This is a genomic window from Jeotgalibacillus malaysiensis (assembly GCF_044789845.1).
GTDB classification, from domain to species: domain Bacteria; phylum Bacillota; class Bacilli; order Bacillales; family Jeotgalibacillaceae; genus Jeotgalibacillus; species Jeotgalibacillus malaysiensis_A.
The window spans coordinates 2,136,067-2,193,737 of the sequence record NZ_CP085252.1; the positions used below are offsets into that span (position 1 = coordinate 2,136,067).

General features: G+C 42.2%; 61 protein-coding genes, 1 other RNA gene and 2 other annotated features (2 of these 64 only partly in view). Of the genes, 10 read left to right on the forward strand and 52 right to left on the reverse strand.

Translation table 11 applies throughout. The features are described from left to right. From lepA to gpr, 3 genes are all read right to left on the reverse strand, one after another. Positions 1-1,053 carry the 5' portion of a translation elongation factor 4 gene (lepA, locus tag LG330_RS11550; protein ID WP_404403985.1) on the reverse strand. Its footprint begins 777 nt before the window's first position, so the window shows 1,053 of its 1,830 coding nt (coding positions 1-1,053); the start codon lies at positions 1,051-1,053; its stop codon lies off the left edge, out of view. Positions 1,054-1,135: 82 nt separating this feature from the next. Continuing rightward, positions 1,136-2,194, reverse strand: a complete 1,059-nt coding sequence (spoIIP, locus tag LG330_RS11555) for a stage II sporulation protein P (RefSeq protein ID WP_404403987.1) — start codon at positions 2,192-2,194, stop codon at positions 1,136-1,138. Between the two features lie 52 nt (positions 2,195-2,246). Further along, positions 2,247-3,266, reverse strand: a complete 1,020-nt coding sequence (gene gpr / locus LG330_RS11560) for a GPR endopeptidase (RefSeq protein ID WP_404403989.1) — start codon at positions 3,264-3,266, stop codon at positions 2,247-2,249. Between the two features lie 238 nt (positions 3,267-3,504). Between gpr and rpsT the strand changes: the two genes are divergently transcribed. After that, positions 3,505-3,759: a 30S ribosomal protein S20 gene (gene rpsT / locus LG330_RS11565; protein WP_041121069.1), complete on the forward strand. Its 255-nt coding sequence runs from the start codon at positions 3,505-3,507 to the stop codon at positions 3,757-3,759. A 33-nt stretch (positions 3,760-3,792) separates the two neighbouring features. Here the strand turns inward: rpsT and holA are convergent, their stop codons facing one another. Continuing rightward, positions 3,793-4,821, reverse strand: a complete 1,029-nt coding sequence (gene holA / locus LG330_RS11570; protein WP_404403991.1) for a DNA polymerase III subunit delta — start codon at positions 4,819-4,821, stop codon at positions 3,793-3,795. A 271-nt stretch (positions 4,822-5,092) separates the two neighbouring features. On the opposite strand from holA, the gene LG330_RS11575 reads away from it, so the two are divergent. Continuing rightward, complete coding sequence (locus LG330_RS11575; protein WP_404403994.1) at positions 5,093-5,227, forward strand: YqzM family protein; 135 nt, start codon at positions 5,093-5,095, stop codon at positions 5,225-5,227. Positions 5,228-5,255: 28 nt separating this feature from the next. Here LG330_RS11575 and LG330_RS11580 read toward each other — a convergent pair whose 3' ends face one another. From LG330_RS11580 to LG330_RS11630, 11 genes are all read right to left on the reverse strand, one after another. Next, positions 5,256-7,505 (reverse strand): DNA internalization-related competence protein ComEC/Rec2, encoded by a 2,250-nt coding sequence (locus LG330_RS11580; RefSeq protein ID WP_404403996.1) that lies wholly within the window; start codon positions 7,503-7,505, stop codon positions 5,256-5,258. After that, the gene (locus LG330_RS11585; RefSeq protein WP_404403998.1) at positions 7,502-7,981 is read right to left on the reverse strand and encodes a ComE operon protein 2; all 480 of its coding nucleotides are present in this window, start codon (positions 7,979-7,981) and stop codon (positions 7,502-7,504) included. The genes LG330_RS11580 and LG330_RS11585 overlap by 4 nt, the downstream gene beginning before the upstream one ends. A gap of 55 nt (positions 7,982-8,036) precedes the next feature. Further along, complete coding sequence (locus LG330_RS11590; protein ID WP_404404000.1) at positions 8,037-8,630, reverse strand: helix-hairpin-helix domain-containing protein; 594 nt, start codon at positions 8,628-8,630, stop codon at positions 8,037-8,039. Between the two features lie 92 nt (positions 8,631-8,722). Beyond that, on the reverse strand, positions 8,723-9,466 hold the full coding sequence (locus tag LG330_RS11595) for a class I SAM-dependent DNA methyltransferase (protein WP_404404002.1): 744 nt from the start codon (positions 9,464-9,466) through the stop codon (positions 8,723-8,725). Further along, the gene (gene rsfS, locus LG330_RS11600; protein ID WP_404404004.1) at positions 9,466-9,822 is read right to left on the reverse strand and encodes a ribosome silencing factor; all 357 of its coding nucleotides are present in this window, start codon (positions 9,820-9,822) and stop codon (positions 9,466-9,468) included. Before rsfS ends, LG330_RS11595 begins: the two co-directional genes overlap by 1 nt. 2 nt (positions 9,823-9,824) lie before the next feature. Continuing rightward, a complete protein-coding gene (gene yqeK / locus LG330_RS11605) occupies positions 9,825-10,388 on the reverse strand; it encodes a bis(5'-nucleosyl)-tetraphosphatase (symmetrical) YqeK (RefSeq protein WP_404404006.1) in 564 nt (187 codons plus the stop codon). Continuing rightward, complete coding sequence (locus LG330_RS11610) at positions 10,378-10,950, reverse strand: nicotinate-nucleotide adenylyltransferase (protein ID WP_404404008.1); 573 nt, start codon at positions 10,948-10,950, stop codon at positions 10,378-10,380. The genes yqeK and LG330_RS11610 overlap by 11 nt, the downstream gene beginning before the upstream one ends. After that, positions 10,950-11,252, reverse strand: a complete 303-nt coding sequence (gene yhbY / locus LG330_RS11615; protein ID WP_404404010.1) for a ribosome assembly RNA-binding protein YhbY — start codon at positions 11,250-11,252, stop codon at positions 10,950-10,952. The genes LG330_RS11610 and yhbY overlap by 1 nt, the downstream gene beginning before the upstream one ends. A gap of 4 nt (positions 11,253-11,256) precedes the next feature. Further along, positions 11,257-12,084, reverse strand: a complete 828-nt coding sequence (gene aroE / locus LG330_RS11620) for a shikimate dehydrogenase (protein WP_404404012.1) — start codon at positions 12,082-12,084, stop codon at positions 11,257-11,259. A 19-nt stretch (positions 12,085-12,103) separates the two neighbouring features. Next, the gene (gene yqeH, locus LG330_RS11625; protein WP_404404014.1) at positions 12,104-13,210 is read right to left on the reverse strand and encodes a ribosome biogenesis GTPase YqeH; all 1,107 of its coding nucleotides are present in this window, start codon (positions 13,208-13,210) and stop codon (positions 12,104-12,106) included. Next, the gene (locus LG330_RS11630; protein ID WP_404404016.1) at positions 13,207-13,728 is read right to left on the reverse strand and encodes a YqeG family HAD IIIA-type phosphatase; all 522 of its coding nucleotides are present in this window, start codon (positions 13,726-13,728) and stop codon (positions 13,207-13,209) included. Before LG330_RS11630 ends, yqeH begins: the two co-directional genes overlap by 4 nt. A 287-nt stretch (positions 13,729-14,015) precedes the next feature. Here LG330_RS11630 and sda point away from each other — a divergent pair, with 287 nt between their 5' ends. Further along, entirely contained in the window at positions 14,016-14,132 is a 117-nt protein-coding gene (gene sda, locus LG330_RS11635) for a sporulation histidine kinase inhibitor Sda (protein WP_404404018.1), read from the forward strand. A gap of 285 nt (positions 14,133-14,417) precedes the next feature. Next, positions 14,418-15,101: an RNA polymerase sporulation sigma factor SigK gene (gene sigK / locus LG330_RS11640; RefSeq protein ID WP_404409579.1), complete on the forward strand. Its 684-nt coding sequence runs from the start codon at positions 14,418-14,420 to the stop codon at positions 15,099-15,101. Here the strand turns inward: sigK and mtnN are convergent. After that, on the reverse strand, positions 15,098-15,790 hold the full coding sequence (mtnN, locus tag LG330_RS11645) for a 5'-methylthioadenosine/S-adenosylhomocysteine nucleosidase (RefSeq protein WP_404404020.1): 693 nt from the start codon (positions 15,788-15,790) through the stop codon (positions 15,098-15,100). The genes sigK and mtnN overlap by 4 nt on opposite strands. A gap of 111 nt (positions 15,791-15,901) precedes the next feature. Here mtnN and LG330_RS11650 point away from each other — a divergent pair, with 111 nt between their 5' ends. Further along, positions 15,902-16,102 (forward strand): YrzA family protein, encoded by a 201-nt coding sequence (locus LG330_RS11650; protein WP_404404022.1) that lies wholly within the window; start codon positions 15,902-15,904, stop codon positions 16,100-16,102. A gap of 155 nt (positions 16,103-16,257) precedes the next feature. Here LG330_RS11650 and LG330_RS11655 read toward each other — a convergent pair whose 3' ends face one another. The 14 genes from LG330_RS11655 to cymR all read right to left on the reverse strand — a co-directional run bounded on the left by LG330_RS11655 (position 16,258) and on the right by cymR (position 30,585). Continuing rightward, positions 16,258-16,950, reverse strand: coding sequence for a YrrS family protein (locus tag LG330_RS11655; RefSeq protein ID WP_404404024.1), 693 nt, complete (start codon positions 16,948-16,950; stop codon positions 16,258-16,260). 200 nt (positions 16,951-17,150) lie between these two features. Further along, positions 17,151-17,627: a transcription elongation factor GreA gene (gene greA / locus LG330_RS11660; RefSeq protein WP_404404026.1), complete on the reverse strand. Its 477-nt coding sequence runs from the start codon at positions 17,625-17,627 to the stop codon at positions 17,151-17,153. Between the two features lie 114 nt (positions 17,628-17,741). Then, complete coding sequence (gene udk / locus LG330_RS11665) at positions 17,742-18,377, reverse strand: uridine kinase (protein WP_404404028.1); 636 nt, start codon at positions 18,375-18,377, stop codon at positions 17,742-17,744. A 111-nt stretch (positions 18,378-18,488) separates the two neighbouring features. Continuing rightward, positions 18,489-19,124 (reverse strand): O-methyltransferase, encoded by a 636-nt coding sequence (locus LG330_RS11670; RefSeq protein ID WP_404404030.1) that lies wholly within the window; start codon positions 19,122-19,124, stop codon positions 18,489-18,491. A gap of 160 nt (positions 19,125-19,284) precedes the next feature. Then, positions 19,285-20,469, reverse strand: coding sequence for an endolytic transglycosylase MltG (gene mltG / locus LG330_RS11675; RefSeq protein ID WP_404404032.1), 1,185 nt, complete (start codon positions 20,467-20,469; stop codon positions 19,285-19,287). Between the two features lie 95 nt (positions 20,470-20,564). Next, entirely contained in the window at positions 20,565-20,846 is a 282-nt protein-coding gene (locus tag LG330_RS11680; protein ID WP_404404034.1) for a DUF1292 domain-containing protein, read from the reverse strand. Positions 20,847-20,856: 10 nt separating this feature from the next. Continuing rightward, positions 20,857-21,276 carry a Holliday junction resolvase RuvX gene (ruvX, locus tag LG330_RS11685; RefSeq protein ID WP_404404036.1) on the reverse strand — a complete coding sequence of 140 codons (420 nt, stop codon included), beginning with the start codon at positions 21,274-21,276 and terminating at the stop codon, positions 20,857-20,859. A gap of 2 nt (positions 21,277-21,278) precedes the next feature. Beyond that, the gene (locus tag LG330_RS11690; protein ID WP_039810001.1) at positions 21,279-21,545 is read right to left on the reverse strand and encodes an IreB family regulatory phosphoprotein; all 267 of its coding nucleotides are present in this window, start codon (positions 21,543-21,545) and stop codon (positions 21,279-21,281) included. A gap of 72 nt (positions 21,546-21,617) precedes the next feature. Then, positions 21,618-24,251 carry an alanine--tRNA ligase gene (gene alaS / locus LG330_RS11695; protein ID WP_404404038.1) on the reverse strand — a complete coding sequence of 878 codons (2,634 nt, stop codon included), beginning with the start codon at positions 24,249-24,251 and terminating at the stop codon, positions 21,618-21,620. Positions 24,252-24,313: 62 nt separating this feature from the next. After that, positions 24,314-24,518: a binding site (T-box leader), on the reverse strand. Between the two features lie 51 nt (positions 24,519-24,569). Continuing rightward, a complete protein-coding gene (locus tag LG330_RS11700; RefSeq protein ID WP_404404039.1) occupies positions 24,570-26,945 on the reverse strand; it encodes an ATP-dependent RecD-like DNA helicase in 2,376 nt (791 codons plus the stop codon). A gap of 12 nt (positions 26,946-26,957) precedes the next feature. Beyond that, positions 26,958-27,626 carry a tetratricopeptide repeat protein gene (locus LG330_RS11705; protein ID WP_404404041.1) on the reverse strand — a complete coding sequence of 223 codons (669 nt, stop codon included), beginning with the start codon at positions 27,624-27,626 and terminating at the stop codon, positions 26,958-26,960. A 246-nt stretch (positions 27,627-27,872) separates the two neighbouring features. Next, positions 27,873-28,988: a tRNA 2-thiouridine(34) synthase MnmA gene (gene mnmA, locus LG330_RS11710; protein WP_404404043.1), complete on the reverse strand. Its 1,116-nt coding sequence runs from the start codon at positions 28,986-28,988 to the stop codon at positions 27,873-27,875. Positions 28,989-29,013: 25 nt separating this feature from the next. Further along, positions 29,014-30,150, reverse strand: a complete 1,137-nt coding sequence (locus LG330_RS11715) for a cysteine desulfurase family protein (RefSeq protein WP_404404045.1) — start codon at positions 30,148-30,150, stop codon at positions 29,014-29,016. A gap of 15 nt (positions 30,151-30,165) precedes the next feature. Further along, a complete protein-coding gene (gene cymR / locus LG330_RS11720; protein WP_404404047.1) occupies positions 30,166-30,585 on the reverse strand; it encodes a cysteine metabolism transcriptional regulator CymR in 420 nt (139 codons plus the stop codon). A gap of 114 nt (positions 30,586-30,699) precedes the next feature. On the opposite strand from cymR, the gene LG330_RS11725 reads away from it, so the two are divergent. Beyond that, positions 30,700-31,959: a replication-associated recombination protein A gene (locus LG330_RS11725; RefSeq protein ID WP_404404049.1), complete on the forward strand. Its 1,260-nt coding sequence runs from the start codon at positions 30,700-30,702 to the stop codon at positions 31,957-31,959. Between the two features lie 60 nt (positions 31,960-32,019). On the opposite strand, the gene LG330_RS11730 is transcribed toward LG330_RS11725, so the two are convergent. From LG330_RS11730 to hisS, 6 genes are all read right to left on the reverse strand, one after another. Continuing rightward, positions 32,020-32,961: an ABC transporter permease gene (locus LG330_RS11730; protein WP_404404051.1), complete on the reverse strand. Its 942-nt coding sequence runs from the start codon at positions 32,959-32,961 to the stop codon at positions 32,020-32,022. Then, a complete protein-coding gene (locus tag LG330_RS11735) occupies positions 32,954-33,886 on the reverse strand; it encodes an ABC transporter ATP-binding protein (RefSeq protein WP_404404053.1) in 933 nt (310 codons plus the stop codon). Before LG330_RS11735 ends, LG330_RS11730 begins: the two co-directional genes overlap by 8 nt. A gap of 92 nt (positions 33,887-33,978) precedes the next feature. Next, positions 33,979-34,737 carry a ThiF family adenylyltransferase gene (locus LG330_RS11740; RefSeq protein ID WP_404404055.1) on the reverse strand — a complete coding sequence of 253 codons (759 nt, stop codon included), beginning with the start codon at positions 34,735-34,737 and terminating at the stop codon, positions 33,979-33,981. Positions 34,738-34,886: 149 nt separating this feature from the next. Next, positions 34,887-35,075, reverse strand: a non-coding RNA gene (gene ssrS / locus LG330_RS11745) — 6S RNA. Positions 35,076-35,132: 57 nt separating this feature from the next. Next, positions 35,133-36,908, reverse strand: a complete 1,776-nt coding sequence (aspS, locus tag LG330_RS11750) for an aspartate--tRNA ligase (protein WP_404404057.1) — start codon at positions 36,906-36,908, stop codon at positions 35,133-35,135. 1 nt (position 36,909) lies between these two features. Beyond that, complete coding sequence (gene hisS, locus LG330_RS11755; protein ID WP_404404059.1) at positions 36,910-38,187, reverse strand: histidine--tRNA ligase; 1,278 nt, start codon at positions 38,185-38,187, stop codon at positions 36,910-36,912. 76 nt (positions 38,188-38,263) lie between these two features. Next, positions 38,264-38,481: a binding site (T-box leader), on the reverse strand. A gap of 146 nt (positions 38,482-38,627) precedes the next feature. Between hisS and LG330_RS11760 the strand changes: the two genes are divergently transcribed. Beyond that, positions 38,628-40,181: an N-acetylmuramoyl-L-alanine amidase gene (locus LG330_RS11760; protein WP_404404061.1), complete on the forward strand. Its 1,554-nt coding sequence runs from the start codon at positions 38,628-38,630 to the stop codon at positions 40,179-40,181. Positions 40,182-40,216: 35 nt separating this feature from the next. Here LG330_RS11760 and dtd read toward each other — a convergent pair whose 3' ends face one another. The 7 genes from dtd to LG330_RS11795 all read right to left on the reverse strand — a co-directional run bounded on the left by dtd (position 40,217) and on the right by LG330_RS11795 (position 49,246). Then, entirely contained in the window at positions 40,217-40,654 is a 438-nt protein-coding gene (gene dtd / locus LG330_RS11765; RefSeq protein WP_404404063.1) for a D-aminoacyl-tRNA deacylase, read from the reverse strand. A gap of 18 nt (positions 40,655-40,672) precedes the next feature. Then, complete coding sequence (locus LG330_RS11770; RefSeq protein ID WP_404404065.1) at positions 40,673-42,865, reverse strand: RelA/SpoT family protein; 2,193 nt, start codon at positions 42,863-42,865, stop codon at positions 40,673-40,675. 157 nt (positions 42,866-43,022) lie between these two features. Further along, the gene (locus LG330_RS11775; RefSeq protein WP_322421295.1) at positions 43,023-43,535 is read right to left on the reverse strand and encodes an adenine phosphoribosyltransferase; all 513 of its coding nucleotides are present in this window, start codon (positions 43,533-43,535) and stop codon (positions 43,023-43,025) included. Then, a complete protein-coding gene (recJ, locus tag LG330_RS11780) occupies positions 43,526-45,877 on the reverse strand; it encodes a single-stranded-DNA-specific exonuclease RecJ (protein WP_404404067.1) in 2,352 nt (783 codons plus the stop codon). The genes LG330_RS11775 and recJ overlap by 10 nt, the downstream gene beginning before the upstream one ends. Before the next feature lie 86 nt (positions 45,878-45,963). After that, entirely contained in the window at positions 45,964-46,314 is a 351-nt protein-coding gene (locus LG330_RS11785) for a lipopolysaccharide assembly LapA domain-containing protein (protein ID WP_404404069.1), read from the reverse strand. A 192-nt stretch (positions 46,315-46,506) separates the two neighbouring features. Beyond that, positions 46,507-48,777, reverse strand: a complete 2,271-nt coding sequence (gene secDF / locus LG330_RS11790; protein ID WP_404404071.1) for a protein translocase subunit SecDF — start codon at positions 48,775-48,777, stop codon at positions 46,507-46,509. A 154-nt stretch (positions 48,778-48,931) separates the two neighbouring features. After that, a complete protein-coding gene (locus tag LG330_RS11795; RefSeq protein WP_404404073.1) occupies positions 48,932-49,246 on the reverse strand; it encodes a post-transcriptional regulator in 315 nt (104 codons plus the stop codon). Positions 49,247-49,345: 99 nt separating this feature from the next. Here LG330_RS11795 and spoVB point away from each other — a divergent pair, with 99 nt between their 5' ends. After that, the gene (gene spoVB, locus LG330_RS11800) at positions 49,346-50,845 is read left to right on the forward strand and encodes a stage V sporulation protein B (RefSeq protein WP_404404075.1); all 1,500 of its coding nucleotides are present in this window, start codon (positions 49,346-49,348) and stop codon (positions 50,843-50,845) included. On the opposite strand, the gene LG330_RS11805 is transcribed toward spoVB, so the two are convergent. Then, positions 50,832-51,467 carry a DUF421 domain-containing protein gene (locus LG330_RS11805; RefSeq protein WP_407936089.1) on the reverse strand — a complete coding sequence of 212 codons (636 nt, stop codon included), beginning with the start codon at positions 51,465-51,467 and terminating at the stop codon, positions 50,832-50,834. The two genes, spoVB and LG330_RS11805, sit on opposite strands and share 14 nt — an antisense overlap. Positions 51,468-51,544: 77 nt before the next feature. On the opposite strand from LG330_RS11805, the gene LG330_RS11810 reads away from it, so the two are divergent. Beyond that, a complete protein-coding gene (locus tag LG330_RS11810; RefSeq protein WP_404404079.1) occupies positions 51,545-51,922 on the forward strand; it encodes a TIGR04086 family membrane protein in 378 nt (125 codons plus the stop codon). A gap of 33 nt (positions 51,923-51,955) precedes the next feature. On the opposite strand, the gene yajC is transcribed toward LG330_RS11810, so the two are convergent. The 8 genes from yajC to safA all read right to left on the reverse strand — a co-directional run bounded on the left by yajC (position 51,956) and on the right by safA (position 57,487). Beyond that, positions 51,956-52,228, reverse strand: a complete 273-nt coding sequence (gene yajC / locus LG330_RS11815; protein ID WP_039810055.1) for a preprotein translocase subunit YajC — start codon at positions 52,226-52,228, stop codon at positions 51,956-51,958. A 33-nt stretch (positions 52,229-52,261) separates the two neighbouring features. After that, positions 52,262-53,401 carry a tRNA guanosine(34) transglycosylase Tgt gene (tgt, locus tag LG330_RS11820; protein ID WP_404404081.1) on the reverse strand — a complete coding sequence of 380 codons (1,140 nt, stop codon included), beginning with the start codon at positions 53,399-53,401 and terminating at the stop codon, positions 52,262-52,264. 15 nt (positions 53,402-53,416) lie between these two features. Next, positions 53,417-54,442 (reverse strand): tRNA preQ1(34) S-adenosylmethionine ribosyltransferase-isomerase QueA, encoded by a 1,026-nt coding sequence (gene queA / locus LG330_RS11825; RefSeq protein ID WP_404404083.1) that lies wholly within the window; start codon positions 54,440-54,442, stop codon positions 53,417-53,419. Positions 54,443-54,455: 13 nt separating this feature from the next. Beyond that, positions 54,456-54,659: a DUF2905 domain-containing protein gene (locus LG330_RS11830; protein ID WP_322421304.1), complete on the reverse strand. Its 204-nt coding sequence runs from the start codon at positions 54,657-54,659 to the stop codon at positions 54,456-54,458. Further along, entirely contained in the window at positions 54,656-55,654 is a 999-nt protein-coding gene (gene ruvB, locus LG330_RS11835; protein WP_404404085.1) for a Holliday junction branch migration DNA helicase RuvB, read from the reverse strand. Before ruvB ends, LG330_RS11830 begins: the two co-directional genes overlap by 4 nt. Before the next feature lie 13 nt (positions 55,655-55,667). Further along, positions 55,668-56,279 (reverse strand): Holliday junction branch migration protein RuvA, encoded by a 612-nt coding sequence (gene ruvA, locus LG330_RS11840; protein WP_404404087.1) that lies wholly within the window; start codon positions 56,277-56,279, stop codon positions 55,668-55,670. Between the two features lie 201 nt (positions 56,280-56,480). After that, a complete protein-coding gene (locus LG330_RS11845; RefSeq protein ID WP_404404089.1) occupies positions 56,481-56,762 on the reverse strand; it encodes a BofC N-terminal domain-containing protein in 282 nt (93 codons plus the stop codon). Between the two features lie 59 nt (positions 56,763-56,821). Then, entirely contained in the window at positions 56,822-57,487 is a 666-nt protein-coding gene (gene safA, locus LG330_RS11850) for a SafA/ExsA family spore coat assembly protein (RefSeq protein WP_404404091.1), read from the reverse strand. Between the two features lie 94 nt (positions 57,488-57,581). Here safA and LG330_RS11855 point away from each other — a divergent pair, with 94 nt between their 5' ends. Further along, on the forward strand, positions 57,582-57,671 hold the start of the coding sequence (locus LG330_RS11855) for a transcription repressor NadR (protein ID WP_404404093.1). It continues 447 nt past the right edge of the window; only the first 90 of its 537 coding nucleotides appear in the window; it begins with the start codon at positions 57,582-57,584; its stop codon lies beyond the right edge, outside the window.

Genomic DNA, 57,671 nt, shown 5'->3' on the forward strand with positions numbered 1-57,671 from the left:
GAACCCGCAGCGGAAACCGAATCCAAGCGCCTGCGAGGTTTCAGCTTCATATTGCAGTGCCGAATCATTCAGTTCGAGTTTTTCAAGAGCATCACGAAGATCAACATATTTTGCAGTGTCGATCGGGTAAAGACCGCAATATACCATCGGGTTCATTTTGCGGTAACCGGGCAGTGCTTCTTCAGTAGGAGTGACTGCGCTTGTAATCGTGTCACCTACACGTGTGTCGCTGACATTTTTAATCGCTGCAGTCAGGTATCCTACATCCCCTACAGTCAATTCATCCTGCGGAGTTGCTTTTGGTGTAAATACACCAATCTCATTCACTTCAAATTCTTTACCGGTAGCCATCATGCGGATTTTATCTCCTGGCTTCACGCGGCCTTCAACGATTCTGATATAAGCGACTACACCTCTGTAAGGATCATAGAGAGAGTCGAAAATCAGTGCTTTTAAAGGTGCATCCGGGTTACCCTGAGGTGCTGGTACTTTTTCAACGATCTGTTCTAATATATCTTCAATACCGATACCCGCTTTAGCTGATGCAAGCACTGCATCTGAAGCATCGAGACCAATTACATCCTCAACTTCCTGGCGAACACGCTCGGGATCTGCTGCTGGTAAATCAATTTTGTTAATAACCGGCAGAATTTCAAGTTCATTATCAAGCGCCAGATATACGTTGGCGAGCGTCTGTGCTTCGATCCCCTGAGCTGCATCCACAACAAGAATCGCTCCTTCACATGCAGCAAGACTTCTTGATACTTCATATGTGAAATCGACATGTCCAGGTGTGTCAATCAGATGAAAAGTATATTCTTCACCATCTTTTGCCTGATATTTCAACTGCACTGCATTTAGTTTAATTGTTATTCCGCGCTCTCTTTCAAGATCCATTGAATCAAGCAGCTGCGCTTTCATCTCACGGGCCGTCAGTGCTTTCGTCTGCTCCAGAATCCGGTCAGCAAGTGTTGACTTCCCGTGATCAATGTGGGCAATGATTGAAAAGTTTCTAATGTTTTTCTGTCTATTTAAACGCTGTTCCTGGTTCATTTCGTGTCCACTCCTGTTTTTAAGACGCAATTGTACTAGCGTAAAGTATAACAGTTAAACAGGCGTGTTTCAATCGCACACTTTAAGGGGCACTGACCGGTTCAGCATCGAGCATATATTCAGCCATTACCTGTGTAAAAATTTCCGTTGTTGCTTCTAGTTCTTCAAACTTATTATCTACTCCGCCAAGCTCAAGTAAAATGGACCTTGGGGACAAATCCTGATTAAATTTTCCGTTTGTGTGTTCCCCTTTCTTAATATACACACCACGTGAAATGCCGGGAACAAGCTCATTCAGCCTTTTATGAAGTTCCTCAGCAAGTAATGCATTTTCTTTACTACCCTCATGCTCTCCTCCTACAACGAAAGCAACTTTGGCATAGGTCTGACCATCAGATTGAAGCGTGGTTGCCTCACGTCTGACAGAATCTCTGTGAACATCAATAAAATATTCCAATGTATCATTCGTACTCATTGCTTCCTGTACGATATTTTTTGATGCATCATAAGCCTGCCAGTAGTCTCTGCCGCTTTCCTTTAACTTTGCCATTACATCAGTCGAATCAACTTTCACCGGAATTCCTTTCTGGTGAAATGACTGTTTAAAATATTGCCCTGTCTGAGTGATATTCACTTTTGAATGATGAGCCAGGTTAGGGTCTTTCGTATCTGGTAAATAGGGCAGGAAAGACTCTCTTGAATGGGTAAAGTATATAAACACACGCGGGTTCGCTGAGTCATCTTCTGTAATGGGTGCCTGGTTTACCTCGACCGCTTCTCCTTCTTCACCGCTGAAAAACCATTCTGTCGGGGGGACAGATTCAGAAGGTGCAGGAAATTCATTCGCAGCAACTTCATGATTGAAACCCTCCATTGCAAGCCAGTTCACAGGATCAAATACCGTATCCGATAATGCATCCCATATTGCTTTCAATTCATCCTGTGGTGTCAGGTAGGCATACTCAGTTTGTAACATCAGATATGTAGTACTTAGCGGCAGCTCTTCCGGTAATGCAAATGAAAAGTCAGTGATTCCCTGTTTTACATTTGGAAGGTAAAGCCCTGCCGCCATAACAGATATAAGCAGGAGAAATGTTTTTAGGAATAAATTGACTGAATGCATAGTCTGCGTCTTTTTCAACAGGCCACCTCCTGATTGAAATCTTTTTGCAGTATATGCAAACAATTTTTATTCAGAACGTTTCTTCAGGATGATGCAGTGCGTGATCAATTGCAGAAGCGAGCATATCTGACGCCTGTTTAATATAAAGGTCTGTTTCTTTCGGTGTTACAATCAGATTCTGCCCGATCGGAGAAAGGATTTCTGTAAAGAGCTGCTGTTTTTCCTCATCAGATAATTCACCGATTAACCCAAGGTACGCACTTTTCTCCAGGGGATCCGCTTCATTTTTATCTAGCTCTTCAATTGACGGCTTTGTCATTAAAAGTGAGGATGGCTGCTGTTTCTTACTCTTCATTTTCATCGTTTTTTCAAAATATCCAAGTGCGTCATGGGTAATTGAAGCAGCATCAACGACTGTTGGTATACCGATTGCAATAACAGGAACCCCGAAAAGCTCACTGCTGATCTCCTGCCGATTGTTCCCGACGCCAGCCCCGGGATTTATGCCGGCTGATGATATCTGAACTGTTGTGTGAAGTCTTGAAGCGGATCTGGCTGCGAGCGCATCAATAATTATAACTGCTCCCGGCTTATACTGCTCAATCACACCTTTCAGCGTTGCAGCGGTTTCCATTCCTGTAAGCCCCATAACACCTGGCGCAAGGGCTGCCGTTCTTCTGAACCCCTCGACTGCCTTTGGTTCAACTTCAAATAAATGATTGGTGACAAAAACCTTCCTGCAAACGTCCGGACCAAGCGCATCGGGGGTAATCTGCCAATTTCCGAGCCCCGCAATGAGTACCGGTGCTTCTTCACTGATTTGCTGTTTTTGAAGAAAAGATCTGATGACATGTGATAAAGCTGTAGATGCTTTTTCCACCCACTCCTCATTTTGTGTTCTCAACTGTGGTGCTTCAAATGTCCAGTAATCTCCTGCTTTCTTTCCTGTAAAAGCCGATGCAGCCTGATCGACATTTATTTTCTTTAACTTAAATTCATTGATCTCTTCCTCTTCAACAATCAGCTCATATTCCTTCTCTGCAGAAAGAGCTTCATAAGCCTCAAGCGCAAGATCTGTTCGAAAAGCCATCATGTCAACTCCCATCAGCATTTTTATTTAGGATGTTTCAATGCTCGTGTTCTATACGCTTATCCAAATATTTATTTTCACTACTATTGCAATCTCTTTGTCCGTTTGATAAAATATCCCTTGTTCTTATGTAATTGAATCTAACCGGTTCCTTACGAGAAACCGTATGCCGTAAATGGCGTGAATCATGTTAATCGAGTTTTTAAAAGTCCTCGATTCAGTTCGGGAGGTGACATAAATGCCAAACATTAAATCTGCTATCAAACGCACAAAGACAAATGCTGCTCGCAACGAAGCGAACATTCAGCAAAAATCATCTATGCGTACAGCGATCAAGCGTTTCGAAACTGCTGTTCAGAACGATTCTGACAACAAGACAGAATTGCTTTCATCAGCTGTAAAACAGCTTGACAAAGCTGCACAAAAAGGGCTTATTCACAAAAACAACGCAGACCGTCAAAAGTCTCGTCTTACGAAAAAGCTTAACGCATAATATTTAAGCCGATGCTGCATGCATCGGCTTTTTTTATCGGCTGAGTGCCGGGAGTTTTGTCAGAAACATTTCAAGTATCATCTCTTTTTTTCCTGAGGATGATTTTAGTGAAAGATCACATTCAGCAAGCTCAAGCATAATTATCTTAAGATGATTGGTCGACAGCTTTGTGGCGTGCTGACCGGCAAGCTTCACTCTGAACGGATGAACCTTTAGTCTTGAAGCAATCTGCTGCTGACTGAACCCTTTGCCGCTCATATTTTTCACCTGGTAGATCAGCCTGAACTGACCGCTAAGCAGCGCCAGCAGCTTTAAAGGCTCCTCTTTTTGCCTGATCAGGTCATGGTACAGTTCAATCGCATTCCCTGTGCGTCCATTCAATGTGAACTCAATTAAATCAAACACATTATTCTCTACAGACTTAGGTGTTAGAAGTACCACATCCTCATGCCTGATCATATCTGAGCCGCCAGCATATAACGAAAGCTTTTCGATTTCCCCTGCAAGCATAAAGAGATTGGTTCCCGCGAGCACCGTAAGTTTTTCAACCGCTTCATCTTCAATCTGAAGCCGGTGGTCCGCAACCTTACTTTTAATCCACCCTTTAATATCATTTACCGTTAATTTTTTGGCTTCAATGACTGTAGCATTTTTTTTCGTCAGCTTTGTAATCTTTTTCCGTTCATCCAGTTTTTCTGATGGGACATGAATAACGAGCACTGTATAAGGTGCAGGTGACGCAAGGTAAGCTTCAAGAACATCAGTTGACTGTTGTTTGGATTCCTTTTTCTTTTCAGCAGTAAAAAACATAGCGCCTTCAATAAAAACCAGACGTTTTTCACCCATAAAAGGAAAAGATTCTGCATCTTCTATCGCAGCTTCAAGGCTGGCTTCATCCGCCAGATCATGAAGAGAGAAATTAAAATCCATTTCTTCTTCTGAAATCACATGCTGAATTAACAGCTGTTTCGTCTCATGAAGCAGATATTCTTCTTCTCCGTACAATAAATAAACAGGCGCAAGCTGTCCTTTTTTTATTGCGTTCCATTCTTTAATTATCAAATAAATCCGCCTCACTTTTATATGTATCACCACTATTGTATAGGAAATCTCACTCCCTATACAACAGTGGAAAGGGCAGAGCGGATCTGCCTTATATAAACACTGAAAAGCCGGGCCCGGGTCACCGCCTTTTCAGTTGTTTGTGCGTAGTATTTGTATCAATTTATGAATTATTTGTGATAAGCTGTTGAATGTAAGAGATTTTAAATGGTAACTATGGATTTTTCTAAAACGATGCACTATACTGAAAATGTATATAGGAGGGGTAACCATGAATGAATTCGAACAAAATGTTCAATCGAAACGAAACGACCTGATTGATTCCGGCGTAGCATTTATTGTATCATTTGGATTTTTCGCTGCATTATTCACAGTTGGAACAATCATCTCAGTCGTGGGATCCTAACTTTTTTAAAGAGCCTTCAGGGCTCTTTTTATTTTTCAATATTATATGGTGTTGCAACCTCAAAAGTGCCATCACCCTCTGTAAAGGTATACCTGACAGCACCATTCACGGAAGTAATGTATACTTCAGTCCCCTCCAGTCTTTTAATTACATCAGGATGCGGATGACCATACACGTTATTCTTACCTGCTGAAATGATGGCAAATTCCGGTTTTGCAATATCTAAAAACGCTTGTGTGGAAGAAGACTTACTTCCATGATGCGCTACCTTCAGAACGTCGATATCTTCAAATTCACTTGACATCCCTTCTTCAGTTTCTTTTTCTATATCTCCAGTAAAGAGCCACTTCTTCCCACCCATATCGGCCTGCAAAACTAAGGATGCATTATTCCCTTCAAGATGATCATCCGGTGTGATCAATTTAAATTTATTTCCCCCCACCTCCCAGGTTGCAGTCTCTGTTATTTCTTTAACAGGCGTTCCTTCCTGCACGAATGCTTCCAGTAAAGTCTTCATTTCCTCCTTATCAGCAGATCCTTCACTTGTCCACACTTCTTTTATGAACAGTTCCTTTAATAAATCCTGTGCCCCGCCAATATGATCCCAGTCATGATGTGTCAATATCAGCAGGTCAATTGTGGAGATGCCCATACTTTTTAAATAAGGCAGTACAATTTTTTCACCAACAGAAAAACGATCGTCAGCTTCTCCGAAATGAACCTGACCACCTGTGTCAATCAGATAATTTCCCCGATTAAACGGAAGCTGGATTAGAATGCTATCACCCTGCCCTACGCTGATAAACGTAATGCTTCCTTTCGGATTCAAATAAGGCGAACCGAGCATATATGCAATCAGTACAATCAGACAACATCCTGAGAGCTTGAATCTGGCTTTTTCGAACAAACTTAGCATCACGATTAATCCGGCACTTAATATGATCAATTTGAGGGTAGGTGGTTTACCTGAGATCAGAACTGAACGTTTAATATCTGAAATCAACGCTGAGAGGTGTTCCACGGGAGCAATAAGAGTCGCGGGGATCATTGCTGCATAAATCGCCGCGTCCATCGAAATAAATGACAGGAGATAAATAAAAATAAATGAAGGAAGAATGACCAGCGTATACAGAGGCACATAAATCAGATTCATGAATAAGGAGGATAAAGAAAGTTCGTAAAAATGCCACAGAATGATTGGCATTGCACCAAGCTGCGCCACTGTTGTAACCATTAGAAGACTGACTATTTTATTTTGATATTTTAAGATCCTCCCGGAAGAAATTGCCAGTGTAAAACTGACTGCATAACTCAGCTGAAACCCGGCATTTACAAGCTCCAGTGGAAACAAAAATAAATGGATTACAAACACGGTGCTTAAAATATGAAGCAGCGGCAGACGGACAAATACATATTGGAGACTTAATCCCAAAAGGACCATTCCAACGGCCCTTAAAACCGGCGATGCGGCACCAGCCATAACTGCGTAAAAAGGTAAAATGATAAACAGACTGATTCTGATCGTTTCTTTCGTCAACCCTGCTCTTAAAAGGACTTTCCAAAGAAAGAAAGTAATCATTCCAACATGCATGCCTGAAATGGCGAGGAGATGAATCACACCTAAGCGCTGATACATTCTGATCTGTTCCTCTTCCATCATTCCCCTGTCTCCAAATAGCAACGCACCCGCAATTCCTTTTATGTGATCCGGAAAAATCTCTTCTGTTCTCGCGGTTCCCTTAGCGCGCAAATCAGTCAAAAGTGAAAAGAATGACTTTTTTACAGGAATACAATTTTTAAAATCATGAACCCTGAATATCCAATGTATATTTTCATAGAATAGATATCGTTGATAGTCAAATGCATTAAAATTTTCGGCAGGTTGCGGTGACATGAGTTCGCCCTCCCAGATACATTTACTGTGAGCCGGCACTTTATCGATCAGAGCCTGATGCTTCTCAGGTATAGTGATCATCAGTTTTTCTGAACCATGTATGGCAACCGCCCGTTTGTTTTCGCCTTCTGTAAATGGTGTTAAAATGTTGAGGGATAAAGAAGATTGCTCAGGAGAGATTGAAGTTTGAAGCGCTTGAAGCTGATGGTCTGTCTGGAGATAAAAGAGAATACAGATCATCATTGATACAGAGAGAATTACGATGCTTGAAGACTTTAGAAAATAATAGAGAAGCAGAAGAATGATAAAGGGGACCATATCAGAATGATATGCCCCCGCTGCACCTGCTAGGGCTGCGGGGGCGCTGTAGAGTATCAGCTTCAATTCACTCTTCCCTGTGCGGCGGGAGAAATAAGCTGTTCAATTGATGACGGGTCAAAAGGTACGCACTCAGTTTGTACACCTGACTGCTCAAGCAGCTCGATCGCATACGGATGATTTTTATAATCACTTGCATAATAGATTTTTGAAATCCCTGCCTGAATGATGGCTTTTGTACATTGCAGACATGGAAAATGTGTTACATACATACTGGCACCTTCAGTGGCTGCACCAAACTTTGCACATTGTAAAATGGCATTCATTTCAGCATGAATTGTACGGACGCAGTGGTTATCAATCACGTAGCACCCTTCATCAATACAATGTGTCCCGCCTTTAATTGAACCATTATATCCCCCCGCAATAATGCGCTGTTCGCGCACAATCGTCGCTCCTACTGTCAGCCTCGTACAGGTACTTCTAAGGGCAAGCAAATGACTTTGTGCCATAAAATACTGATTCCAGGAAATTCTGTTCATCGTTAACGCCTCCTGACAGCTGCTGCTGTTAATTTTGCTCGGTTTCAGTCTGTAATCAATAAGTGCTGATCGACTCTTTCAATTTTTCAAATGTTTTTTCGCCAATACCTGAAATATTCATGATTTCCTCAATCGATTTAAATTGACCATGCTCTTCCCTGTACTGGATAATAGCCGACGCTTTGGCCGGACCGATACCGGGAATGGTTTCAAGCTCTGATTGGGTTGCGTTATTAATATTTATTGTATCAGATTGTACTGGCTGGTTTCCTGTTAATTCAGAAGAAATTGCAGGGACCATAATGACCATTTCATCCTGCAGTTTTTGTGCCATATTTACTGCAGCCATGTCAGCCTCCGGAAGTTCCCCGCCGGCTTTTTGGATCAGATCGATGACCCTGTCTCCAATTTTCATTTCATAGACGCCTTCATGCTTCACTTCACCCTTCACGTCTACAAATATAAAAGGATCCTCTAACACAGCTGAAGCACCTTCAGTTTGATTGATCAGGCTTTTTTTCTCATGGAGCGGACTTTCAACAGGAACAGAACTTTGAGTGGTCTGATAAAACATGAAAAATAAGAAGAGTATGAGGAGAGGAATGAAAACAAAGAGAGGTTTTTGATGCGTTTTGAACCAAAGTAGCATGATGCAGTCCTCCATGATCTAGCAGATGACTGTCAGAAGATTACATTCATTATATTATGGCAGAAATAAAAGTCAATAAAAAACACGAAAAGTTATCTCTTCGTGCATGTAAAAAATATACGCTCGCTTAGTTCATGAGGATCTGTCTCATTAAAATCAGCGGTAATATTCTCCACTGTAAAACCTGCTTCAACAAGCCATTTCTTATATTGCTCTACCGGGAATGTTCGCTGCTTATGAAATTCATCAAATCTCGAATAAAGATTTTCCTCTTCCCTAATAAAAAAAGTCAGCTCATGCTCAGCACTGTTCTCATATTCTCCTTCAAATGAATTCCAAATATAAGCTGCTTCACCATCATCGTATGAATAAGTCTGCCCTGCAAAAAGTTCTTTAACTTTATACACAGAGTGAACGTCAAACATAAAAATGCCATCAGATGCGAGCAGATCATACATTCTTTTAAATGTCTCCTGAACAGTTTCTTCAGTCTCAAGGTAATTCAGCGAATCACAAAAAATTGTAATCAGATCAAATTGACCAAGATCTTCCGCCTCAGACATGTCCATCTGGAAAAATCTGATCGACTGCCCCGCTTCCATTGCTTTTTGCTGCGCCATTGAAAGCATGGATTCTGAAAGATCGATCCCGACCGTTTCAAAACCGGCTACTGAAGCTTTTACAGTCCATTCACCAGTCCCGCAGCCTACATCAAGCAGTTTCATGCCGTCTACCTTAAATACTTCTTTCTGGCGGATTAAAAAGCTCATCCACTCATCATAAGGAACATCGCTCATTAGTCTGTCATAGACATAAGCAAACTGATCGTAAGCCATTAGCTGATGGTGCTCGTCATATCTTCAATCTGAGCGTCTCCCCAAAGCTTTTCAAGTTTGTAGTAATCTCTCTCATCACGATGGAACACATGGACAATGACACTGCCAAGGTCCACAAGAACCCATCTCGCTTCATCGTAACCTTCCATACGCTTTACATTAAAGCCTTCTATTTCAGCGCGGTCCTTGACTTCTTTAGCAATTGCCTGAACCTGTTTATCAGAGTTACCGTGGCAGATCACAAAATAATCTGCAATCAGTGAAATCCCCTGCATATTTAAAGCGACAATATCCTCTGCTCTTTTGTCATCAGCCGCGTTATATGCAAGTGATAATAATTCGTTTTCTTTCGTCATACTCACTTCTCCTTTTGCACGTATTCGTTATAGCTTGCGAGTGTGTCAGGAAACACCGGCTGGCTTTTATTGATTAAAAATTCAATGGACTGTTTTAATGCGATTTTCATTGCTTTATCCAAATCCTGTGCCGCAACTTCACGGACATTCTCTACACCGGTGAACGTTCTGCCCGGTTCTATATAATCGGCAATATAAATAATTTTTTCTAATTTACTCATATTTGTTCTGCCGGTCGTATGATACCTGATGGCATTGAGTACATCCTCGTTTAAAATACCGAGCTTTTCCCTGGCAAAAACTGCGCCAACAGGTGCATGCCAGAGTTCATGATGAAAATCCAGCAGCGCGGGATCAAGCTGATGATCAATAATGACATTTCTCATTTCATTTTTATCATGAAATTTAGCCATGTCATGAAGTGCAGCAGCGACACCTGCATCTTCTACACTTGCATCATGTTTTTCAGCAAGTGAACATGCAGCTTCGATGACACCGAGTGTATGAATATATCTTTTTTCAGGGAGTATGTCTTTGACAATCTGTTTAGCCTGTTCAAGATTCATAGAGCCCCTCCTCTAAAATATACGTATAGGCTTTTTCAGGAATTAAAAATCTGCAATCCTGCTTTTCCGCCAGCCGTTTTCTCAGCATTGTAGAAGAAAGCTCTACTACGGGGCCTTTAATCATTATGACGTCCTCTTGATGATCACTTGTGTAACCAGGTCTTTCGAAACCTACAAACGTGATGATTTTTTTCAGTTCTTCTATACGATACCACGATGATAATGATTCAATCATATCACCGCCGATGATGAAGAAGAAATCTGTATCCGGCTCCTGATGTGTAAATTGAGACATCGTATCAAAGCTGAATGATTTTCCTTCTCTTAATACTTCAGTCAGCTCAAGCTTAAAATAAGGAACACCAGCTATACTTTTTTCAATCAGTCTGCACCTTTCTTCGGCGCTTGTCTGACCGGAAATATCTTTATGCGGTGGTGTGGCGTTTGGCATGAACCTCACTTCATCCAGGCCAAGGGCGTGATAAGCTTCGTTCGCCATGATTAAATGAGCGATATGGACAGGGTCAAAGGTTCCACCCATGATTCCAACGCGCTTTTTCATTACTTTCGCACTTTCGGCAGTTCGATTTTTTTGTTCTCACGAGATTCTTTATATAATACGATTGTATGCCCGATTAATTGAACAAGTTCAGCTTTCGCTCCTTTAGAAAGTGCTTTCGCTACTTCGTCTTTATCCTGCTCACAATTTTGAAGGATGCTGACTTTAATTAATTCCCTGACCTCCAAAGCTTCAGAGATCTGTTTAATCATATTATCATTTACGCCGCCTTTACCTACCTGAAAGATCGGCGATAGATTATGTGCTTCTGCACGTAAAAATCTTTTTTGTTTACCTGTTAACATATTTTCACTCCTGTTTCATTTTATCTGTGATTTTTATGATCATCTCAGCTGCCTCCGGCTTTCTTGATGTCCACATTTCAAAAGCAAGCGCACCCTGAAAGACAAACATACCGATCCCGTTTAACGAATCGGCTCCGGCTGATTCAGCCTTTAATAAAAATTGTGTCCTTAAAGGATTATAGATGATATCTGCTGCGAGTGCCCCTTTTTTCATGAAAGAGGTATCAATTGGCAGCTGATGAATGTGCGGGAACATGCCGACGGATGTTGTATTAATTACGATGTCATAATCCTGGAGCTGGTTTTGCGCTTTACTCAGGTCCATGCCCTCACCTGTGAGTCCAAGCGCATCAACAAGCGATACAGCTTTTGCAGATGTGCGGTTAGCGATCGATATCTGGCTCGCTCCAAAGGATTTTAGTGAGCCTGTGATTCCTTTGGCAGCTCCGCCAGCTCCTAAGATTAATATACGCGCCTGTCTGATTTCCGCCTCAGAGCGTTTTGTTAATAAGGATTGTAAAAACCCATTCCCATCCGTGTTATAACCTGTACATTTTCCGTTCTTGATCAGTACAGTATTTACAGCGCCCAGATCTTTTGCTGCTTCATCAATGTCATCCAGGTGCTGAATGACATTTTCCTTATGCGGGATGGTGACATTAAACCCTGTATAATTGTTTTCCTTAAAGAAATGAATCTGCTGTTCAAGCTGATCAGGAGAAACTTCTATTGCTTCATATTGCCCATCAATATTTAACTCATTCATCCAGATGTTATGCATGAATGGAGATTTCGAATGGCGAATTGGATAGCCAATCACTGCAAGCTTCATAAAATGTTCCTCCTGCTATTTATATTAACGACTTTCTGATAATCGCGCTAACACCCTTTGGTACATATGCTGCAATTTTTGCACCAGGCTCATTAATTGTAATCCAGCCTAGTCCTGAGAAGACAATATCAGTTTTACCTTCTCTGATCGTAAATTCCTGCCTTTTCAATGGAGGAAATGATTCAAGGTCCTCTGCTCTAGGTGGTGATAACATATCCCCTGCATGACGCTCATACAGCTCATCTGCTTTCTCAAGCTTTGTCCGATGGATTTCAAGTTCATTGGAGAAGTAACATGTAAAAGAGTTCCTTCCACCACTGATGAAGTCAAAGCGCGCGAGCCCGGCGATGAATAAAGTCTGTTCTTCATTCAGCTGAAATACTTTAGGTTTTAATTCCTTTTTAGGCAGGACTTTTTTCAAATCCTTTTTATTAATGACGTGTGCCATTTGATCCCTGTTAATAATGCCGGGTGTATCAATAATCGCTTTACCATCATCAAGTGGAATTTCAATCATATCGAGCGTAGTCCCAGGGAACTGGGAAGTCGTAATAATATCCTGCTCCCCGCTTACTTCTTTAATAATACGATTGATTAGTGTTGATTTGCCGACATTTGTACAACCAACCACATAAACATCACGGCCGTTTCGTTCGCGGTCAATCGCCTGAAGGACGTCCTGAATGTGATGCCCTTTATCAGCACTGCACAAAAGCACATCAACCGGCTTCAGCCCCATTTGGCTTGCCTCATATTTCATCCAGTTGATCAGTTTGTTTGTTTTAACCGATTTAGGAAGCACATCCGCTTTATTACCGATCAGTAATACCGGATTTTTTCCTACGAATCGGTGAAGACCTGTCAGAAAACTGCCGTTAAAATCTGAAATGTCCACAACCTTCACAATGAGTGCATCAGCCTGGCCAAGCCCATTCAGTATTTTTAGAAAGTCATCATCTGTTAAAGCCACATCCTGGACTTCGTTATAATGCTTCAGCTTAAAGCAGCGCTGACATACGATTTGTTCTCTTTCAAGGCTTGAAGGGGGTGCATATCCAAGTCCATCTTTATCGGTCGTCTGGATTTCAACTCCACAGCCAATACACGTTAACTTTTCTTCGCTCACTTTTTGTCCTCCCACTGGATCATGTTTTTTCTCTTGAAGAAATTCAGCAGTCTTCTCTCAATGATGCGATTGAATTTAGTAAAAAAACCGTCAGTTTTTGCTACAGGCACGACCAGAATTGTATAAAGCTTATTTAAATTGCCGCCCAGTACATCTGTCATCAGTTGATCACCAATGACTACAGTTTCATCTTTCTTTACGTTCATATCTCGAATCGCCTGCCTGAATGCACGGCCCATCGGTTTTCTTGCGTGATAAATGAATGGCACCCCGATTGGATCAGAAAAGGCCCCTACTCTTAATTGGTTGTTATTTGAAACGATCGTGACAAGAATTCCTTCTTTTTGCATGCCTTCGAGCCATTTAATCAGCTTCGGTGTTGCGTTTTTCCGATCCCACTCTACTAAAGTGTTATCCAGATCAGTAATAATTGCTTTTATCCCCTGCTCTTTTAATTTTGCAGGTGTTATCTCAAACACGCTATCAACGTATTCATTAGGCAAAAATAGTTTTATCATTGTTCTCCACCTCTTCACTTCAAGTCTATATCATACATCATCTGACAGGTTAGTTCAAAATGAATCTTTATCAGATTTCATTACAAGATTCGTTCGACAAATATCGTGTCACAGATTTTCTGTGGATAACTATATAAACATAAAGATTACTGCTGTTATTAAGTATGTAACCTTTATGCACAACTTTTACACAGGTTATTCACTATTGCCTGTGGATAACAGAACACTTGTTCTTTCAGGCTTCCTTTGATACCTTTAAAATACGGAACATTGAAAGGGGTATGATTATGGACAAGTTATCACTTGAAGCATTGATCATGGCATACGAAGCTGCAAAAGAAAAAAAGCTTTCAGAAGACTTCCTTCAGTTACTTGAAATGGAAATTTCAAAAAAAGAAAATTAACTCACCGTAGCTTAATTCCATGCTGACAGGTAAAATAAAATAAAGAGTACTGAAAATTCAAAACAGGAGGACTTATCATGAGAGTAACTGTGATCAGTCCAGGCTGTCATGGAATCGGCTCTGTGAAAAAACTCCGGGTATTGAGGCTAAAATGCAGTGAATGCCAAGGGTCAGGAAAAATCAGCAAAACAATTGCTGAATATAAGATGAATTAATGGGACTGGCAAGTTTTCTGTTTTTTTTCATACGGTGTAATAACCGGTGAAAGGAGGAGAAAGCTTGTCAATTTTTTTAATTTTATCCGCTCTCGTTGATCTGCCTGCTTTAACAGGCTATTTTAAGCAAAATGCCTTCCCTGAGCCTTTAAGTAAAGAGGATGAAAAAAAAGCGATTCTTGAGCTTCAAAACGGCAGTGATGATGCTAAAAGATTGTTAATTGAACATAACCTGAGATTAGTAGCACATATCATTAAAAAATTTGAAAATACCGGTGAAACAACAGAGGATTTAATATCAATCGGCACAATCGGCTTAATTAAAGCGATTGACAGTTACTCATATGATAAAGGGACAAAACTGGCAACATATGCTGCCAGATGTATTGAAAATGAAGTACTGATGTTTCTCAGGTCTCTCAAAAAGACAAAAAAAGATATCTCACTCCATGACCCAATCGGTGAGGATAAGGATGGAAATGCCATTAGTCTCATCGATGTGCTGCAGAGCGAGGAGGAAGAGTTAGACGAGGTCATTGCCCAGAAAATGAATGGCGAAAAAATCAGGCGCTTTGTTACAAAGCTTGATGAACGGGAACGTGAAGTGATCAGTGCAAGGTTTGGCATTAATGGAGAAGAAGAAAAAACGCAGCGGGAGATTGCCAAAGAGCTCGGCATCTCGAGAAGCTACGTTTCACGTATTGAAAAAAGAGCGCTGATGAAGCTCTTTCACCATTTCGATGAGGAAACTTAAAGTTCTTCTGTAATTTTGATAATCAGGTTAGCAGAATTAACGGCAGCTGTTTTTAAATACTGATCAAAGGATAGGTGAGACTCTTTTCCGGCAATATCAGAAAGTGAACGAATAATAACAAATGGCACTTCATATTGATGAGCTACCTGAGCAATTGCAGCAGCTTCCATCTCCAGCGCCTGCAGATTTTCGAATCTTCCCTGTAATGCCTCAACCCGTTTTGGATCGTTCATAAATGAATCTCCAGTTGCAATCAGACCGGAGACAGATTTAATCTCATGAATAGCTTCTGCACATTTCAAAGCTGTTTCTCTAAGCTTATCATCAGCTGTAAAGGCTGCCGGCATCCCAGGTACCTGTCCATACTCATAATTAAATGCCGTCACATCTACATCATGATGACGTACATCTTTTGATATCACAACATCACCAACATTCAGTGCAGGATCAAAACCACCTGCAGATCCTGTATTAATGATGACATCGGGCTGATAGCGTTCCATTAAAATGGTGGTTGTCATCGCAGCGTTCACTTTCCCAATTCCGCTTTTGACGAGTACGACCTCTTTTTGTTTTAATTGTCCAGTTGTGAATTCACTATTTGCAATTGTTTCTGTCTCAGCGTTTTCCATGCTTGAACGAAGCAACTCCACTTCTTCTTCCATCGCACCAATAATACCAATTTTCATCAAAATCCCTGCCTTCTGTATTCAATCTCAAAACTGATATGAACTTACCATAGTGACTATAAAAGATCAATGAAGGCGTGATATAATGAATAAAAACGCTGGAGGATTAAGATGGGTTTTGAACTGGATTTAATTAAAGACAAAATAGAGTTTTTTGATGCATATTCCCTGCAGGAGCTTGAAAAAAAGATCCAAAGGCAGATCGAAAACAACCAGGCAATTATGTTGCGTGTTCACGCTGTCAGCCACCAGACTGTATTCTCTCCTGAAGGTAAGCCTTATTATACGGCGAGCGTGCATTTTAAATCATAGCTATGTTAAAAATTATGTTGTTTCTGCACAGCTGGTGAATTCCGCTTCAGGGGGCTCCCCCTGAAGCGGAATTCACCAGCCAACTTCAACAAAGCCTAAATCATTAGAAAAGTGCTGCGGTTTGATCACCGCAGCACTTTTTTATTCATACACAATTATAACTCAACCACTTTTACCGGCTTCCAGCCCTTTTGATCGACCCACTCCATATGGACACGATATTCAGCAGCCCCTGCACCTGGAGAAGCTACATCCACTCTAGCTTTCTGTGGGCCGCCATCATTTCCTACCCACCAGACTGTCATCGTACTCATATCAAGTCCTGTTGCATATGCAGCTGCCTTTAATTTCTCATTCCAGTCTACACTGCCTTCTTCATATGACGATACGTGTTCTCCGGTTTGTTCGGTTCCAACCGGCTTGAACTCTCCATCTGACGGACGCTCGGAGTCTTCATTTGTATCTGACTCTTCTTTTTTCTCATTCTCTTTCTTTTTATCTTCTTTTTTCTTTCTCTCTGCAGCTTCTTTTTTCTTCTTCTCATCATCGGCTGCGGCTTCCTCTGACTCAGCATCCTCATCAGAATTGCCTTCGCTGTCATCAGAATCGATTTCGCTTGCAGTCAGCTCATTTGTGTCATTACTGTTATCATCCTGTGCACCGGCATTTTCCTGTACCTGTTCTGCAATTGTTTTTTCTTCTGTCTCTGCAGCCTGATTTTCATTATCTCCAAGAAAAATAAATGCTGAAACCCCTGCAATTAAAAGGAATACAACTGCAATGGATGTATTCAGAAATATATTTTGTTTCCGCTTTTTACTTTGAATATCTGACCTCGAACTATTCATCATATCACTCCTCGTTCAACTCTTCCCTCATGAATGGAATCTAAACCAGCATATCATGATTAACAGTACCAGTTACAAGAGCAGCTTTTCCTTATATTAAAACAGGACCTCTGTACTGTACAGGATTTGACGGGGAAACAAGATAAAAGTTACATTCAGTTTAAAAAAACATTCCGGCATACACCGGAATGTTTTTTGTATTAGTTAATTGAAGTGATTCTTACGTCCATATCTCCTCCAGGCGTCTGGACCTTTACTTCATCTCCAACTACTTTGCCAATCAGGCTTTTAGCAATTGGAGAGTCATTTGAAATCTTGCCTTCAAATGGATCAGCCTCTGCGCTGCCGACGATTGTATAAGATTCTTCATCTCCATCAGGCAGTTCCACAAATGTTACAGTCTTACCAAGTGAAACAACACCTTCAAGCGTCTGATCATCTTCAATAATTTTTGCGTTACGGATCATTGATTCGAGTGTAGAAATACGGCCTTCAACAAATGCCTGTTCTTCTTTAGCTGAATCATATTCTGAGTTCTCAGACAGGTCACCGAAGCTTCTTGCGATTTTAATTCTCTCTACTACTTCTTTTCTCTTAACAGATTTAAGCTGCTCCAGTTCCTGCTCGAGCTTATGTTTACCTTCTTCTGTCATTGGAAATACTTTCTCGTTTGCCAAATCCCTTCACTCCTTTAAAAAATGCATGAACTATTTCATGCTATGTGATTGAAACCCCTTTTATGAAGTATGCTAAAAAGAGGATAAATTATCCTCTCAGCATTTGCTATCATATTACACAATAGACTTTTGTTCAAGAATTGTTTGAATTTTCGTTACCATCAGGTCAATGGCAACATGATTTTGTCCGCCTTCAGGAATAATGATATCAGCGTAACGCTTTGTCGGCTCAATGAATTGATTATGCATTGGACGTACAACGTTGATGTATTGATCAACAACCGAATCGATTGTGCGGCCCCGTTCATTAATGTCACGCAGCATACGTCTGATAATGCGAAGATCTGAATCTGTATCTACATAGAGTTTAATATCCATCAGATTACGCAGACGTTCATCTTCAAGCACCAGGATCCCCTCAACAATAATCACATCCTTCGGTTCTACCGGAATGGTTTTTTCAGATCGTGTGTGCACAGTATAATCATACACCGGCTTTTCAATCACTTCTCTGTTGAGTAATTGACTTATATGCTCGATTAAAAGATCGTTGTCAAATGCAAGCGGATGATCATAGTTCGTTTTCAGACGCTCTTCATAAGGAATGTTGCCCTGATCTTTATAGTAGTAGTCCTGTTCGATAATTGCGATTGACTGATCCTGAAACACATCATAAATCGCTTTCGTAACGGAAGTTTTTCCAGAACCTGAACCTCCAGTTACACCAATAATAACGGGTTTATTTTTCATTTTGCCGTTAGCTCCTTTCTTACACATACCGAATGGACGCAGCGGCTTATTCGCTTATTATCTTAAGCGGATCTCTTGCAGCGTCTGTTTTACTTTGTATTTTCATCATGATTATTTTCTTTTACTGATTGACAGGCCATCACCAACAGGTAAAATCACTGTATGGTAGCCTTCATGACTTGCGATCCACTGATTAAAACGATCCAGTTTTCTGAGCATCTGTCTGACATTCCTGCTCTCTGTCCCATTTTGCTCAGCTACGAGCCCTTTAAATAGAACATTATCTGTATAGACACAGACATCTTCAGAAAAGAAAGGTTCGTATAATTCAAAAAAACGGATATTCTGGCTTTTCGCTGCATCTATAAATACCGCGTCAAACTTTCCGAATTCAGCAACAGCTTCAGACATTTCAAGCGCATCACCTTCTAACAGATGGATGCGGTCTTTATAGTCTGACTGCTCTAAGAACTGATTTGCCATCTGCGCCCTGAAAGCATCTCTTTCAATTGATACAATCTCAACATCAGGTAATGCCTCAGCCATGCGGATGGCAGAATACCCAATAGCAGTACCAATCTCAAGCACTCTGGCAGGCTGCTGAATTCGCAGTAACTGGAGTAATGTTTCAATTCCAGGGGGCTCCATGATCGGTACATCATTTTCCTCAGCAAACCTGGTCAATTCTTCTGCGATCATTGAACGCGGAGGAAAAAACTGTTCAATATATTGATGGACTTTATCCACTGTTTATCACCTTTTCTGATCTCAGGTTCCATAAAAAAGAGCGTTCACATACATTTCCTTTAGACCGAAATCCGGAAATTAGTGATAAACGCTAAAATACTTTTTCTATTCTAACATAAAAGCAGAAGGAAAGTGAATGTTCTTTCCTTCTGCCAGCCAACTATTCTTCTTCATTTACACTGTAAATAAATTCTTCTGCTTTTTGTTCGTGTTCTTCAAGCGTTTCAGAGTAATACATTGCCCCGTCTTCAGCTGAAGTCAGGAAGTAGTAATAATCTGATCGTTCAGGAGAGATCGCTGCTTCAAGAGAAGTAGCGCCAGGTGCAGCAATTGGCCCAGGTGGTAACCCTTGTACCTGATATGTGTTATATGGGTCATCGATTTCCAGATCTTCAAATAATACTCTGTCCTGCCATTCGCCTTTTGCATAGAGAACGGTTGGGTCTGTCTGCAGTGGCATTCCTTCTTCTAATCGATTATAGAAGATCCCTGCAATCATCGCTCTGTCGGTTGTTGCTGTTGCTTCTTCTTCAAGCAGGGAAGCCATTGTGATCAATTCATGAACAGACATCACTTTACCGTCTTCTGCCTCTGCCCCTGTATAATCTCCTTCTGTAAATCCTGCCAATAGATCTAAATATGGCGCAACATTATTATTCATCGCGTCAACCATCTGGATAATAATCGTCTCAAGTGATGGGTTTTCTTCATAATACGGATAAGTTGCCGGGTAGAGATAGCCTTCTAGTGAACGCTTGATATTCTCACCTTTTACTTCCTCCGTTATTAATGCAGGATATTGTTCCATCAGTGAATTAATAAATGTTTCATCTGTCACTTTTTCCATAAACTCTTCCTGCGTATAATCTGTGTTTTCAGCTATAATTTCACCAATCTCCTCAAGTACAAGACCCTCCGGAATCGTTACATTGAATAAAGGTTCATTATAAATTTTACCCGTCTTCAGACTTTCTGTTATTTCGCTCAGTGTCATCGCCGGAGTCATGTTGTAAGTGCCTGCCTGAAAATCTGTTTCATTATTAAATTTTAGATAGTATTTATATACTTGCGCATTTTTAATAATTCCGTTATCTTCGAGCGTCTGTGTAATTCCGTCAACAGAAGAACCAATCGGTATGTCAACTGCTACAGCATTCTCATCTGTTTCATCCACCGGCTCAAGCGCTGAACTGATATAGGAATACGCTCCAAGCAGAGCACCTGCTGTCAGAAATACGAACACAATCAACAGGATAAATACAATTTTCCTGACCTGCTTTGCTTCTTTTTTTCTTTCCTGTAAATTCAGCTTCCACTGATCTATTAAACTTGATTTTTCACTCAATCAATTTCCCTCCAAAAACGTCTGCTCATTTTCCCAATGGTCTTATTATACAATAAAAAGAAGCGGGGGCAAATAGCTGCCCCCGCTTCGTCATTTTATTCGTTTTCTTCTTCGTCAAGGAACGTGTTAAGCATTTCCTCAATCAGGTCCCACTCTTCTTCTGATTCAACAGGCTTTAACTCGCCTTCTGAATTTTCATCATTCGGTTCAAAAGAAGATGCGTGAATTTCAATCTCTTCTTCGTCTGTATCCCCAATCGGATAGTATAAAACATACGATTTTTGGAACTGGTCAGAATCAAATGTGAATAAAACCTCACATAATACTTCATTTCCCTGTTCGTCAATTACTGTAATTTGCTTTTCTCCATGTTCCATTTCAGTCACCTCATCTAGTATTGCTGTCCAGATAACCCTGAAGGATCATCACTGCAGCCATTTTATCAATTACTTTTTTTCTTTTGCTTCTGCTGACATCAGCTTCAAGCAATACGCGCTCTGCAGCCATTGTACTAAGGCGCTCGTCCCAGAAAACAATTTCAGCATCTACTCTTCTGCTGAGCATATCCGCATACCTCTGGCTGGCTTCAGCACGCGGTCCGAGAGAATTATTCATGTTTTTTGGCAGCCCGATCACGATTTTTGACACTTCGTGCTCTTTTACCAGCTCCTGAATCCGCTTGAATCCAAAAAGACCTGCAGCTTCATCAATTTTTACTGTTTCAATTCCCTGGGCTGTCCAGCCGAGGGCATCACTGATGGCTACTCCAATTGTTTTGGAGCCTACATCAAGTCCCATTGTTCTCATGTTTAGCCCTCTTTATGCTGCTGAAGATAAAACTTCACCAATTCCTCAATAATTTCATCCCGTTCTAATTTGCGGATAACATTCCTTGCATCCTGATGACGCGGAATATAGGCAGGGTCACCGGATAAAAGATACCCTACTATTTGATTAATCGGATTGTAGCCTTTTTCTTCAAGAGCCTCAAACACCTGGTTCAGGACCCGCTTCACTTCCTGATCGGCTGAATCATCTCCAAAGTCAAACCGCATCGTTTTATCAAATGAGCTCATCAACAACACCTCACTACGGAATCACATTCCTATTATCCAACTATTGTTATTGTACACCAGTTGGGGTGAGAATCAAATCGATTTCACCCATTCAGGTACAAATTGCAATGCTTCTTCTACTTTTGAAGGATCTTTTCCGCCAGCCTGAGCCATATCAGGACGACCTCCTCCTCCACCGCCGCAGATTGTAGCGACTTCTTTTATAAGTTTACCAGCATGATATCCCTTATCAATCAGATCCTTTGTCACGCCTGCGATGATCTGTACTTTATCACCATTTACTGAGATTAATACAAGCACGCCGGAGCCAATTTTATTTTTCACATCATCAGCCATCGTTCTCAGTGTATTCATATCAGATGCCTGCACTTTTTCAGCTAATACACTTACGCCATCCACTGTCTCAACGCGGTCCATGATATTTTTTGCTTCGATATTTGAAAGCTTTGCATGCAGTGACTCGTTTTCTCTCTGAACTGACTTAAGTTCCGCCTGGAGTCCTTCAATTCGACCTTCAAGATCTTTAGGATTTGCTTTTAACAGTCCCGCTGAACGATTCAGCACATCAATCTGTTCGTTCATTAATCGGTAAGCAGATTCTCCTGTAACAGCTTCAATCCGCCTGGTCCCTGCCCCGATTCCTGCTTCAGACGCAATTCTGAACAGACCGATCTCAGCTGTATTACCAACGTGGCACCCTCCGCATAGTTCAAGACTGTAATCACCGATTGATACGACGCGCACCTCAGAGCCATACTTTTCACCGAACAGCGCCATCGCACCCATTGCTTTTGCTTCATCAATTGATTTAATTGCTGTGCCTACTGAATAGCTTGTCCAGATCTTTTCATTCACAATCTCTTCAATTTTACTCAGTTCTTCTCTTGATACCTGACCAAAGTGAGAAAAATCAAATCGGAGACGGTCCGGTTCTACTAGTGAACCTGCCTGATTAACATGATCACCTAACACATCTTTCAGTGCCTGATGCAGCAGATGCGTAGCTGTATGATTTTTAGTGATTCTATTTCTAACAGAATCACTGACACTCGCCATTACGCTATCGCCTTTTTTAATCGTGCCGTTTTTTACAATACCGGTATGCAGGTTTTGACCATTAGGTGCTTTTTTAACATCCTGGACTTCAATGACACAGTTTTCATGTGTAACTGTTCCTTTATCACCAATTTGTCCGCCACTCTCAGCGTAAAACGGTGTTTCTGCCAGGACAAACTGAATTTCTGTTCCTTCAGGAGCCAGATCTGAAAAATCACCGTTTACGACTAAATCTTCAAGTGTAGTAGAATGCTCCAGTCTGTCATATCCTACAAATTCACTTTTTGTATGAATATCTCCCAGTACACCACCCTGAACCTGCATTGAGCCGCTTTCCTGACGGGCAGCCCGTGCACGGCTTCTCTGACCTTCCATTGCCTGCTCAAAGCCCAGCTGGTCAATTGACAGTCCGTTTTCCTCAGCATATTCCTGCGTGAGCTCAACAGGGAAACCAAATGTATCATACAGTCTGAAGACGTCTTTCCCGCTGATTTCTTTTGAGCCATCCGCCTGTGCTTTTTTCATCAGTTCAGTCAGAATCGAAAGACCTTCATTCAGCGTCTCATGGAAGCGTTCTTCTTCAGTCTTAATCACTTTTTGAATAAATTCCTGCTTATCTTTTACTTCAGGATAGAAGTCGATCATGATATCCGCAACCACAGGAACAAGCTCATACATAAACGGACGGTTAATTCCGATCTGCTTCGCATAACGTACAGCTCTTCTCAGCAGTCTGCGTAATACATACCCTCTTCCCTCATTTGAAGGCAATGCCCCGTCTCCTACTGCGAATGCGACTGTTCTGATGTGGTCAGCAATCACTTTAAATGCAGTATCTTCTTCAATGTTTTGGCTGTAACGTCTTTTAGCTACAAGCTCTGTTGCTTCAATGATCGGCATGAAAAGGTCTGTTTCAAAGTTTGTCGGTACGTCCTGAACAACACATGCCATTCTTTCAAGACCCATTCCTGTATCTATGTTTTTCTTTGGAAGTGGTGTATACGTATCATCCGCATTATGGTTAAACTGTGAGAAAACTAGATTCCAGATCTCGAGATAGCGCTCGTTTTCCCCGCCTGCATAAAGCTCAGGGTCTGTTGGATCATTTCCGTACTCTTCACCGCGGTCATAGAAGATTTCAGAGTTTGGCCCACTCGGACCTTCACCAATATCCCAGAAGTTACCCTCCAGACGGATAATTCTCTCTTCAGGCACGCCTACTTTTTTGTTCCAGATGTCATATGCCTCATCATCTTCAGGGTGAATGGTAACTGAAAGCTTTTCAGGGTCAAACCCTACCCATTTTTCTGAAGTGAGGAATTCCCATGCCCATTCAATCGCTTCTTCTTTAAAATATTCGCCGATCGAAAAATTTCCAAGCATTTCAAAAAATGTGTGGTGTCTCGCTGTTTTACCCACGTTTTCGATATCATTCGTTCTGATTGATTTCTGTGCATTAACAATTCTCGGATTTACCGGAATGACCCGTCCGTCAAAATACTTTTTGAGTGTAGCAACTCCGCTGTTAATCCATAACAGGGATGGGTCCTCATGAGGTACAAGTGAAGCACTTGGTTCCACATCATGATTTTTTTCCTTGAAGAAATCTAAATACATTTGTCTGATTTGAGCACCAGTCCATTTTTCCATTCTTATATCCTCCTTTGATCTCCCGAAACGTCTCTGAAAACAGAAAAGGGTCCTCAATCCTACACAGGGACGAGATCACTCTCGCGGTACCACCCTGGTTATGGATTGACAACCCATCACTCTAAAGTCGCTTTAACGCAGCAGACGGCAGCTTTTAACTGCACTCAGGACCAGCTTTCAGCAGATGCTTCAGTAAATTCCTTTCAGCCTGGGGAATTCTCTCTTTAAATGAGCTGACCTGCTTACTTGTTCCTTCTTCGAGATTCATTATTCTATCTGAAATTATATGAAAGATGATCACTGTTTGTCAATTTAACCTTATGATGTTTCAAGAAAATCGTAAGGCGTGACCCCTTCCATTCCAATCATTGGATCCGCTCCACCTTCAAAAGGATCAGTATTCTCTGAGACTGTTACCTCTTCTCCAGCAAGTCTTTCTTTCAGGGAGGTCAGACGCGTCAGGTCATCTTTTCTTTCAACACCGTATCTGAATGCATCCTCTTCACCGCACATAATTAAAAACTTACTGCTTCTTGTGATTGCTGTATAAAGAAGGTTTCTTCTGAGCATCCTTGAATAACTTTTTACAACAGGCAGTACGACAATCGGGAATTCGCTCCCCTGTGATTTGTGAATCGAACAACAGAATGCATGGGTGATCTGGTTAAGATCCTGTCTTGTATAGGTGACCTCGACACCGTCAAATGAGACAAGAATCATATCTTGTTTTTCAGTGTTTTCTTTCGCGTAAAATATGGATATCACTTCACCCATATCTCCGTTAAATACGTTACTTTCCGGCTGGTTGACGAGCTGGAGGACTTTATCCCCTATCCGGTAGACAATATCCCCCCACTTCAGCTCTTTTCTTGACCCGTCATCATTCGGGTTCATCAGCTGCTGCAGGAGTGAATTCAGTTTGTCAATTCCGGCAGGTCCTCTATACATTGGAGCGAGCACCTGAATGTCCTTTGCGGTGTAGCCCTTTGTCATTGCATTTTTTACAATCTTCCCGACCACTTCATCCATCTGATTGGCTCTGCACGGGATAAATGAACGGTCAGGATAAGGCTGCCTGATCGTTGACGGCACTTCCCCTTTTTTCATATGATGGGCAAGTTCAATAATTGATGACCCTTCCTCCTGGCGGTAAATATCAGTCAGCTCCACTGCAGGCACTTTTTTAGCATCAAGCAGATCCTGCAACACTTGACCAGGTCCGACTGATGGCAGCTGATCCTGATCTCCCACCAGTATGACCTGCATAGACTCAGGCACTGCCTGCAGCAGCTTATTCGCAAGCCAAGTATCGACCATCGACATTTCATCAATGATTAACAGACGCCCTGCAACCATTCTGTCGTCATCCTCTTCATCCATATCCTCCTGACCGTTAAATCCGAGCAGCCGGTGGATCGTCATCGCTTTTAAACCGGTCGATTCAGTCATCCTTTTTGCTGCTCTTCCTGTAGGTGCTGCAAGTACGATTGGGAACGGTTCATCCTTTGAATAATTATCAGGATCGAGTGATAGCCCATGGAGTTCTGCATAAAGCTCAACGATACCTTTAATGACGGTTGTCTTCCCTGTACCCGGTCCGCCAGTTAAAATCATGATGGGTGAAGACAGGGCTGTCTGGATCGCTTCTTTTTGAGAAGGTGCATATGTGACGCCTATCCGCTCTTCAAGATCACCGAGTGCGAGCAGGAATTCTGCTTCGGGAAACTGATCATGCACTTCTGTATTCGAGGTCAGGCTCTCAACACTTGAAGCTATACCGACCTCTGAATAGTAGAGAGAAGGTAAATAAACTTTTTTGTTTTCACCGACGATTTTTCCTTCTTCATGTAATTCAACCAGGCTTTTTGAAATATCACTATAATCCACTTTTTCCGGCTGATGCTTTTCAAGCAGCTCTTTTACTCTGATTAACAGCTGCTTTGAATCTGCATACACATGTCCTTCCTGCATAGAGAGCTGGGTAATTGTATACAGGCATGCAGCTTTAATTCTGTCGGGATGATTCCCTGACAGACCAAGGTGCCTGCCCAGTTCATCCGCTTTACCAAAACCGACCCCTTCAATATCATTCACAAGCCGATAAGGGTTTTCTTCTATGACTTCAACCGTTTTTTCCTGATAAAACTGATAAATTTTCATAGAGAGCTGAGGTCCGAATCCCCAGTCATTTAAAAGCACCATAATCCGCTCAAGTCCCTGATGTTCAATCAGTACTTCATGAATATGGTGAGCCTTCTCTTCAGAAAGTTTTGGCACTTCAAATAGCACAGCTTCATTTTCCATAATTTTAGAGATCGCATTTTCTCCTAGTGTATCAACAATTTTTTCTGCCGTTTTTCTGCCGATCCCATTAAAAAGATCACTGGACAGGTAATGAATAATGCCCTGCTTCGTCTGAGGCAATTCTTTTTTAAAACGCTCTGTAATAAACTGCGGGCCAAAGCGCGGGTGCTCTTTCACTTTCCCAAAAAACACATATGTATCTTCTTCCTGCATGGAAGGAAAATGGCCTGTGACGACCATTTCCTTCTCAGCATTCGCTATATTCGTGTCAGACACACGGATCCTTACTACTGAATACATGTTATCTTCATTATAAAAAATAGAAACGATCAGCGTTCCTTTTACATATAATTCTTCTTCAGTAAACAGATCCGTTTGCTGACCTCTCATGAAAGACTCCTCCTATTCGTTGCCGATTGACTGCTGTATGATTTTACGCCCATTTAAAGCAAGATAATGATCCGGCTGTGCTTTGATCGCCTTTTCAAAACATTCAAGTGCTGCTTCGGCATTTTCTTCAAAGCCTGCATATGCTACACCGAGATTGTAAAGGGCATCTGCATGTTCAGGATCCAGCTCCACCGCTCGCTTCAGCTGATTCACCGCTTCCCTGCCATGCTCCAGCTTTGCAAGCGATAATCCATACTGGAAATGAACCTCAGCGTCCTCAGGGGATAACTCTGCTGCTCTTTGAAGATATGGTACCGCCAGTTTCACCTGTTCGTTATTCATCATTGACATTCCAAGCATAAAATAAGCGTCATGGTCTTCAAGTCCTGCATTTATCGCTTTTTCATACAGTACTGCTGCTTCATTAAATCTTTCTTCAGTGTAATAAAGATTAGCCAGTGCGTAGTAGGCTGCTCCTGCTTTTTCATCAAGTGTAATAGCCTTTTGATAAAAGCGTTCAGCTTTTTCCACTTCATTGAATCTTGCCAGTACATTTCCGAAATTAATATAGGCGGCCGGGTCTTCAGGACTTTGTTCGATTTGTTCATTTAATTTCTTCAGGGCTTCTTCGAGTTCACCTTTCTGGATGAGTTCGATTGCCTGTTCATTTAAAGATTTCATAATGTTCTCCTTCGTGTTGATTTGGGCTTAGTATATCATAAGGCACAAAAAATGACCTGATGTGAAGGCATTTCACAAAAGGTCATTTCTATTTGGTTCATTCTGCCATAACTGGCTGATGATTTCCTCTTCAGGGGGGGCGCTTTCCGTGGCCGGGCGGTGAGCCCGCAGGCTTCGCCCCCTTCCGCTTCAATCATCAGCTGTGCAGACAAGTATATGGGTTTTACCATTTAATTTGTCTATCTATTAACCTACATACATCAACTGTTTTGAGCTTTTGAAGATTTTATCGATTGTGCCGCCGCCAAGGCATTCTTCTCCGTTGTAGAGAACGACCGCCTGTCCCGGTGTTACCGCACGGACCGGCTCGTCAAAAACGATTTCTGCGGTGCCATCTTCCTGCATATAAACCGTTACACCCTGATCCGGCTGGCGGTAACGGAATTTCGCAGTGCAGTGGAAGGATTTCTGCGGTGCTTCTGTAGAAGTGAAGCCCATATCTACTGCAGTCATAGAATCTGAATAAAGTGCTTCATGATCAAAGCCCTGACCGACATAAAGCTGGTTCGTTTCAAGGTCTTTACCAAGTACAAACCACGGCTCACCTGATCCGCCAATACCGAGTCCGTGTCTCTGACCGATTGTATAATACATTAATCCGTCATGACTGCCAACTTTTTCTCCGTCCATTGTGACCATATCACCAGGCTGTGCAGGCAGATACTGACCTAAAAACTCTTTAAAGTTTCTTTCTCCGATAAAACAGATACCTGTGCTATCTTTTTTCGCAGCAGTTGCAAGGCCTGCTTCAGCCGCGATTTTCCTTACTTCTTTTTTATCAATGTCACCGATCGGGAACATGACTTTAGAGAGCTGTTCCTGTGACAGCTGGTTCAGAAAATAGGTCTGGTCTTTATTCTGATCGAGGCCGCGGAGCATTTTAACTTCATCTCCTGAGCGGTCAACGCGTGCATAGTGACCGGTTGCAAGATAATCTGCGCCAAGCTTCATGGCATGGTCAAGGAATGCATTAAATTTGATCTCTTTATTGCACATCACATCAGGGTTCGGTGTTCTGCCGGCTTTGTATTCTTCAAGGAAATACGTGAACACTTTATCCCAGTACTGTTTTTCAAAGTTTACTGCATAGTAAGGAATACCGATCTGGTTACATACACGGATTACATCATTGTAATCCTCAGTGGCTGTACATACACCAAACTCATCTGTATCATCCCAGTTTTTCATAAAAATTCCGATCACGTCGTATCCCTGCTGCTTTAATAGATATGCAGCAACAGATGAATCCACGCCACCGGACATCCCGACTACTACTCTTGTTTCAGCTGGTGTTTTTGTCATTTGAATCACCTTTACTTTTCAGACGCTAAAAGCGATCTGTAATTTTCTTAAGTCTTTGCGCTATATAGATTGCGTCTTCAACCGTGTTCTTGTAACCAAAGCTGAGGCGCACTGAATTGAACAGTTTTTCGCTTTCCGGACCAAACATTGCAGCAAGTACATGTGAAGGTTCTACCGATCCCGCAGTACAGGCTGAACCGCTGGAAGCAGCGATTCCTGCCAGATCCAGATTGATCAGCAGTGACTCTATTTCGGCTCCCGGAATACTTAAGTTTACCACGTGAGGAAGTGAATGTTCAAGAGAACCGTTTACTTCAAACTGAACGTCTGACTGTTTTAATTCTTTTAGCAGCGCTTCCTTTATGTTAACCAGATTCGCTGTTTTTTCTTCTTTATTCTCGAATGCGTATTGCACTGCTTTTGCAAAACCGGCAATTGCTGCGAGATTTTCTGTTCCCGCTCTCTTTTTACGTTCCTGCTCTCCACCAAATACTGTTGCGTGATGGGGCGTGCCGTTTTTAATATATAAAAACCCTGCACCCTTGGGACCGTTAATTTTGTGAGAGGAAACAGATAAAAGATCAATGCCTTCTTCATCAATCTGAATGTCAGACAGTCCAAATGCCTGAACAGCATCTGTATGGAAGATTGCCTGATGGTCTTTTAACAGCGTTCCAATCTCTTTGATTGGCTGAATTGTACCCGATTCGTTATTGCCATACATAACGGTTACTAAAATCGTGTCTTCACGCAGAGATGAAGCAAATTCCTCCATGCTGATCCGGCCGGTTTCATCCACTTTCAGATAAGTGACTTCAAATCCCCGCTTCTCAAGCTCCTGACAGGGATGTAATACAGCATGGTGTTCAATAGCTGTTGTAATGACATGATTTCCCTTATGCCGCATGGCCTCAGTCACACCAAAAATAGCGAGGTTATCAGCTTCTGTTCCGCCGCTTGTAAAATGAATCTCATTAAAATGAACGCCAAGCTTCGAAGCTATTAGCGTTCTCGCGTCATCCAGTATTTTTCTTGCTGCTCTTCCTGTCTGATGAATACTTGATGGATTGCCGTAGGTCTTCTCCATCACATCCACCATGACCGCAGTCACTTCAGGAAGCATCGGGGTTGTCGCAGCATGATCTGCATAAATTCTGTTCAAACCAAAACCCTCCTGTTAAATATAGAACATATAGGCGTCTGATTCGCCTTCTTCTGTATGATTTGCTAAATCTTCAATTGTTGTGTGATCAAGTACATTTCTTACTGCATCTCTGATCCGGATCCACAGCTCTCTCTGAGGAGGCGCTTCATTTTCAAGACCTTCAACAGGACTGATCGGACCTTCCAGTGTTCTGATAATATCACCTGCAGTAATATTTGAAGGCTCATCTGCCAGGATATAACCACCATATGCACCTCTGATGCTTTTGACAAAACCTGAATTACGCAGCGGCGCGATCAGCTGCTCCAGATAATGTTCTGATAAATTATGGGTTGTTGCAATTGATTTTAATGAAATTGGACCTTCTCCATAGTTTTTCGCCAATTCAATCATGATTGTCAGACCATAGCGGCCTTTCGTTGAGACTTTCATGTGTCATCCACCTTTGCGACTATTTGCTTTTGCCATTATAGCATATAACCTTTAGAATTGGCATTTGTGCAGATTATATGGGTATGATGCTGTTAGAGAAATGGAGGGGATTATATGGCTGTAAAACCACTCGCATTCAGAATGCGTCCGGCTGAAATAGATGAAATCATTGGTCAATCCCATTTAGTAGGAGAAGGAAAAATTATCAGGAGAATGGTTCAAGCCAATCAGCTTTCTTCAATGATTCTGTACGGTCCACCGGGGATTGGAAAGACTTCAATCGCTTCTGCTATTGCAGGAAGTACTAAATATGCTTTCAGGATGTTAAATGCAGTCTCCAATAATAAAAAGGATATGGAAGTCGTTGTTCAGGAAGGTAAAATGTCCGGGAGGGTGATTCTTCTTTTGGATGAGGTTCACCGTCTGGATAAAGCAAAGCAGGATTTCCTGCTTCCTCATCTTGAAAATGGAACGGTTATTTTAATCGGTGCTACAACAAGTAATCCATACCATGCGATTAATCCCGCAATCAGAAGCAGGGTTCAGATTTTCGAACTGAAACCGCTTGAAGAGGATGATCTGAAGGCAGCTGTTCATCGGGCGATCAACGATAAAAGAGGATTTGGAGATAAACAGGTTGACGTGTCTGAAGAAGCAATCAACCATTTCGCCACAGCTAGCGGAGGAGATGTGAGAAGTGCGCTAAATGCATTAGAGCTCGCTGTTTTATCAACTAAAGAAAATAGTGAAGGTAAAATTAAAATCACTTTAGAAGCAGCTGAAGAATGTCTGCAGAAAAAGTACTTTTCCCACGATAAAGATGGGGACGCGCATTATGATGTGATGAGCGCATTTCAAAAGTCTATCAGGGGAAGCGATGCGAATGCTGCACTTCACTACCTTGGAAGGCTGATAGAAGCCGGTGACCTGCCAACAATCGCACGAAGGTTATTGGTTATTGCATACGAAGATATTGGACTTGCAAGCCCACAGGCAGGTCAGCGTACACTTGCAGCGATTGAATCGGCTGAAAGACTCGGCTTTCCTGAAGCACGGATCCCTCTTGCAAATGCTGTAATTGAACTTTGTCTGTCACCTAAATCGAATTCAGCGATTTCAGCCATAGACAGTGCATTGTCAGATATCAGAAAAGGTAAAGCAGGTGCTGTGCCTGACCACTTGAAGGATGCGCATTATAAGGGTGCTGAAAAACTTGGTCGCGGGACAGAGTATAAATACCCTCACAGTTATCCAGGCGGCTGGGTGGCCCAGCAGTACCTTCCTGATTCTCTTAAGCGTGCAGCTTATTATGAACCGAAAGAAACCGGAAAGTTTGAACAGGCATTAAAACAGATTTACGAAAAATTAAAATAAGGCCGGGACATTTGTCTCAGCCTTATTTTAATCGTTTCACTTAGATCTAAAACAGATGATTTAAGAAGCAATATCCCTTTTCGTAAAGGTTGTGAATGCAAGCACCATGAAGATGGTGAAGTAGATCAGGATCATGATAATTGAGAATTGCATGGTCATTCCATCTACGATTGGCATGTTCATTTCATATTGAGACAGGTTTGTATTTGCAAACAGACTGTATTTCGCCCAGTCGTAGTACATCGCAATAAAGCTTGTTGCCGTCCCGCCTACAAACAGCAGGAATAAGCTAATGCCGATTGCCAGTGAGCTGTTACGGAATACAGCAGATATCATAAATGCCATGGTTGTAAGCATGATGACATCAAGTGAATTAAAAAGATATACACGGGCAATATAGGCCGCCATACTTTTCTCAACAACCTGACCGTCTTCAAAGACAAGTCTGATGGATGAGCCTGCATCAAATAATATTAATCCAAGAATAATCGAAAGTACGGCTGTGATTGCTACAAGGAAAATTCCAAATGCACCAACTGTAATGAATTTAGATAAGAGAATCTTCCATCTTGCAATTGGTCTGATCATCAGCAGCTTAATCGTTCCCCATGAAAATTCACCGGCAACAATCCCTGAAGCAATGATAATAGCAAAAAGTCCGATCAGTGAAATTAAGAATGTACTGGATTCAACGTAAGACCAGAAAGTCCCGGCATTATTTGGTGCAATATCATTTTCAATTGCATACTCATTAATCGCAATCTGCTCAGTTGGGTCCTGCATCATAAATCCCGGATCCCCGTTTGCAGCCTGTTCTTCGAGCTGGGCATTCTGCGTCTGAAGCTCCTCCTGCCAGCTGCCGCTATAATCGTCTCCAATTGAATTGATAAAAATCGTAATCGCGGTTGAGGCAATAACTGCAAGCACAATCAAGCCGACCATAACGTAAGTGGCAGGTCTTGAAAAAAGCTTCATCCATTCATTTCTGATTAAATTAAACATGAGCAGGCTCCCCCTTTTTATCAGAAGTTACTTCAAGGAATCTGTCTTCAAGCGTTTTTGCAGCAATCGCTGCGCCAAATACTGATACACCTTGTTCCACACACCATTTTATAATGGCAGGTATATCTTCTTTTTTACAGTCGATCAGCAGGTCGCCGCCAACCACCTGAATTTCCCATGAATGAAAAGCCTGTCTCATTCTATCTACGATCTGCTCAGCATCTCCGACTTCAATTTTAAATACCTGAGCCTGTGCACCCACAAAATCCTCGATCAGTTGAACATCCTTCAGCTTACCGTGCTGGATAATACCAATCCGGTCACACATCATTTCCATTTCTGACAGGAGGTGACTTGATACAATCACTGCCATATCTTTTTCTCTTGCTAGCCTTCTTATGTAATCTCTGATTTCTCTTATCCCTGCCGGATCCAGACCATTAGTCGGTTCATCAAGTATCAATACCTTAGGATCATGAAGCAGACTCTGTGCAATACCAAGCCTTTGTCTCATTCCGAGAGAGTATGTTTTCACCTTTTCATGAATTCTTCCTTCAAGTCCTACAAGTTTAACAACTTCATCAATTTTTTCCTTTGAGATACCTTTATACATTCTCGAATAATGAATCAGGTTTTTGTATCCACTCATAAATTTATACATTTCCGGGTTTTCTACAATGGCGCCAACCTGACTAACTGCTCCTTCAAAATCTGATTTCACGCTCTTCCCGTTAACAAAAATGTCACCTGATGACATCTTCATCAGTCCAACGATCATCCGGATTGTAGTCGTTTTACCGGCTCCATTTGGTCCAAGAAAGCCGAAAACTTCCCCGCTGTAAACATCAAATGAAATGTTATCAATGATCGTTTTGCTGCGGATGTTCTTTGTTACATTTTTCAGTTCAACAACCTGCCTGCTCATTTTACACTCCCCTTAATTCTTGATATCTATAATTACGCATCAGCTGGAAAAAAGTTTCAGGCAAAATAAAAAAACGGCAAAATTGCCGTTTTCTATCTGACCGTTTTAATGTCAATGTCTTTTAAAAACTCTCTCATGACATAGCTCGCTGCAATTAACCCGGCAGCTGATGGAACAAATGCATTTGAAGATGGCGGCATTTTGGCCTTCCTGATCGGAGCATTTTCCTTACCGACTGTCTTATTAACCTCTTCCCGGGTTACAATCGGGCTTTCATCTGAGAAGATGACCGGAATACCTTTTTGAATTCCGTCTTTTCTAAGATGTTTTCTGATCACTTTTGCAATCGGATCTGTATGCGTTTTAGAAATATCAGCGATCTGGAATCGTGTAGGGTCCATTTTATTCGCTGCTCCCATGCTAGAAATAATAGGAATATTTCTATTCAGGCATTCTTTCATTAAATGAATCTTATAAGAAATCGTATCAGAAGCATCAACGACAAAGTCCAGACCGTAGCTGAAAAACTCTTCATACGTTTCTTCTGTGTAAAACATTTTCAGAGAATGCACTTCACAGTCAGGGTTGATATCAGCAATTCTTTCTTTCATCAGATCAGCTTTAGGCTGTCCAACAGTAGAGAGCAGTGCGATAATCTGACGATTTACATTCGTAATATCAACATCATCTTTATCTACAAGAATCAGACGGCCAACTCCACTTCTGGCAAGCGCTTCAGCTGCAAATGAGCCTACACCGCCGATACCAAGTACCGCTACTGTTTTCCCTTTTAAAAGATCGAGCCCTTCTCGGCCGATCGCTAGTTCGTTTCTTGAAAATTGGTGCAGCATATGATCAACTCCGTTAATTGGATTAGCGGCTTTTAGAATAGCGTAAATTGAGTCCGGTTGCAACTTATATCCGACAGATGCAGTTGCCATTAAAAATAAAAACAGACCCGGAGCAGCTGCCCAGGGTCTGTTTTTATATGTATGATGTGGTAAATCCCAATTGTGCCGTTCGATGTAGGAATCTATCGTTTTGAACCCGCTCTCAGCAGGTGGGTGTCCTATTCTCAGCTTTATGCTTCCCCGCAAAGGGCGTGCAAGCGGCTGAAAAACGCGAACTCCCGGATATTGAAGTGTTCGGTCAAAACTGATGGATATTAAAACGTACACATCAGGACTTACCTTGTGAAATCATCATAGCATACGGTGTATTAAAAAACAATTAATTAGATGAAAAATTATAGATTTTTCTGAAGATTCAGTGACAGCTTTAATTCATCCAGCTGAGCTTCACTTACCTGCCCCGGTGCATCCGTTAACACACAGCTTGCGCTCGCTGTTTTAGGGAAAGCAATCGTGTCACGCAGATTCGTTCTGCCTGCAAGCAGCATCACAAGACGGTCAAGCCCAAGTGCGATCCCACCGTGTGGAGGCGTTCCATATTCAAACGCTTCAAGGAGGAAACCAAACTGATCAATCGCTTCTTCTTTAGAAAAACCGAGAATTTCAAACATTTTTTCCTGGATCTCACGTTCAAAGATACGCAGTGATCCTCCACCAAGCTCATAACCGTTTAATACAATATCATAAGCCTGTGCTCTTACTGCACCCGGGTCAGAGTCAAGCAGGTGTAAGTCTTCTCTGACAGGCATCGTAAATGGGTGGTGCGCAGCATAATAGCGACCTTCTTCTTCATCATACTCAAGCAACGGCCAGTCAGTGACCCATAGGAAATTAAATGCCGACTCGTCAATCAGGTTAAGATCTTTACCGAGCTTTGAACGGAGTGCGCCGAGTGCATCAGCGACCACTGATTTTTTGTCTGCTACAAACAGTAGTAAGTCGCCTGCTTCTGCGCCTGCTTTCTCACTTAGTTCTTTCCGTTCCTCCTCGCTGAAGAATTTTGCGATAGGGCCTGAGAACCCTTCCTCAGTTACCTTAAGCCACGCAAGTCCTTTTGCTCCATATCGTCCAGCAAATTCTCCAAGTGCGTCAATGTCTTTACGAGAATAGTTTTCTGCAGCCTGCTTTGCGTTAATCAGCTTAACCTGTCCTCCATTTGCAACAGCCCCGCTGAACACTTTAAAACCTGAGTTTTCAACGATTGCTGATACATCTGTCAGCTCCATGCCAAAGCGTGTATCCGGCTTATCTGAACCATATCGTTCCATTGCATCCGTATAGGTCATGCGCGGAATTGGCAGCTGGATTTCAAGACCTTTAACATCCTTCATCATCTGATATAGCATGTTTTCATTCATTGTCATGATGTCTTCCTGGCTCATAAAGCTTGTCTCAATATCAATCTGAGTAAATTCAGGCTGTCTGTCAGCACGAAGATCCTCATCGCGGAAGCATCTTGCAATCTGATAATAGCGGTCAAATCCGCCAACCATTAACAGCTGTTTAAATAGCTGAGGTGACTGAGGAAGTGCATAGAACTCACCTTCATGTACACGGCTTGGGACAAGATAGTCACGCGCCCCTTCAGGCGTGCTCTTTGTCAGCATTGGTGTTTCAACTTCAATAAACGCTTCATCGTCAAGGAAGCGGCGAACTGATTTTGTAATGCTGTGACGCAGTTTGAATGTTTCAGCCATGACCGGACGGCGAAGATCAAGGTAACGGTGCTTCAGGCGGATGTCTTCAGCTGTTTCAGCTTTATCATCAATTGCAAATGGAGGTGTTTTCGCGCTGCTGAGGACAGTAACTGCCTCTGCCTGAATTTCAATTGAGCCTGTAGCAAGATTCGGATTAATCGTCCCTTCTCCCCGCGCCTGAACAGTTCCTTCGATACTTAATACATACTCACTGCGAATATCTTCAGCAGTTTCAAGCGCTTCTTTTGACGTTTCAGGGTTAAAGACAACTTGAACAATACCTGATCTGTCGCGCAGATCAATGAAAATCAGTCCACCCAGGTCACGCCTTTTCTGTACCCAGCCTTTTAAAGTAATTTTTTCTCCGATTGCGGCTTCAGGAACTTCTCCGCAATAAAATGAACGTCCAAACATATTATTTTCCTCCCTGTGCTTTCTCTATATAGTGAATAATTTCTTCAAATGAAATATCATCCTGTGTACCGCTCTCCATATTTTTCACAGCGGCTTTACCTGCTGAAAGTTCGTCTTCACCAATTATGACTACGTTGGCAGCATTGATCCGGTCAGCTGCTTTAAACTGCCCCTTCATTTTACGGTTAAGGTAATCAAGCTCAACACTTAATCCTTTTTTCCTTGCATCAAATGCTAGCGCCACTGCTTTTTCCTTAGCAGTCTCTCCCATCGCGACAAAATAACAGTCAACCTGGTCATTGATCGGAAGTGTGACATTTTCAGCTTCAAGTGCTGCCATTAACCTTTCGATACTTAGCGCAAATCCGATGCCAGGAGCGCTCGGTCCACCGATCTCTTCTGTGAGTCCATTGTACCTGCCACCGCCGCAAAGCGTAGTAATTGCGCCAAACCCTTCAGCGCTACTCATGATTTCAAAAGCAGTATGATTATAATAATCCAGGCCGCGAACCAGATTTGGATCCAGCTCATATTCAATTCCCATGACATCTAAATAACGTTTCACTTTTTCAAAATAGCTTTGTGATTCCTCATTCAGATAATCTTTAAGTGAGGGTGCATTTTCAATCAGCTCATGCCCTCTATCTTTTTTACAATCAAGAATGCGAAGCGGGTTTTTATTCAATCGCACTTGACAGTCCGAACAGAACTCGTCAATTCTCGGACTGAAGTGTTCGATCAGCGCATTTTTGTGCGCAATACGGCTTTCAGCATCCCCAAGGCTATTCAATACTAGCATTACTTTTTTCAAACCGAGTCTGCTGTAGAGCTCCATCGCCAGTGAAATCACTTCTGCATCAATTGCAGGGTCATCACTTCCAATTGCCTCTACACCAAACTGAACAAACTGACGGAATCTGCCTGCCTGTGGTCTTTCATATCTGAACATTGGTCCTGTGTAAAAAAGTTTGACCGGCTGAACTGCCTGCCCGTGCATTTTGTGCTGAACGTATGAACGCACGACACTTGCCGTGCCCTCAGGTCGCAGCGTCAAATTACGGTCACCGCGGTCTTTGAATGTGTACATTTCTTTTTGAACGATGTCTGTCGTATCTCCTACGCCTCTTTCAAACAGCTCTGTGTGTTCGAAAACCGGTGTGCGGATCTCTTTATACTGATACTGTCTGCACAGTTCTGCAGCAGTCTGTTCGATATACTGCCAGTGTTCTGAGACACCAGGTAAAATATCCTGCGTTCCTCTTGGTATGTTAATGGTCACTGATAATTCCTCCCTTAGATCATAGCTTCAACATAAAATCCCAGACAAATAAAAAAATCCCGTCCCTTGTTCGAAAACAAGGGACGGGAAATTCCGCGGTGCCACCCTAATTGAAGCCTGAGCTTCCACTTTAAGCAGTTAACGCCTGCTGACGTCTTTCCCTACTCAAAGTTCAGGAAAAAGCCTACGGAGTGTTCATTCAACAGGGCGCAATGTAAGTCTGCTTTCAGCCGGGTGGCAGACTCTCTCTTTCCATACGTAGTCCTGTTTACTATTCTCCATCATCGGGATTCGTTCATATGTTTTGATAATGTAATCAATCATAATCACCAGCGCCCGCATTGTCAAGAGGGTATCATTGTCCTAAATTATCAAAATTTTAATGACGCCTATTTTATTTTTCTATATGATATAGATAAGAGGATATTGAGGTGATGTGATTGAAACTGCTATCAGTATTATTATCGACTGTATTACTGGTCTCACTGTTTCCGGGTTTGGAAGCCCATGCAGAGGAAAATACTATTGAAGCTGCATATGATGGAATATTAATCCGTGAAGGTCCCGGTTTATCTTATCCTGCTATAGCATCAGGACAATCTGGAGATCAATTTAAAGAGCTTCAAAGAGATAATGGATGGGTTGAGGTGGCTGTAAATGACGGGACAGGCTGGATCGCTGAATGGCTGCTTGTATCACTTAATCAAAATGAGTCAGAAGAGCCTTCATCCGGGTCAGAATCTTCATCTGAGTCAGAGGTAAGTAATGCAACAATTCTCGTTGACAGATTGAATGTCCGGGATGATTTTTCATCCGACGGGCTGGTTATTGGTACACTTAATTCCGGTGATCAGGTAAATGTCAGTGATGAGAAGTATGGGTGGTTATACATAAGTTCAGGTGCTATGAATGGATGGGTCAGTTCTGATTATGTAGAGTACAATTCTTTATCTGTTCATCAAACTGCAGAAGCAGCAACTGATGACATACATATTACTGTTAATACTTTAAATGTGCGCGCGGAGCCGGACAGAAATTCAAACGTAGTTGGTTCTGTAAACCTGTATGATTCGTTTACAGTTAAAGAGCAGACAGGTGAATGGTTAAAAATTAATTACAGTGATGGCCAGAGCGGCTGGATTGCAAGCTGGTTCACAGAACGCGGGGTTCACCCAGGAGGCAGCACGGAAGAAGCAGCCGGTGGTGAGGAAAAAGTGACGATTCTGTATAATGGCTCAAATATCAGACAGGACCCATCAACAGATGCAGCAGTCGTCTATAAAGCAAGCGCCGGTGAAGCAATGACCATTGTCAGCCGGAGCGGTGACTGGTATGAAGTTACATTACCTGGAGGCGCTACAGGATATATCGCCAATTGGATTGTCTCAACTGATCAGGAAGCAGCTGTTGCACCTGAGGCTAATGAAGAGGATGAGCCGAAAGAGCCTGTTACTTCAATCTCTGATGCAACAATCGTCATTGACGCGGGTCATGGCGGGCGTGATGGAGGAGCGGTAGGCGCTGCCGGTACGCTCGAGAAGTCTTTAACAATCAGAACGGCTGAAGTGCTGTATCACATGCTGTCTGGTACAGGTGCAAATGTCATTATGACGCGGGAAGATGACCGTTATGTAGATTTGTACAGCCGTGTAACGACTTCTAGGGACCATCAGGCTGATGCTTTTATCTCCTTACACTATGATGCCATTAATGACCGCAGTGTAAAGGGCTTTACAACTTATTTTTACGGCGGACCGGATGAAGCACTTGCTGATGCCGTCCATGCGGGACTCAGTGATAGTATGACTGTGAAAAACCGCGGGATACATCACGGTAACTTCCTTGTGTTAAGGGATAACAGTGCGCCTTCTGTCCTTCTTGAGCTAGGATTTATCAGTAATCCATCTGAAGAGGCATCGGTCAATAACGATCGGTTCAGAGAAATTGCAGCAACCGGTATTTATAACGGTTTGACAGAGTATTTTTCACAATAGTAAAAAGGCTTCTCCGCTAAATGGAGAAGCCTTTTTTAACTTTCAACGATCAGTGTAACCGGTCCATCATTGACTAATGAAACATCCATCATCGCACCAAAAACGCCGGTTTCAACTGTTATCCCTTTATCGTTCAGGAATTCGTTGAACTTTTCATATAATGGTTCTGCGTGATCAGGCTTCGCCGCATTCATAAAATTCGGCCGTCTTCCTTTTTTCGTATCCCCGTATAATGTGAACTGTGAAATCGACAGAATCTCCCCACCCTGATCTAACACTGAATGGTTCATTTTACCGTCTTCGTCTTCAAAAATGCGGAGATTTGCTATTTTGTCTGCAGCATATCTGCAGTCTGCTTCTGTATCATCCTGGCTGATTCCTACAAGAAGAACCAGCCCTGAACGGATTTCACCTTCGACTTTTCCTGCTATTTTCACATGTGCTTCTTTACTTCTCTGAACAACTACTCTCAAAACAAACAGCCTCCAGTGCTAATTAACGATTCTCTGAACAGCGTAAATATCCGAAATCTGTTTAATCCGGTCTACGACTCTCTGCAGATGCGTCACGTTTTGAATCATAATTGACATATTAATCGTGGCCATTTTATTTCGGTCGCTTTTCCCGCTGACTGCTGAAATATTTGTTTTAGTTTCATTTACAGCCTGCAACACTTCATTCAGAAGACCTCTTCTGTCATAGCCGGATATTTCAATATCAACGTTATATTCTTTTCTATTATCTGTTGTGCCTTCCCATTCAACAGGGATCAGTCTCGCTTCTGAATCTCCCTGTATGTTCGGACAGTCACTTCTGTGAACAGATACGCCGCGGCCGCGTGTTATAAATCCAATAATTTCATCACCCGGTACCGGACTACAGCATTTAGACAATCTGACTAGCAGATTATCAATGCCCTTTACCGTTACGCCTGCATCTTTTTTCTTTTTAACAGATGGTGGTTTAATATCCGCCATTGCTTTTTCAAGTGTATCTTCTTCATCCCGTAGCTTTCTGAGCCTATCTGTTAAACGATTGGCAATCTGAGCGCCTGTGATCCCGCCATAACCGACTGCTGCATATAAATCTTCTTCACTTGCAAAGTTGTATTTTTCATATACGCGTTTCATGTTTTCTTCAGTTAGTACTTCTTTTGGTGAGAAATCAAGGGCACGGATTTCACGGTCTACAGACTCACGGCCTTTTTCTACGTTCTCTTCACGTCTCTGTTTTTTAAAGAAAGCTTTAATTTTGTTTTTAGCCTGAGATGTCTGAGCAAGCTTGAGCCAGTCCTGACTTGGACCGTAAGAATGCTTGGATGTCATGATTTCAATAATGTCACCTGTTTTTAAAGGTGAATCAAGCGGAACCATTTTCCCGTTAATTTTAGCACCAATCGTTTTATTCCCTATTTCAGAGTGAACTCTGTAGGCAAAATCAATCGGAACTGAACCTGCAGGAAGCTCCATCACGTCTCCTTTAGGTGTAAATACGTAAACCATATCTGAAAACAGATCAAATTTTAACGCATCCATGAATTCTTCAGCATCAGATGAATCCTGCTGAAATTCAAGAATTTCTCTGAACCATGTCAGTTTCTTTTCGATTGTCTGCTTGCTGTCTTCATTGACAACAGCACCTTCCTTGTAAGCCCAGTGAGCTGCCACCCCGTATTCTGCGATGCGGTGCATATCATCGGTTCTGATCTGGACTTCAAGCGGATCACCCTTAGGTCCAATCACTGTTGTATGAAGAGACTGGTACATATTCGGTTTTGGCATCGCAATATAATCTTTGAATCTCCCGGGCATCGGCTTCCAGCACGTGTGGATAATACCGAGCACGGCATAGCAGTCCTTTATACTGTCCACGATTACGCGCACAGCAAGAAGATCATAAATTTCGTTGAACTGTTTATTCTGAACAGCCATCTTTTTATAAATTGAATAAATGTGCTTCGGTCTGCCTACAATATCTACATCGATCCCGACATCTTTTACCTGCTGCTTGATCTCTGTAATGACTTCTTCAACGTACTCTTCACGCTCATTACGTTTTTTCTTCATCAGGTTGACAATCCGGTAATACTGCTGGGGATTGAGATATCTGAGTGATGTATCTTCAAGCTCCCACTTAATTGTCGAAATCCCCAGTCTGTGTGCTAATGGTGCGAATATTTCCAGCGTTTCATTTGAAATGCGGATCTGCTTTTCAACAGGCATATGTTTTAATGTCCGCATATTATGAAGACGGTCAGCAAGTTTGATCAGGATCACTCTAATATCCTGTGCCATCGCAATGAACATTTTGCGATGGTTTTCAGCCTGCTGAGCCTCTTTGGATTTATATTTAATTTTACCCAGCTTCGTTACGCCGTCCACCAGCATGGCAACTTCTTCATTGAACTTCTCAGTGAGATCATCATAAGTGAAAATGGTATCTTCAATCACATCATGAAGAAAACCGGCTGCAACTGTAGATGGATCCATCTGGAGTTCTGCAAGAATACCCGCAACCTGCACAGGGTGGATGATATAAGGCTCACCTGATTTTCGGAACTGCTCTTTGTGTGCTTCTTCAGCCAGGTGGTAGGCATTCTTTACAAATTCAACCTGGCTTTCATTCATATAACTTGAGGTAATCTCGAACACTTCTTCAACGGTAAGCACCCGATCATTTGCCATACAATTTATCACCTTTATCATGTTTAGTAGTTTTGAGTATTGTTTCTATTATTAATAAAAAATCAATTTATGTAAAGCCATTACTGATAATTCCTATAATAAAGCATCAATATACTAAAAAGAGCCCCTAAAGAAGGGCTCTTTTAACATTAGTTCATTAATATTCCATTAGACGGAGCATGTCATAACCATTCAGCTTTTCACGGCCATCAAGGTACGACAGTTCAATCAGGAATGCACATCCTGCTACAATACCGCCTAATTCTTCAACAAGTTTAATTGTTGCTTCGATTGTGCCGCCTGTTGCTAATAGGTCGTCTGTGATCAGTACGCGCTGGCCAGGCTTAATCGCATCTTTGTGAATTGTCAGTACATCTTTACCATATTCTAAACCATAGTCTACTTTAACTGTTTCTCTTGGCAGCTTTCCTTCTTTTCTTACGGGAGCAAAGCCTACCTTCAGTGCATAAGCAACCGGACAACCGATGATGAATCCACGTGCTTCAGGACCAACTACAAGGTCAATCTGTTTTTCTTTTGCATACTCAACAATTTGATCAGTTGCATAACTGTATGCTTCTCCATTGTCCATTAGCGTTGTAATATCCTTAAAACGCACGCCTTCTTTCGGCCAGTCTTCTACTATTGTCACGAATTGCTTTAAATCCATACCTTTTCCTCCTCAGGTTGCCGCGACCATCCGCAGCGCTCTTCAAACCATTTTTTCAAATCATGAAATGATGAATATAATAAATCCTGCTCTAACTTTGCAAGCCTTGTTTTTGCCTGATAAGCAGGGGATTCTGACAAATCACGTTTACTGATTTCTTCATTAAGCGAAATGAATCCATCGTTTATTGTAACAAAATCCAGTTCAAAAAACACCTTCGTCATAAAATTAATTGTGTCTATTGACCAATTTTTGTGGGAGGCAAGCGCCTTTCCATGCTGATGCAGATGGAAGGTTTTTCGTTTTTTCAGGAATGCAAAGAACCACGCAAAGTCTTCACGCTTGGGAATCGAGCTGAAGAACTGTGGATCTTCAAGATAAAAATGCGCGTAAATTCTCGCAGGTTTATTCTCATGAAGCACTGCTTCAAGCAGCTTCGCATCATCAGGGAGATCAAGAAACACAATCGTCTGATGGTCTGCATTTAAATCACCGGCATGTTCAAGTGAATCAATTAGCCTCACATTCTGAGGAAGAATCGGGTTGAACCGGTCATAAGTATGCTGTTTATAAGCGACCACAACTGAATCCTCAGGAATCGTCGGTGCCCACCGTGCAGCCTGGGCAATTCCGCGTATATCAAACAGCTGCCACTCCCTCACTCTCATGTCACTGACAAACAGCTGAGGCTTTTTAATGTTATTCCATTCATTGATTGAAAGTTCCCCGATCAGATCAAGCTTTGCAATCGGAGAGATCTGATCTGCAATTTCACCCATGCCGAATGCAATGGCGTCAAGAGACTGATCATCATGCTTTACTGACAGTTTTAAATGATTCTGACCTGCACCGATTTTTCTGATTGAAGCAATCTCTGTCAGCTCGATCAATACTTTCGGCTTCGGATTTTTCATGCCGAACGGAGACAGCATTTGAAGCTGGCTGATTGATTCAAGGTCAATCTCAGAGATTGAAGCTTTAACATCAATGTTTGAAACGGGTATGAAGTCTTCATCACTCATCTTTTCAGCCTGACGATTAAGGTTTGTACGTAATTCGTCAATATGCTGTATCTCTAACGTCATACCTGCTGCCATTGGGTGTCCGCCAAAGTGAGGAAGTATGGACCGGTTTTGTGACAGCTCACGGAACATGTTAAAACCTTCAATACTTCTTGCTGATCCTTTCGCCGTTCCCTTTTCTGCATCCTCACAAAGAATAATGACAGGACGATAGAATTTCTCCACGAGCTTAGAAGCAACGATGCCGACAACACCCGGGTTCCACCCTTCTTTAGAGATAACCAGTACCCGATCATCCTTATAGTGTGCTTCAGCAATTTCCATCGCTTCTTTAGCGATCTCAGCTACGATTGACTGGCGCTCTTTATTCATGGCATCAATTTCACTTGCGAGTGCTTCAGCTGTTGCTGCATCTTCAGTCATGAGGAGCTCAACTGCGGGATCTGCATCAGATAATCTGCCTACTGCATTCAGACGCGGTCCAATCGCAAAGCCGACTGTCTCTTCATTTGCTTCATGGATTTTCGCACTGGACTTATTTAAAAGTGCATGGAGACCTTTCCGTTCAGAAGCACGTAATTGTTTTAAACCCTTTTTTACGAGCAGACGGTTTTCACCAGTTAGCGGCACAAGGTCGGCGATAGTGCCGATCGCTGCAAGATCCAGCAGTTCTGTCGGGGGTTCTTTAAGGAGCGCATGGGCAAGCTTAAAAGCAACACCGACCCCGGCAAGCTCTCTGAAAGGATACGATCCGCCTTCAATGTTTGGATGGATAATCGCAAATGCTTCAGGCAGTTCGGGACCTGCTTCATGGTGGTCTGTGATAATCAGATCAACACCCAATTCTTTTAACACCTTCGCTTCATGAACGCCTGAGATCCCATTGTCAACTGTAATGACTAAAGTATAACCCTGTTCTGCTGCATAGCGAAAAGCGCCTTCGTTCGGACCATAGCCCTCTGTAAAGCGATTAGGAATATAAAAATCAGGCGTAGCGCCAAGACGCTTTAATGCACTCAGCATAACAGAAGTACTCGTCACACCATCAGCATCGTAGTCGCCATAAATTAAAATGGACTCTCCCTCGTTAACAGCCTGCTCAATGCGTTCTACTGCTTTTTTCATATCATCAAAAAGGAATGGATCATGAAATTCTTTTTTATCAATATGTAAAAATTCAGCGGCTGCTTCAGGGGTGGTCATCCCTCTTTGTACCAGTAATTTTGCAATAAAAAGCGGAATGTCAAGAGCGGCTGCAAGCTTTTCAGTCTCAGCTGTGCTGCTTTCTCTAACATTCCATCTAGTTTTAGATGTTAGCATCATTTCACCTCTTCAGATGATTCCATTATACATGAGGGACCCTCATGATTCAATGAACTGAAGAGGTGATGTTGTGTCAGAAAATATCATTCAGCAGCTGAATCCCCTGCTGAATCCGGTGCGGTTTTACGATATTCCTGACGGCTTGGTAATTCTCCCGACTGCGACTTCTCTGCTTCCACCAGCTTTTCATTCAGTTGTTTATTTTCTGCTTCAAGGTGCCTGACCTTACGCTGAGCAATAAACAGCCTAAACAGTCCAACTGAGCCCATAATGATACCGCCCATCAAAACTGAGCCTAAAATAACGAGAATCAGCGGTAGTTCAGTTTCAGAAAACCCGAAATTTACTGTTACGGGATCGACATTAATAACAGCAAAAATAGCAACGATAAGTGCAAAAACGATTCCCAATATCAGTGTCCATTGAAATTTCATAAAATCCCCTCCTTTTGATGATCATCGTCATTTTTAGACGCTATTTGTATTTACCCTTTTTATTCAGATTTTACTCCTTGTGTGCACTTAAAACTCTTTGGGGACGGAGGTGAGAGGATCTTTTCATAACCCTCTCACCTCCGTCCCCGGCTTGCACATAAAAAAGCTGAGACAATTTGTCTCAGCTCCTGATTATACGACTGGTTCGTCAGTCCATTCTTTCTTTTCTTTATAAGTGATGAGAACGCCTTTCTTTTTAAGCTGGCGTTTTTTCAGTACATACCATAGCTGTGCTGCGATAAATACTGAAGAATACGTACCGGCAATCAGACCGATTAATAGTGCGATTGAGAAATTCAGGATTGATGTTGCACCGAAGATAATCAGCGCTACGACTACAAATACGACAGTCAGTACAGTGTTTACTGAGCGTCCAAGTGTTTGTCTGAGCGATTTGTTGACGATCAGTGCAAGCTCTTCTTTCTTCTCAATGCGCTTCATCTTACGCATGTTCTCTCTGATCCGGTCAAACGTAACGATTGTATCGTTTATTGAGTAACCGATAACGGTCAGAACCGCTGCGATAAAGGTGATATCAACTTCGAGCCTTGTTAAGCTGAAAATTGCAATGATAAAGAATGCATCATGAACCAGTGCTACGATAGATGCAGTAGCCATCTGCCATTCAAATCTGACTGTTACATACAGAATAATCCCCAGTGATGCAATTGCAACAGCCAGAAGTGCATTTCTTGCTAACTCTTCACCAATAACAGGATTAACCGTAGAAATATTCGGATCTGATCCGTATTCCTCTGTGAAATAAGATCTTAATTCTGAGATTTCATTTTGATTTAGCTCTTCTGAAAATCTGGCAACACCAATCTCCTGATTATTGCCGGATATAACGACATTAGAAGCCTCATAGCCAGCTTCTTCAATCGCTTCAGCAAAAGATTCGTTCGTGAGCGGTGTCTCAGATAGTACTTCCATACGTGATCCTTCTGTGAATTCAATGCCGAGATTTAACCTGAATGCCAATAGAACTGACAGACCTGCTACAAGAAGAACCGCAGAAAGGATAAAGAATTTCTTTCTGATTTTCACGAAATCAAAACGGTCAAATTTCGTCGGCAGATCGAGTGAATCCGGTTCTTCCTCTTCATTATATTCAAGGATTTCTGATTGCTTAACACCAAACCAGCCTTTCCGCTGATCAAGGAACTTACTTCGGACCCACAGACTCATAAATAAGCGTGTACCAAATACTGCCGTGATAAAGCTTGTTACAATACTGATCAATAGCATTGTCGCAAAGCCTTTAACAGAACTTGTACCAAATGTGAAAAGTACAATACCCGCCAGCATTGTCGTTACGTTTGCATCGACAATTGTCAGCAGCGAGGAACTGCTGCCTTTTTTCCATGCATCACGGACAGATCTTCCAATACGAAGCTCTTCTTTCATCCGCTCATAAGTAATAATGTTGGCGTCAATCGCCATACCAACCCCGAGAATTAATGCTGCAATACCTGGTAAAGTTAATACGCCATTTACCCAGTCAAAGATCAACAGGATTAAATAGATATAGACAGATAAAGTCACAATACCGATAAAGCCAGGGAAACGGTAGAAAGCAATCATAAACAGGAAGATCAGCGCAACGCCAATAATACCTGCAAGAATTGTCTGCTCCATGGCCATTAGTCCGAATGATGCACCCACTGAAGTTGAATATACTTCTTCAAGTTCAACAGGGAGTGAACCTGCACTTAGCAGATCTGCCAGGTTATTGGCTTCTTCAAGTGTAAAGTTTCCTGTGATCGTTACTGTATCAGTATTCAGAACCTGGCTGACATTTGGTGCTGAGATAAATTTAGGATCTTCTTTCGTTCTTTCTTCTTCATATGAGTCTCCCTCTTCATAATCAAGCCAGATGACCAGCTGATTCTGGGGAGCCATTGCAAGTATTTCCTGCGTAATCTGACCGAACTGATTCGCATCTTTTAATTCAACCTGAACAATCGGCTGATTTGTATCCGGATCAAATGTCTGAGACGCTCCACCTTCAACAAGGTCAGCTCCTGTCATTTTGACTTCATCATTTACATCACGGAATGTCAGGTTTGCTTCAGTTGAGAGAATTTCTCTTGCCTGATCCTGATCTTCAACACCTGCAAGCTGAACACGGATTCTGTTGCCGTCTTCAACCTGAATAACAGGTTCATTTACACCCAGTACATTCACCCTGCGGTCCAATGCTTCTGCGGTGTCTGACACAACATCCGGCGTAATTTCCTGTCCTTCCTGTGCAGGGTTCACTTCATAAAGCACTTCAAATCCACCCTGAAGGTCCAGGCCAAGTTTTATGTTATTTAAAATTGTATTGGAGGTAAGTCCAATTGTGCCACCAATTAAGATGACTAATAAAAAGAAGGCGACAATTCTGCTGCGCTTAATCATTATGTAAAAATCCTCCCTGTATATATAGCCGAAACTATATGAAAACTGCCCGTTTGTAACAAGTCTGTAATGTGTCTGAAATTTCAGCAACAGACTTATTATGTATTACTTCCCTGAAGGTGTCAACGCAACAGGCGAGATTGTCAGTCAATGTTCATTCTTTATGCTGACCGTGAAGAAGCAACTGCAGCTCTTCATCTTCTAAACCACTTCTGCCTGCAGTCTGTTTATATTCTTCATTTGTCATAAAGTTCATAAAGTCCCCTGCCTTTACCTGCAGAATTTCCTGTACAATTTTGTGAAGTCTGAAGCTTTCAGTTTCACGCTTCCATTTCTTTTGCGTCAGGTACTGCCAGATTCTTTCAGGTGTGGCCGTATCATACCCATATATTCTAAACTCCTGAGCTTTACTGATCAATGCAGGACCGATTACAGGAAACGCATCTTCATAGCTGGTATGTTGATTCACTTTTTTTCTCCTTTCTATATTTAATGCATAGCCCCGATTCTGTACGGCATATGATTTATTGTATCTAAAATATATGCTTTTGAGAAGATGGAGGATAAAGTGTCTAAACTGATTAAAGGAACACTTTTACTGATGGCTGGCGCATTAGTAACAAAAGTACTGGGTTTTGTACATAGGATCGTACTTGCAGATATGGCTGGCGCTGAAGGTGTAGGCCTGTATATGATGACATTCCCTGCGCTCATGCTTGCCATTACGGTTACGCAATTGGGACTTCCGGTAGCCATCTCAAAATATGTATCTGAAGCAGCTGCAAATAGAAATGAGCAGGAAATCAGGAAAATTTTATCTGTATCTCTCTGGATTACAGGAACACTTGCCATTTTGTTAACACCCTGTTTATTTTTTGCAGCACCTTTTATTTCAACTACTCTTTTAAATGATGACAGAACGCTGATACCTTTTATCGCTGTATTACCCATTATTCCGATCGCTGCATTTTCAGCTGTTGTCCGCGGTTATTTTATGGGCAGACAGCAGATGGGTGTAACGGCTGTCGGTTCAGTAATTGAACAATCAATACGCATTTTATTGTTAGTGGCAGCAGTCGGACTTTTGAGTTCAAAAGGTGCTGCATATGCTGCCGGTGGTGCAATGCTCGCAGCTGTGATCGGCGAATTATGTTCGCTCCTGTTCTTACTCATCATGTTTAAGCTGAAGAAAAAGAAATTAACCGGCCGCTCGGTGAAATCCTTCAGTGAAACCGCTAACCAATTGCTAAAAATCGCCCTGCCAAGTGCCGGAAGCAGATTTGTCGGCTCTGCCGCATGGTTTCTCGAACCGATTATTGTCATGAAGTGTCTTGTGTTTACTGGTATGGCTGCCACTGCCGTAACAGCAGAATATGGATTATTAACCGGTTTTGTCCTGCCGGTTTTACTGCTCCCATCTTTTATCACGGTTTCACTCAGCATGGCATTGGTTCCTTCCATCAGTGAAGCGAGAGCACTATCACAGGACAGTGTCGTGATGTATAGAATCACTCAGGCATTAAGGCTCTCAGCGGTTACCGGAACACTTTGCTGTCTCCTTCTTTTTCTTGAGGGAGAACTCATCTTAACACTTTTATACGGATCGGCAGAAGGGCTCAATTTATTAAAAGTGATGGCTCTGTTTTTCATCTTTTATTATTATCAGGGGCCTTTACATGCTGTTTTGCAGGCATTTGAAGCTGCAGGGAAAGCAATGATTAACAGTATTATAGGATCTGTTATTAAGCTTGTATCCATGGCCGGGCTGTTGATTTATTTTGAGGATATTACCGGGGCAGCTATTGGACTCGCAATCGGTACTGCGACAGTGACGTTTTTACACTTTCATACTGTCAGAAAAATGAGCGGATTTGCGATACCAATCGGCCAATATGCTGCGATCCTACTCGTCTCTGCCTGCTGCTGGCTTATACATACGGGCATTTTGTCAATGAATGCACCATTCAGAATCCTTTCGATGATCATTATTTTCTGCTTTTTAGCTTCACGGGTACAGTTGATTCAGCGCGATGACTGGGCTTTCCTCAAAGGCTTTAAGAAGAACTGATAAACCACTGCCCATCTTCATAGGTGCAAAAGAATATCTCCTTCACATTGTCATGACCCTGGACTTTTAATTCATTTCTCAGCCAGCTCTCATTTTTACCGATCAGGTCCAGGTGCCTGCTTTGAATCCTGCCGTCCATTACAAGCGGCAGGGACAATTGCCCGGCACTTCGCTCTTTCCTCAGTACAGAAAGTGTGCCTGACGGTTCTAAAATGGCAAAAGATACTTCCTGCAGGTCAAACACTTCTTTTTCTCTAAGCTGCTGCATAAGATCATCTATATTATAACGGTTCTTTCTCATCTCATTTTCTACAAGCTCACCGTTATGAATTAATATAGATGGTCTGCCATCCATCAGATCCCGGAACTTCTTAGATTTTAACGAAAACCATGACAAGAGAATTTGCAGCAGCATTAACAAAATCATTGGAAATGCAGCCTGCAACAAACTCATATACGGATCTTCGATTGCAAATGCTGCCATCTCAGCAATCATCATAAACACAATGAGATCCAAAAGACTCAATTCACCGATTTCACGTTTTCCCATCAGCCTGAAAATCAGTAAGATCAATAAATAAAGTGTAACAGCTTTTATGCCCATTAATGTATACATCTCAATCATCGTCCGCACCACCTTTACTCATGTAGTGTGTGCGAAAAGCGGATATTTATTTCATAAAGGAGGAGCGTGAAGACATGATTGTATGGAAGAAAACTGCGGGAGGTCTGGGGATTGCGATCGGTTTTGTACTGGTCATCATCACCTTATATGCTGCGATCGTATCCGGATTATTGCACTTTACTTCGATCACTGAGCTTTCTATGGAAAAATGGCATGGAATTGCAGCAGCAGCTGCTGTGTTAATCGGCAGCCTGGTTGGAAGTGCCTCTGCCGGGCAGAAAGGAATTTATATCGGCATTTTAACTGCTCTTTCAGTCATTGGAACAGGGTTGTTTTTCAAAGAAACGCTATTTGAATGGTCTCATTTCATCCACTACGGTCTGCTGCTGGCTTCTGGAATGGCGGGAGGAATTGCCGGGGTTAACTTATTCGGACGATCTGAGACAAAATAAAAAAGCTGCGGCTGCAGCTTTTTTTATCTTGTCTTACATTGCTGAATCTTTTTCCACCACTTCACGAACCGCATTGCGGTCGTATGTTAAGCGGCTTCCATCTCCACATTTGATCACTACCTGACCTTCATCAAGTGCATCGATGATACCGTGCAAACCGCCAATCGTGACGATTTTATCACCCTTACTTAAGCTGTTTTGCATTTCCATTACTTTTTTCTGACGCTTCTGCTGAGGACGGATTAAGAAAAGGTACATTAAACCGAACATCAGAATAAGCGGAAGTAAAGTTACGATCATATCCATTACGCTAAACTCCCCCTTTCTTTCATATATCTATTAAAAGTTTTTTGCATTCGGCTGATTAAAACCGTATTGTTCAAAAAACTCCTCACGAAAGTCTCCCAGTCTGTCTTCTTTAATCGCCTGGCGGACATTCCCCATTAAGTTTATCAGAAAATGAAGGTTATGATAAGTCGTAAGTCTAATTCCGAACGTTTCTTCACATTTTATTAAGTGTCTGATATACGCTCTTGAATAATTCTTACAAACATGGCAATCACAGTTAGGATCAATCGGTGAGAAATCACGTGCATATTTTGCATTTTTAACAACGAGTCTGCCTTCACTTGTCATCAGTGTTCCGTTTCTTGCTATACGGGTTGGCAGTACGCAGTCAAACATATCGATCCCTCTGATTGCGCCATCGATCAGAGAGTCGGGTGAACCGACACCCATCAGGTATCTCGGCTTATCTTCAGGCATCCACGGCGTTGTAAATTCAAGTACGCGATTCATAACATCTTTAGGTTCTCCTACAGAAAGACCGCCTACTGCGTAACCCGGGAAGTCCATAGACACAAGGTCACGTGCACTTTGACGGCGCAGATGCTCATATTCTCCACCCTGAATGATCCCAAACAGCCCCTGATCTTGAGGGCGTGCATGAGCTTCAAGGCAGCGCTCTGCCCATCTTGTTGTACGCTCTACAGAATCCTTCATATACTTCTCTTCTGCAGGATATGGCGGACATTCATCAAACGCCATCATAATATCAGATCCAAGTGCGTTCTGGATTTCCATCGCTTTTTCAGGGCTGAGGAAAAGCTTGTCTCCATTAATATGGTTTCTAAAATGAACGCCTTCTTCCTGAATATTACGGAATTTACTCAGTGAAAAAACCTGAAAACCGCCTGAATCAGTTAAAATCGGACGATCCCAGTTCATAAATTTATGAAGGCCACCTGCTTCTTTAATAATATCGTGCCCGGGACGAAGCCAAAGGTGATACGTATTACTCAGAATAATACCTGCATTTAATTCCTTCAGATCTTCAGGCGACATTGTTTTAACCGTAGCCATTGTTCCTACCGGCATAAATGTCGGCGTTTCAAAAGAGCCGTGTGGCGTGTGAACAATACCAAGCCGTGCGCCTGTCTGCTTACATGTTTTTATATGTTCATATCTGATTGCACTCAAAAGACAATCCCCTCTCTATTTAATCAGCATGGCGTCGCCAAAACTGAAAAATCTGTACCTTTCCTTTACCGCTGCTTCATACGCAGCGAGTGTATGCTCTCTTCCAGCCATTGCACTTACAAGCATGATCAACGTGGACTTTGGCAGATGAAAATTTGTCAGAAGCACATCTGATGCTTTGAACTCGTAGCCAGGATAAATGAAAATATCCGTCCAGCCTGATTGAGCTTTAAAATGTCCGTTACCATCTGCAATGGTTTCTAACGTGCGGGTAGAAGTAGTCCCCACTGTAATAATCCGGCCGCCGTCTGCACGCGTTTCATTTAATACACGGGCATTTTCTTCTGACAGCTGATAATACTCACTGTGCATGTCGTGTTCTTCAATTGAATCAACTGACACAGGTCTGAAAGTGCCTAAGCCCACATGAAGCGTTATAAAAGCAACATTGACACCCTTTGATTTGATCTCTTCAAGAATTTCTTCTGTAAAATGCAAACCTGCAGTCGGCGCAGCAGCTGAACCCCGCTCTTTGGCAAAAACTGTCTGATAGCGGTCTTTGTCATCCAGCTTTTCCTTGATATAAGGCGGAAGCGGCATATCTCCCAACTGATCCAGCAGTTCATAAAAAATACCGTCGTAGCTGAATTCAAGTGTCCTCGCTCCCTGGTCACCTGTTTCAATACATTCAGCTGTCAAAAGTCCATCACCAAATGTAATCACAGTCCCGGGCTTAATTCTTTTAGCAGGCTTCACAAGTGTTTCCCACGTGTCACCTTCAAGTTGTTTCAGGAGCAGTACTTCAATCGCAGCACCGGTCTCTTTTTTCTCACCAATCAGCCTGGCCGGCAGCACTTTTGTATCATTTAACACAAGGCAGTCGCCCGCGTGTAAATAATCCAGTATTTGTTTAAATGATTGGTGTTCAACTTTTCCTGTTTTTTTATCCAGCACCATCAGTCTGCTTGATGTGCGGTCTTCAAGCGGGACCTGTGCGATTAATTCTTCAGGAAGTTCAAAATCAAAATCATTGATATTCATCTTTCGCAGCTCCTTACCTGAACCTTCCAATTAAAAAGAAGATTCCTGTCAAAATTAAACTGATTAAAATTGAAGTGACAATCGGAAAATAAAATGTCATATTTTCTTTTCTAATCACAATATCACCCGGCAGTCTGCCAGCCTTTATAAATTGCAGTAAAAATCCTGCTACTAAAAGTGCAGCACCTGCAATCATCAGCATTTTAGGCAGTGTCATTCAGGCACCTCCAGATTAAAATGTTCGTATACAAGTGGTGTTGCGATACGTCCCCTAGGTGTGCGCTGGAGAAAACCGATCTGCAGGAGGTAAGGTTCGTAGACATCTTCAATCGTTGAAGACTCTTCCCCAATACTCGCTGCAATCGTATCCAGACCAACAGGACCACCTCTGAAGCGTTCAATAATGCCTCTTAATAATTTATGATCGATATGATCAAGACCCAGCTGGTCAACCTGCAGTAATTCAAGGGAAGCTTTTGCAATCGGAAGTGTGATATCCCCTTCACCTTTTACCTGCGCGTAATCCCTGACTCTTCTCAGCAGCCGATTGGCAATACGCGGTGTCCCTCTTGAACGTCTGGCAATTTCATCCGCTCCGGAATCATCAATTTCAGTATTAAAAATATCAGCAGAACGGTTTACAATCTCTTTTAACTGGTCAACGTTATAATACTCAAGTCTGCTCAGTACGCCGAATCTGTCACGCAAGGGTGCTGAGATTGCACCTGCACGTGTTGTAGCACCGACTAATGTAAATGGTGGAAGGTCCAGTCTGACCGATCTTGCGCTTGGACCGGTCCCGATTACGATATCCAGACAAAAATCCTCCATCGCCGGGTACAGTACTTCCTCTATCGCTCTTGGCAGCCTGTGAATTTCATCAATAAATAATACATCACCGGGCTCAAGTGCTGTCAATATGGCGGCAAGATCTCCTGCTCTTTCTACTGCCGGTCCTGCAGTCGTGCGAAGATTTACCCCCATCTCATTTGCAATGACAGCAGCAAGTGTTGTTTTACCTAACCCCGGGGGACCATACAGAAGAACATGGTCAAGGGTTTCCTGCCTATTTTTCGCTGCTTCAATATAAATCGCCAGGTTCTTTTTTACCTGATCCTGACCGATATATGTCTCAAGCAGCTGCGGTCTGATTGATTGTTCAATCGTTTCTTCTTCAACATTTGCTTCCCCTGAAACAATCCGCTCTTCCATCTAATCCCCTCCTTTATTTAAGCTTCAGCATGAGCTGAAGACCTTTTTTAATATACTGGTCGGTCGTCAGTGATTCCTTTTGCAGCGCAGGTTTGATTTTTTTCACTTCACGCTCTGAGTATCCAAGTGCCTGAAGCGCCAGCACTGCTTCATCTAGTGCTGAATCATCCTGACCTTTTTCTTCTGCTGCGTCATTAAACAGGTTAGGGAAGTAATCCGGTACGACGTCCTGAAGTTTCCCTTTCAGGTCGAGAATGATCTGTCTGGCAGTCTTCTTACCGACTCCCGGAAATTTAACGAGCAGTGTCTCATTTTCTTCTTCGATTGCCTGAATTACCTGTTCCGGTGCTCCAGAAGCAAGAATGGCAAGCGCCCCTTTAGGTCCGATACCTGAGACATTTAAGAGCTTTGTAAATAACAGCTTCTCTTCCATCGTCGGGAATCCGAACAGTGTCAGCTGATCTTCTCTGACGTGCTGGTAAGTAAATACCTGCACGGTTTCTCCTTGCTTAGAAGACATCACAAAAGGATTAGGCATATAGATTTTGTAGCCTAATCCGTGATGATCAGAAACAATATACTCTGTTGAGATATATGTAATTTCACCTTTTATATATTCATACATAATAGACTCTTCCTTTCAATGCAAACTTCATTGTAACACAACTCAGCCTTTTCAATGTGTCAGACTTTTTAAGTTTGCTGAACTGTGGTTCTTAATATCAAAACGAAACATCTGTTCTATTTTATCACGTTCAGTCCTTTATTACAGCAAAAGAAAAAGGCTGAGACAAATCTGTCTCAAACCTTTATCGTTTCTAACTACCTAATTGTTATTAAAATACCCGCTCCACTTCACAAGCGGAGATACTGTATCTTCTGTTGTTCTAAGGGTGATCATTTCCTGATTCATATCAATAATCTGCCAGTCTTTGTAGTCTGCAAAAAAATCCTCCATTGCCTCATAAGTCTCAGTTCTTTGTTCAATGCTTTTTTCCCCATCTTGATAAATTGTTTCAATTGATAAGTTCAGCGTAGCAGCATGCATTGGATGGTCTATCAATACAGAGGCTGTAATACAGATCAATAATGTAAATAATGTTCTCATAGAATCCTCTCCTAAAAAGCTAGTTAGGTTAGGATTTGTAGATGATCACATTTTATTCATTAAAAAGGTCCTCTGTATGGATGGTGACATGGACAACAGCAATGATATGGCATCGGATGACACCCTGGTTCCATCATCATATGATGCTCAGGCATGCTGCATGGCGGCATCATGTGTGGCATTTGTTGTGGTATCATATGTGGCATTTGCTGTGGCATCATATGCGGCTTTTGCTGTGGCATCATATGCGACATTTGCTGTGGCATGACATGCGGCATATGATGGGGCATCGTTTGTATGGGCTTAGCTGCGGGTTTTTCTTTACATGTACATGGTGGCTTTTCAGGCATTTTGGTCCATTCTTTTATTTCTTCGGCTTTGGGCATTTGCTCCATTTTCGGCATCTTCGGCATCTCTTTCATCTTCGGCATTTCCTGCATTTTTGGTACTGCCGGCATTATAAACCCGGCATAAGGCATGACGGGCATTTCAGGCATTTCTTCAGGAAAGTTCTGGTAGACAGGTTTGTCATTTGCATAGGGGTGCATATATTCAGCTTTTTTTCCTGCTGCTTTTGCGGCAGGTATTTTGATTTTCATTCCCGGCATGATCATATCCGGGTCTGCTAAGTAGGCGTTTGCTGCTTTTAATTCTTCAAAAGACACCTGATAATTCTTTGCAATTGTCCAGAGTGTATCCCCTTTTTGAACAACATGAATTTTCATCTTGCCACCTCCATCATTCATTCCATATATCCTATGAATGAAATAGATTTATGATACAATACTTTCAGAACGTTCAAAGAAAGAAGGGTCACAAATGCCAAGCGATCGCCAGAAATCAGGAGAAGCGAGACGGGAAAAAATATTACAGACGCTCAGCCAATCCGTCGGACCTATTACCGGCCGC

Bases quoted from the DNA above. Each gene is read 5' to 3' on its own strand.
- LG330_RS11590 (WP_404404000.1), bottom strand. From the start codon at position 8,630: ATGCTACTTTGGTTCAAAACGCATCAAAAACCTCTCTTTGTTTTCATT.
- rsfS (WP_404404004.1), bottom strand. From the start codon at position 9,822: ATGACGAAAGAAAACGAATTATTATCACTTGCATATAACGCGGCTGAT.
- LG330_RS11845 (WP_404404089.1), bottom strand. From the start codon at position 56,762: ATGAGAACATTATTTACATTATTGATCTGTATTACAGCCTCTGTATTG.
- alaS (WP_404404038.1), bottom strand. From the start codon at position 24,251: ATGGAAAAATGGACTGGTGCTCAAATCAGACAAATGTATTTAGATTTC.
- LG330_RS11730 (WP_404404051.1), bottom strand. From the start codon at position 32,961: ATGTTTAATTTAATCAGAAATGAATGGATGAAGCTTTTTTCAAGACCT.
- secDF (WP_404404071.1), bottom strand. From the start codon at position 48,777: ATGATTAAGCGCAGCAGAATTGTCGCCTTCTTTTTATTAGTCATCTTA.
- LG330_RS11785 (WP_404404069.1), bottom strand. From the start codon at position 46,314: ATGAAATTTCAATGGACACTGATATTGGGAATCGTTTTTGCACTTATC.
- safA (WP_404404091.1), bottom strand. From the start codon at position 57,487: ATGAAAATTCATGTTGTTCAAAAAGGGGATACACTCTGGACAATTGCA.
- aspS (WP_404404057.1), bottom strand. From the start codon at position 36,908: ATGTTTGGACGTTCATTTTATTGCGGAGAAGTTCCTGAAGCCGCAATC.
- yajC (WP_039810055.1), bottom strand. From the start codon at position 52,228: ATGGATATGATCGTAACTTTACTTCCGCTTATTCTGATGTTCGGTTTA.
- LG330_RS11655 (WP_404404024.1), bottom strand. From the start codon at position 16,950: ATGAATAGTTCGAGGTCAGATATTCAAAGTAAAAAGCGGAAACAAAAT.
- LG330_RS11650 (WP_404404022.1), top strand. From the start codon at position 15,902: ATGGGTTTTGAACTGGATTTAATTAAAGACAAAATAGAGTTTTTTGAT.
- LG330_RS11585 (WP_404403998.1), bottom strand. From the start codon at position 7,981: ATGAACAGAATTTCCTGGAATCAGTATTTTATGGCACAAAGTCATTTG.
- mtnN (WP_404404020.1), bottom strand. From the start codon at position 15,790: ATGAAAATTGGTATTATTGGTGCGATGGAAGAAGAAGTGGAGTTGCTT.
- LG330_RS11575 (WP_404403994.1), top strand. From the start codon at position 5,093: ATGAATGAATTCGAACAAAATGTTCAATCGAAACGAAACGACCTGATT.
- ruvB (WP_404404085.1), bottom strand. From the start codon at position 55,654: ATGGAAGAGCGGATTGTTTCAGGGGAAGCAAATGTTGAAGAAGAAACG.
- LG330_RS11810 (WP_404404079.1), top strand. From the start codon at position 51,545: ATGATTGTATGGAAGAAAACTGCGGGAGGTCTGGGGATTGCGATCGGT.
- LG330_RS11775 (WP_322421295.1), bottom strand. From the start codon at position 43,535: ATGGATTTAAAGCAATTCGTGACAATAGTAGAAGACTGGCCGAAAGAA.
- LG330_RS11725 (WP_404404049.1), top strand. From the start codon at position 30,700: ATGGCTGTAAAACCACTCGCATTCAGAATGCGTCCGGCTGAAATAGAT.
- mnmA (WP_404404043.1), bottom strand. From the start codon at position 28,988: ATGACAAAAACACCAGCTGAAACAAGAGTAGTAGTCGGGATGTCCGGT.
- LG330_RS11770 (WP_404404065.1), bottom strand. From the start codon at position 42,865: ATGGCAAATGATCGGGTGCTTACCGTTGAAGAAGTGTTCGAGATTACC.
- LG330_RS11595 (WP_404404002.1), bottom strand. From the start codon at position 9,466: ATGGCTTACGATCAGTTTGCTTATGTCTATGACAGACTAATGAGCGAT.
- LG330_RS11630 (WP_404404016.1), bottom strand. From the start codon at position 13,728: ATGATAAAACTATTTTTGCCTAATGAATACGTTGATAGCGTGTTTGAG.
- udk (WP_404404028.1), bottom strand. From the start codon at position 18,377: ATGAAAAATAAACCCGTTATTATTGGTGTAACTGGAGGTTCAGGTTCT.
- gpr (WP_404403989.1), bottom strand. From the start codon at position 3,266: ATGGCTTTTCGAACAGATCTTGCGCTTGAGGCTTATGAAGCTCTTTCT.
- rpsT (WP_041121069.1), top strand. From the start codon at position 3,505: ATGCCAAACATTAAATCTGCTATCAAACGCACAAAGACAAATGCTGCT.
- LG330_RS11610 (WP_404404008.1), bottom strand. From the start codon at position 10,950: ATGAAAAAGCGCGTTGGAATCATGGGTGGAACCTTTGACCCTGTCCAT.
- LG330_RS11830 (WP_322421304.1), bottom strand. From the start codon at position 54,659: ATGACACTGCCTAAAATGCTGATGATTGCAGGTGCTGCACTTTTAGTA.
- ruvX (WP_404404036.1), bottom strand. From the start codon at position 21,276: ATGAGAACAATGGGACTTGATGTAGGCTCCAAAACAATTGGAGTAGCC.
- aroE (WP_404404012.1), bottom strand. From the start codon at position 12,084: ATGAAGCTTGCAGTGATTGGCTATCCAATTCGCCATTCGAAATCTCCA.
- ruvA (WP_404404087.1), bottom strand. From the start codon at position 56,279: ATGTATGAATATATAAAAGGTGAAATTACATATATCTCAACAGAGTAT.
- queA (WP_404404083.1), bottom strand. From the start codon at position 54,442: ATGAATATCAATGATTTTGATTTTGAACTTCCTGAAGAATTAATCGCA.
- LG330_RS11700 (WP_404404039.1), bottom strand. From the start codon at position 26,945: ATGAGAGGTCAGCAAACGGATCTGTTTACTGAAGAAGAATTATATGTA.
- LG330_RS11680 (WP_404404034.1), bottom strand. From the start codon at position 20,846: ATGGAACATGGAGAAAAGCAAATTACAGTAATTGACGAACAGGGAAAT.
- LG330_RS11740 (WP_404404055.1), bottom strand. From the start codon at position 34,737: ATGCTGCACCAATTTTCAAGAAACGAACTAGCGATCGGCCGAGAAGGG.
- LG330_RS11705 (WP_404404041.1), bottom strand. From the start codon at position 27,626: ATGAAATCTTTAAATGAACAGGCAATCGAACTCATCCAGAAAGGTGAA.
- sda (WP_404404018.1), top strand. From the start codon at position 14,016: ATGGACAAGTTATCACTTGAAGCATTGATCATGGCATACGAAGCTGCA.
- LG330_RS11735 (WP_404404053.1), bottom strand. From the start codon at position 33,886: ATGAGCAGGCAGGTTGTTGAACTGAAAAATGTAACAAAGAACATCCGC.
- LG330_RS11690 (WP_039810001.1), bottom strand. From the start codon at position 21,545: ATGAGCTCATTTGATAAAACGATGCGGTTTGACTTTGGAGATGATTCA.
- recJ (WP_404404067.1), bottom strand. From the start codon at position 45,877: ATGCTAACATCTAAAACTAGATGGAATGTTAGAGAAAGCAGCACAGCT.
- yhbY (WP_404404010.1), bottom strand. From the start codon at position 11,252: ATGTTAACAGGTAAACAAAAAAGATTTTTACGTGCAGAAGCACATAAT.
- yqeK (WP_404404006.1), bottom strand. From the start codon at position 10,388: ATGAATCTTGAACAGGCTAAACAGATTGTCAAAGACATACTCCCTGAA.
- cymR (WP_404404047.1), bottom strand. From the start codon at position 30,585: ATGAAAGTCTCAACGAAAGGCCGCTATGGTCTGACAATCATGATTGAA.